This is a genomic window from Acinetobacter guillouiae CIP 63.46 (genome assembly GCF_000368145.1).
Classification (GTDB): domain Bacteria; phylum Pseudomonadota; class Gammaproteobacteria; order Pseudomonadales; family Moraxellaceae; genus Acinetobacter; species Acinetobacter guillouiae.
This window is the reverse complement of sequence record NZ_KB849281.1, coordinates 1-57,671: the sequence shown is the minus strand read 5'-3', so window position 1 is coordinate 57,671 and position 57,671 is coordinate 1. Positions and strand designations below refer to the sequence as shown.

Below are 57,671 nucleotides of genomic sequence, written 5' to 3'. Positions count from 1 at the left end.
CAATGATACGGTGTGCCGCAGCTTGATTTGTGATATCTGCTGAAATGGTATAAACACCTAGCCGTTCAGCGACTGCATCAAGATCTTTTACATTACGTGCAACCACAGTTACTTTTGCACCCTGATCAACCAGTGCTTCAACTAGACCTAAACCGAGACCACGACTACCACCAGTGACCACGACTTTTTTGTCTTTCAGATTCATGACGATTTCTCCAATGTCTAATAAAGTGATGTACTACTAAAACGATTGAAGCCTTGGAAAAGAGTCAAAAAGCCTCTAAATTATTTTAATTTGATCTAGCGACGTACTTTCGACTCGACTTTTTATATCAGTTGATGGGCCGCTGATCATTCTGATCATGTGGATGTGTATTGATAACTTGCGATGATGAGGCTGGTGTGGAATCGAAAGATAGTTGACGTGATTTTTTTGGTAGGACATGATTTTTATCATCTACGCTTAAATGTGTTGAATCACTTTAAATCATCATCTACAGCCGAAAAGGCAGGATAATGTATTGGCTACTTGGCCATACTAGGCAAAATTACAACATCGATTAGAATGGAATATGGGGTTAGTAAAAATAATTCGAGCAAGATGAAGAAATAAAATAAAGCTCTCAATGGAGAGCTTATCTGTAAAAATACACATGCAATTGAATAAGTAACATTACTCAATTTTGTGATGTGCTATTTTTAAACAACAAAAATGTATGATTTTAATTTCATACGCTCAGCGGCAGTGTTAAGTAAATATGGTGCAATGAAGCGATGCGGAACTGTCATCATTTTCAAGGTGGGTGTTGAGAACCATTTATGACCGCGGCTAAAGAAAGAAGAGAAGATCAGCTGAGATTCGATCAGGTTGATGACCATACATATTTGAATATCAACTGAATCAGAGTGAACAACCATCATGATTAAATCATCTTGCTTGATCATTGTTGCTGATTCTAGTGATTGCCAGTGTGATTCAGATTTAGATTTAAATCCCAAGGTATTCCATGATTGACTAACGATCTGATTGATTGCTGGAGGAGCATTGGCAAAAATCTCATATGCCCATTTTTCAGCGCTGTACTTTTTAGTCATCATGAGAGTCGGAATATCAATGCTAAAAGCATCTTCATAGCCAATATTTTCTAAAGGACATACTTCACGTGCTAAATCTGGAATACGGATTGCTTGTGCTTTCATGGCATTCTCCTTAAGGCATTTGGCTCATCAACAATAGCTATGCTCAATGGCGAGTGGGTTTGAGTATGATGACGAGCCTAATTGTTTATTTATTTGGGGTTAATATCAGCTCTGCATCAGCGGCAACATATCGCACATAGCGGTAATCTCGAATAAAGCTAATCTTGCCTTCTTGCCATTCCAGCCACATGATATAACTTGGTTTGAGGTCTATACGGTTTTCAAAGACAGCAATGACCTCACGATCTCCAAGCCAGGCGGGAACAAGCCAGATATGGTCAATTTTTGCGTAGGCACCAAAGAACATGGAGACATCGGCAGCGCCAACACGGATAGGATGAGTAGACTGACTGAGTTTGACATCATCAGAAAGTAATGCTTTTAACCCATCCCAGTCGCGTAGGTTAAACAGCTTTACATAGTTTGCTACTGCATCAGATGTTGGTCGGACAATTTGTGCTTCTTCAGTGGTTATGTTGAGTTCGCGCAGTCGAGCACGTCCACGGGAAAGATGGGCTTTTACTGAGTCTACTGAGAGATTCAGTAGGGTAGCAATGTCTACAAGAGGCTCATCAAGAACATCTTTAAGAATGATGACACTGCGCTGAAGTACTGGGAGTTGCATAAATCGTGAAACGGCCATTTTAATTGTTTCCTCGCGCATCAGCATCTCCATCGGATCAGAGGTATTTATATCTTCAATATCGTCAGTAGTAGTATCTACAGCTTCTGTTATTCGAATGGCTCGACTTCGGAGTAAGTCAAGTGCTCGGTTATGTGCTACACGGAATAACCAGGCACGTAACATCTGAAAATCTTGTATTTTGTCAATCACAAGCAATGCCCGTGCAAGCGTATCCTGAACAACATCTTCACCTTCAATGACAGAGCCCATTAGTCGCGAACAGTAGCGATGCAGTTCAGGGCGAAGCTGTTCTGCCAGAGTAATCAGTTGGGTCTGTTGCATGTTAGGCTTAGGATCATGGTCTTTATTCAAATTGTCTCACCATTCAATCATGGTCACAGCGGTATGGCCGTTGCAACCTAAAAGGATAATATTCATATCAATGACCTGACTGTTTTGTCATTTTGGGGTCACTGTAATCTGTTGTTGAACAAAGATTTCTATTGAGCTTGAATCAAGTGCTTTAGATTCGCCAATAAGGTTAATTTCTATCTGCACAGCACCACGTTAATGTTTTTGTTTAGATAAGCTATTACTAAAACGATTGAGGAATATAAAAAGAGTCAAAAAGTTGTAAATTATTTTAATTTTGTTTGAAGCTGCTGAAGTTATTTTATGTGTTTTATTGATATTTTGTTGAATCATTCTTTTTTATCATGATATTTAATCAGTTATTTTTTTATAGTCTGGCTCAAACTTTTTATGAGTCCGATCCTATTTTTATTAAAAAGACGATTACAGATTCTACGAACAGAAAGAACATCGCTCATTTCTGCATTTGCGAATGATTCATCTCCTATGATTAAGGTGACATCAATGAAAAATCATGAGGCTAATGATTGATGCAGCATTAAAGATAACTATCCATCTATGCATCAAGTATGCTGGAACACTATTTAGCTAAGAATAGAAGTGTCAGGATGCATAAGTATCAAGAAAAAGCGCTTGGTTCTGCTTGTTCTTGTGAGTCACCAGATTAAAAGCATGGATTGGCGCAGTTGATAAAACAATACACAGCAGGTCTTATTTTTATATGTAATTACTATATTTTTGACCCTGTTCTGCTTATACTGTGCAGCAATTAAGATATTTCATTTTTTGCACGTCATAAGTACTTTTGATATTGAGTACATGATTGTGTACATATTTTTAGAGTAGTGTATGGCAGTAGCTAAGAAATCCGTTAATATCAACAATATACGTAATTTTTCGATTATCGCTCATATCGACCATGGCAAGTCGACACTTGCAGACCGTTTCATTCAAATGTGTGGTGGATTGCAAGACCGTGAAATGCAGGCTCAAGTCCTAGACTCTATGGAGCTTGAGCGTGAACGTGGGATTACCATTAAAGCGGCTTCTGTAACCTTGTACTATACCCATCCAAATGGGCAAGAGTATCAATTAAACTTTATTGATACACCGGGGCACGTGGATTTCTCTTATGAAGTATCGCGTTCTCTTGCTGCCTGTGAAGGTGCATTGTTGGTTGTCGATGCTGCACAAGGGGTTGAAGCGCAATCTGTTGCAAACTGCTATACCGCAATTGAGCAGGGTCTAGAAGTACTACCCGTCCTGAATAAAATCGATTTGCCACAAGCAGAACCTGAACGTGTTATTCATGAAATCGAAGAAATTATCGGTATTGAAGCAACACATGCGCCAACATGTTCGGCAAAAACAGGTCTAGGTGTAGAGTCTGTTTTAGAGACATTGGTTGACATTATTCCAGCACCGCAAGGTGACCGTGACGCACCTTTACAAGCCTTAATTATTGACTCTTGGTTTGATAACTATTTAGGTGTGGTATCACTTGTTCGTATCAAACAAGGTCGTGTGCGTAAAGGCGATAAAATGTTGATGAAATCAACAGGTCAATCGCACATCATCACTTCTGTTGGTATTTTTAATCCAAAACATACCGATACAGGTATTTTAGAAGCGGGTGAAGTTGGCTTTATCATTGCAGGGATCAAAGACATTTTTGGTGCGCCAGTTGGTGATACGATCACCTTGGCAACCACACCTGATGTTGCAACTTTACCAGGTTTTAAAAAGGTAAAACCACAGGTTTATGCGGGTTTATTCCCAATTGATGCCAGTGATTTTGAACCATTCCGTGAAGCGCTACATAAGTTACAAATTAACGATTCTGCGTTGTTCTTTGAACCTGAAAGCTCAGATGCTTTAGGTTTTGGTTTCCGTTGTGGCTTCTTGGGAATGCTACACATGGAAATTGTACAAGAACGTCTAGAGCGTGAGTATGATTTAGACTTAATCAGTTCTGCGCCTACCGTAATCTATGAAGCATTGATGAAAAATGGTGAAACGATTTATATCGATAGCCCATCTAAAATGCCTGATGGTTCAACGGTTGAAGATTTACGTGAGCCGATTGCTGAATGTCATATTTTAGTGCCTCAAGAATACTTGGGTAATGTCATGACCCTATGTATCGAGCGCCGTGGTGTGCAAAAAGATATGAAATTCTTGGGTAACCAAGTATCGATTACCTTTGAAATTCCAATGGCAGAAGTGGTTATGGATTTCTTTGATAAATTGAAATCTTGCTCACGTGGCTTTGCTTCACTGGATTACAATTTCGTGCGTTTTGAGAGTTCATCTCTAGTTAAGGTTGATGTGTTAATTAATGGTGATAAGGTTGATGCTTTGGCAATGATTTGTCATCGTAATGATGCACGTCACCGTGGTATTGCTTTAGTTGAAAAGATGAAAGACTTGATTCCGCGTCAAATGTTTGATGTGGCGATTCAAGCTGCAATTGGTGCACAAATCATTGCACGTTCAACAGTCAAAGCGATGCGTAAAAACGTATTGGCTAAATGTTATGGTGGTGACGTTTCTCGTAAGAAGAAACTGTTATCGAAACAAAAAGAAGGTAAGAAACGCATGAAGCAAGTGGGTAGTGTTGAAATCCCACAAGAAGCGTTCCTTGCTGTGTTAAAAGTAGAAAGATAAAAACTAGAGGTCTTATTGCTCATGGATTTTGATTTTAATTTAATTCTCGTTCCTGCAACGCTTATATTTTTTGGGCTATGGTTACTGGATAAGTTTGTACTGAAACAACGTGCAACAAAAGGTAAGGGGAATGAAAATGTCATCATTTCATGGGCATATGATTTCTGGCCTGTTCTAGCAGTAGTTTTGGTATTGCGTTCATTCTTATTTGAACCGTTTAATATTCCTTCTGATTCTATGGTACCGACTTTAGAAACAGGTGATTATATTTTGGTGAATAAGTTCCAGTATGGTGTGCGTTTACCGATTACCAATACCAAGATAATTGATATTGGTGAGCCACAACGTGGTGATGTTGCTGTTTTCCGTTATCCAGAAAATCCCAAAATAAGTTATATCAAACGTATTATTGGTTTACCGGGTGACCATCTTGAATTCAATAATGGTCAACTTACAATCAATGATAAAAATGTTGAGCAAGTACCTGCTGAGTTTAGTCGTGAAAAAGATATTTTAGATACGCCTAAGTCAATCTACTATTATGAAACGATGGGTACGCATAAGCATTTAGTTCGTTTGTTGGAAGGTCAAAATACTTTGGTTTCAGCATTTAATTATGCACAGAAAAAACAAGACCTACCTTATGTAGCAACTGCAAATGACCGCTTTGTAAAATCAAATGGTCAAAGTTGGGAAGTGACTGTTCCAAAAGGCCAGTATTTTGCCATGGGTGATAACCGTGACCAAAGTGCAGACAGTCGTTTTTGGGGCTTTGTACCTGAAGAGAACTTAACTGGTCATGCAATATATGTGTGGATGCATAAGGAACCTGGTTTAAAAATGCCTTCATTTAGTCGCAATGGTGCAATTAACTAATCGGCTACAGTTTAGAAAATCAAATAAAGGTCAATTTTTATTGACCTTTATTTTTATCTGTTAAAGCTATAAAGTTGTCTTGATTTATAAGAAAAATGAAATAGAACAAATGATTTAAACTAGCAACTTGATGCAGTTTCAAGGATAATAGCGCGGTAAAGTTTTTTATCACACCAGGGTTTGCAGTGGATAAAAAATTTATAACAATTGAAAATGATCAGTGAGTCTGCAGCAGTGTATTTGACTCAATTATATGATTATTTTCAATTGCGATTAAAGATTATTCATTCTGAGCTGTTGGATAAAAAAAAATGCGTAAAAATCAACAAGGCGCTTCATATATTGGAATTTTACTGGGGATAATTGCTTTAGCTTTTATGTTGAAAATCATAGTTGCTGTATGGCCTTTATACTGGGATGATCGTGTGATTAATAACCAAATTGTAGAGCAGATAAAGAATAGCTCTGCTGAAATCACACCAATGAAATTTGCAACAGAAGTTGATAAACGGTTAGAAATGAACAATATCCGAGATACTAAACTTGAGGATATTGCGACTGTATCAACTAAAGATGGTTTACAAGTGACTAAAAAATATGAAGTACGAAAAAATTTCATGCTGAATATAGATTTAGTCCTCACTTTCGAGAAGAGTTTTGATCAAAGGTCAGTTGAAAGTAAGTGATCCTCGCTTACAGAGCAGAATCGGTTACCAGTTTAAACAATACGAGTTATTACAACTCGCGCTGACTCATCGCTCGGTGAGTCACAAATACAACTATGAGCGCCTAGAGTTTTTAGGTGATGCATTGTTGGGTATGATCATCGCAAACTACTTATATCATGCGTATCCTCATGAAAATGAAGGTCGTTTGACGCGTATGCGCGCAACTTTGGTACGCCAAGAAGCATTGGGTAAAATTGCCAATGATTTAAAGTTAAGTCAAAGTTTAATTTTAAGTACAGGTGAATTGAAATCAGGCGGTCATCATCGTGAGTCAATATTAGCAGATACAGTTGAAGCAATTATTGGCGCGATTTATACCGAAACACGAGATTTGCCTTTGTTGGAATCGATTGTTTTAAAATGGTATGAACCGTATTTAGATCATATCGAACCGACAGATCAACTCAAAGACCCAAAATCACGTTTGCAAGAATATCTACAAGCTCGTAAAAAGCATCTCCCAGTTTATGAGGTCGTAGATATTCAGGGTGATGCACCTAACCAGCATTTTAAAGTAGAATGTACAGTAGATGGCTTGCCTAAAATGATGGGTGAGGGATCAAGTCGCCGTTTTGCAGAACAAGCAGTCGCGGCGGATTTTTTAAAGATATTGGAGCAGTAAACTGCATGAGTACACATTCCGATCACAATGATGCTGATCACGAGCCGTCTGAAAGCGGTAATGAGTTAATTAATCAATTTTTTAGCTCACAAGGTACAGAAATCCCTTCGGATTATCGAAGTGGATTTGTTGCAATTGTAGGACGTCCAAACGTGGGTAAATCGACATTGATGAACCATTTATTGGGTCAAAAGTTGTCAATTACTTCACGTAAGCCACAAACGACACGCCATAAAATCATTGGTATTGATAGTCGTGAAAAGTCTCAGGCTGTATTTGTTGATACGCCGGGGATGCACAAGAAAGAAGTGCGTGCGATCAATAAAATGATGAACAAAGCTGCACACTCTGCATTGCGTGATGTCAATTTGGTACTATTTGTTTTAGATGCCCAGAAATGGACACCAAATGATGACTTGGTTTTAGAAAAACTGCAAAATGCAGAAATGCCAGTCGTTTTGATTATCAATAAAATCGATACCTTAGAAAATAAGCGTATGATTTTGCCGTTGATCCAAGAACGTGCGAAGTTGATGAATTTTGCTGAAATTGTTCCTGTTTCAGCATTACGTGGTGCAAACTTGGACCATTTGCGTGAAGCGATTGAAAAGTATCTACCATTCCAGCCACCATTATATTCTTTAGAACAGTTAACTGACCGTTCAGAACGTTTTCTTGCCAGTGAAATCATTCGTGAGAAAATTATGCGTCAGTTAGGCGAAGAGCTGCCTTATGATTTAACGGTTCAAATTGAATCATTTAAAACAGAAGAAGCGACAGTGAATGAAAAAACTGGTCGTCCTAAAGCTGCATGTACTTATATTGATGCCACAATTTTTGTTGATCGCCCTGGGCAAAAAGCCATCGTGATCGGTGAAAAAGGTGCTAAGCTGAAGAAAATTGGTATGGATGCTCGTGTCGACATGGAAAAAATGTTTGAGCAAAAAATCATGCTAACACTTTGGGTGAAAGTTAAAGGCGGTTGGTCTGATGACGAACGTGCTTTAAAAAGTTTAGGCTACAGCGATATTTAATTGACTTTTTGGGAACTGAAATGATTCGAGTTATAGCAATTCTTGCTTGCATAATCATGTTACAAGGCTGTATCACTAAAATTGTGACAGTTCCCGTCAAAGTTGCTTATAAAACCACCAAAGGCGTGGTTAAAGGCACTGCTGCGGTTGTAGGCGCTGTTATTCCTGATGGGGATGATGACGATGATAAGAAAAAACAAAAGGATGATTAAGTTCAAGCTAGATGCGTAATGAAATCTTGCATGGTTATTTAATCCATCATCGAAAATACAGAGAACGTAGTCATATTGTGCACTTATTTACACAAGAGCATGGTCGTGTCGACGGTATTCTTAGACAAACCCCACCACCACAATACCAACCGATTACTTTACAAGCGTCGGGAAAATCCGAACTTAAAAACTTTTCAAAACTCGAAATACTCAATCAACCGATTTTCTTTTATGGGGATGCTTTCTTTTCAGGCTTTTATTTAAATGAACTGCTGCTTCGTTTATGTCCGCTTGAAGAAATGATGTCTGAAACATTTCAGCAATACCATTTAACTTTACAACATTTACAAAAATTGGCTGAACATCCACAAGCTGATTTATTTCTTCGACAAATTTTACGCCAGTTTGAACACGCACTGTTAGAAGAGTTGGGCTATCCACTGGATTATGGGCATGATTCAAATCAACAAGAGATTATGCTGACCCAACGTTATCAATTTCAATTGGCCGAAGGCTTTACACCAGTGTCATATACCTCGTCTGGGACGTTGCTGGGCCAACAAATTCTAAGCATGGCAAATTATGAAAAGGGTAGGGATTTTAGCCCAGAGCAGTTACAATTATTGGCTAAACTCTATCGACAAATGATTACTTCACTTTTAGGTGATCGACCTTTAAAAAGTCGTCAGCTTTGGGTTCAAAATGCTCAATCTAAAACGTTGAGTCGTTAATTTTATTTTATTGGTTAATTAGGAGAATGTTATGGCTGCATTGCTAGGTGTAAACATTGACCATGTTGCAACACTCAGACAAGCACGTGGAACGACTTATCCTGATCCTGTGAAAGCTGCATTAATTTGCGAACAAGCAGGGGCGGAAGGCATCACTTTACACTTACGTGAAGATCGTCGTCATATTCAAGATGATGATGTGCGCCGTATGCGACCTGTATTGACGACAAGAATGAACTTGGAAATCGCTGTAACTGATGAAATGGTTGCATTTGCAAAAGAGATTCAACCACATCATGTGTGTTTTGTGCCAGAGAAACGTCAAGAAATCACCACAGAAGGTGGTTTAGACGTGCTTGGGCATTTTGAAGATGTTAAAGCTGCGACTCAGGCATTAACTGCAATTGGTTGTGATGTATCTTTGTTTATTGATGCTGATTTTGCACAAATCGATGCTGCAATTGCTTGTGGTGCACCCACTATTGAATTACATACGGGTGCTTATGCAGACGCTAAAACTGCTGAAGCTCAACAGATTGAACTCGAAAGAATTATTAAAGGTACTGAGTACGCCGCATCTAAAGGTTTGGTCGTTAATGCTGGTCATGGTTTGAATTTGGACAATGTGGCTGCAATTGCTGCAATTCCTCAGATTCATGAACTCAATATTGGACATTCGATTATTGCCGAAAGTGTATTTGTTGGATTGGAACAAGCTGTAAAGGACATGAAGGCCGCACTTCATGCAGCTGGTTAATTTAATTTTTGATTTACGTTGTTGAATATTGATCATGTCGAATATGAATTATGATGAGCTTATGCAACCTGTGATTGCTTTTTTAGGCTGTGAAACGCCAAAGGCATGGTTGGATGAGGCATTGAACAATCTCCCATTGCTCATGCAGGATCATGCGAATTGTGAAAAGAAAGCGGCTGGAACAGCAATGAACTTGATGTTTCGCTACAGTTTTTTTACCGATTTGCAGATCAAATTAGCACAACTTGTGCGTGAAGAAATGTTGCATTATGAACAAGTGTTAGAGTTTATGACCAAGCGTGGTCAAGAATGGAAAGGTCTGAGTGCAGGTCGTTACGCAGGTGGTTTGCGTAAAGAAATTCGTACTTATGAACCAGAAGCGTTGATTGATGTTTTGGTGATTGGTGCGTTTGTTGAAGCACGTTCTTGTGAGCGATTTTATGCTTTAGCACCTTTAGTAGATGATGAGCTGGGACGTTATTACCGTTACTTGTTGAAATCTGAATCTCGCCACTATGAGGACTATTTAACTTTGGCTTTAGATGTTGCTAAAACTGCTAAATTAAAAGATCCAGAAGAAGATATTCAGCAACGCATCGAATTGATTCGTGAAGTGGAGAAGGATTTGATTTTAACGCCTGATAAGACTTTTCGTTTCCATAGCGGTGTGCCAGTTTAACTGCTTGCCTGATTAAAAACTAAATTTAAAAAATAGACCAAAGCATTGCTTTGGTCTATTTCGTTGTGCTGTTTAATAAAAACCAGATGGAACTGTTGCTTTAAGCAGTTTCGATACCTGTCCAGCCTGCATCTGGATAACGCTCACCCTGTATCTGGTTAGGTGCAAAAAGCTGATCAAGTTGTAGAATTTGTTCATTCGTGAGGCTAACCTGATTGGCTTTAAGGTTATCCTGTAAATAATTTAAATGTCGTGTTCCAAAAATTGGGGTGACATGAGCATGTTTGCGCAGTAACCAAGCTAAGGCAATTTGTGCATTGCTGTGTCGCCATGACTGACATAAGTCGCTAAATTTTTTCAGTAATAGCTGGTTTGACTGAAAGGCTTCACCCTGTAATCTGGGTAAGTTTTTTCTGAAATCATTCTCAGCCATTGTTTCTGGATTTAAATCTGCTGTGAGAAATGCACGTCCTAAGGGACTATAAGCAACAAACTCAACATTCAGTTGCTGACAAGTATTTAATAAACTTTGTTCAGGTTCACGTGACCAGAGTGAATATTCACTTTGGACTGCAGTAACAGGCGCAATAGCACAGGCTTTTTCTAAGGATTGCGCTGAGATTTCAGAAAAGCCAAAACTTTTGATTTTGCCTTCTTGAACCAAATCTGCAAGCGTACCAGTAACATCTTCAATTGGGATTTCAGGTTGTCTCCGATGACAATAATATAAATCAATTTGTTCAATACCTAAGCGTTTTAATGAAGCCTCACAGGCACTACGGATATAATCTGGCGTATTATCAATACGGCGTTTATAGTGATTTTCAGCACGTACAATACCGAATTTGGTCGCAATCACCATTGCCTCTCGTTCAGTTCGATAGTGTGCAATAAATTGCCCCAATAACTGTTCATTGTGCCCATGACCATAAGTATCCGCAGTATCAAAAAAATTAATACCTGCATGAAATGCTTGTTCCAAAATTTGTAATGAGTTTTGATCATTAGTTTGACCATAAAACTCACTCATTCCCATACAACCTAAACCCATTGGTGAAATTTTAAGGTGTATTTGACTTAATTTTTTCATTTTGATTGACCGTTAATGATGAGGTGATCTTTAGCCCATGAATCATGTAACCATTTTTCAGTTTTGCGGTGGCCAGGAAAACTAACCCAGACAATATCCCTTTCAAAAATAATAGGTCGTTGGTTTTTACCAATAATGACCCAAAACCAGCGGCCATCGTTTAAGTTGCGCATTTTGACTTTTATGCCTGCAATCTTTTGTGTTTTTCCATTGATATGCACATTTTCATCATGCTGATCGATCCAATGAATCTCTCGATGTTGTAGTAAGTCTGGTGCATAGTGTTGTAGAAAATTATCACTGATTTTTTGCGCTTGGGCTTTTGTGGGTAAATGACCGTTGAGTAGGTTTCCATCTAAATATGAAAATCCTTTTAAAGCGCCTGTTTGATCCGATAAATAACTGAAATTTTCGCCATTCAGTTTGAGTAATGGTAATTTCTGATAGCGGACCAATTGCACATGCTGTTGGTCGCTCAGCACATCTTGTTGATACACTTTTTGATAATGAGAGGGTAAAAATTCAGACAAAAAGTGAGTCATATTATTCTCCTGCGTCGTTGTGATTATTGCTGCTGGATCATTTGCAGAACATGATGTGATCAGTAGTGTACTACTGAGAATGAATACATATTTCATATGATTGACGCCCTAAAAAGTTGAAGTTTTATTTGGGGGGATCACGGCAATAGCTTCGACTTCTACCAAAACATCTGGATGAAATAACTGTGCAACACCAATCAGGCTACTTGCTGGTGGCAATTCAGCATGAATAAATTGATCGCGAACTTTACGAATTGTTGCAAGCTGATCAGGTTGTAAATTACGGACATAAATGGTCAGTTTGACCAGTTGTTGAGTATCCACATTTGCGTGATGCAATGTTTTTTCAATATTTTGAAAAACCAAGAGCAGTTGTTGTTCAAGACCGGCTTGTAAGATGTCACCATTTTCTGTGATAGGGACATGCCCAGATAAGTACATCGGTTGCCCTTGTTCTACAATGATTGCCTGTGAAACATTGGGAATTGTGGCGTATGTTGGGTTGATAGGGCGTAATAAGGTATTTGGTGCTGATGCGTGATGCTGCTGCTGCATGGTGACCTCAGATGAATTTTTATTTTGTGCATGTGTAAGAGGACTGTTAAACAACAGACCCAATAAAATAGCGAATATGTAAAATTGAGATGACATATTTTGAGCCTATGAAAAAACAATAGAGAGATTGTGCTTAAATTTCATTTTTTATAGAATAGTCATTATTGATGGTTTTAAATTCCAAAAATGAAATGTTAGATGATCTGAGTTTATTTATCGCAATTGTTGGGGCGGGAAGTTTTAATAGGGCTGCACAACAACAGAATATACCCGCAGCTACACTGACGCGTCGCTTGCAAAAATTAGAAGAGAGCTTGGGGTGTAAGCTATTACACAGGAACAGCCGAGGTTTGAAATTGACTCAGGAAGGGCAACGTTACTACGATCGCTGTCAACCCTTAGTTAGAGCGTTACTGCAAAATACCCATGAAATAAAAGAGGAAACTACACAGGTTAAAGGTCAAATCAAAATTCTAGCACCGATGAATCTGGCAATATTTCCGTTAAAACAGTTTTGGAATACCTTTCTACAAAGATATCCAGAGATTGAACTTGAATTACAACTGGACAATGCTTTAGATGATTTAATGGCTCAGGGGGCAGATCTCGCCTTACGCGTAGGTAAAATGGCTAATAGTGCCTATATTCAAAAGCGGCTGGGAAGTGTTCAAACCTGTATTGTGGCATCACCAGATTATTTAGATCGGCATCTCATTCAGACACCACAAGATTTAGATCAACAAGACTGGTTATTGGCATATCCCTTAGAACAACTTGAACTTAGGCAACATCAACACAGTTATACATTTAAAATTCAGTCGTATCGATTGAAAGTGAATGAAATCAGTTTATGTGTAAATCTAGCAGAACAGGGACTAGGATTAAGTTATGTTCCACTGACTCAATGTGAAGATGCCTTGAATTCAGGCAGATTAAAACGGGTGCTTCCTGATTGGCAATTACCAATTCGAGATGTTTATGCTGTTTGGCAGGCGCAAAAGGTCATGCCTGCACGAGTAAGAGTTTTTATTGAAGAGTTAGCTGAATTTTTCCAGCTACAAACATGGAATGATACTGCCCCATAAAAGTGAATTAATATTCTTGTTTATTTGTCACAGCCTGTGTCTAGTCCTGAAATAAAAAAAGCCCACTTCAATGAGTGGGCTTTTATAATTTGGCTCTCCAACCTGGGCTCGAACCAGGGACCTGCGGATTAACAGTCCGTCGCTCTACCGACTGAGCTATGGAAGAATAGATGGCTCTCCAACCTGGGCTCGAACCAGGGACCTGCGGATTAACAGTCCGTCGCTCTACCGACTGAGCTATTGGAGAATCTGAATGCGATTATAAGGATATATCTTTATGGGTCAAGCCTTTCCTGTCATCTTTTCTTCATTTGTACACTGTATGGTTTTTATTTGAGCAATCTATAGATAAATTAAAAAAATTGATTCTGACAGTTGCAATAGTGAAACGGTCTTGTTAGATTAAAACCATAAAGAGTGTTTAAGTTTGACTTAAACAGTGTGGATTTAAAACCAACTTGCCAGCACTAAATGGCTAAATAGGAGACAGCGAATGAATACGCTTACTATTTCTCAAATTTTTGAAAACTTCTCAGTCTACCAAGAAAACTACCTTTCAATCCTGCAAGATTCTGAACAATATTTTATCCAAGTTGAACAAGCCTATTTAGATGTTTGGCCATTTACTGAAAAAAAACTGTATTTGGGTGATCTGCTACAGCTTTGGTTTAGTGAAAAATGGCTAATTAATACACCGTGTCGATTATTAAATTCATCCAGTCAGGTTTCATCAAGTTCAGACACGCAAGCTACTCAAAAATCAGTTCAACGGACACAAGATTTTTATCTGTTCCAATTGAGTGGAAGTACCTTATCAGGTTCTAACCATGCGCAAATCTGGTCAGTTTCAGAACAAAAAGTGCTTTATGTTTCTTTGGATCGCATCTTTAAATATTACTGCTATTTTGAATCGATTGAACGCCCAAAAAACCATCCTCAAAATCCGTTTAAATTGTTTCAACAAGCGATTTAATCAAACCATTGAAACGCTTTTAAGTGAGACTTTAAATCTGCTTAAAAGCTTCAATTGCTCTAATACGACTTTGTTTTAAATCCACAATTGGCTTTGGATAATTGAGCTCAATATTGGGATTTTTTGCATAAGGTTCATGAATGGTTTTTGCGTCTAAATGTGCAAGCTCTGGAACCCACTGTCGAATGTAGTCACCTTGTGCATCGAATTTCTGCGATTGGCTGATAGGGTTAAAAATACGGAAATAAGGTACGGAATCTGTTCCTGTGGATGCACACCATTGCCATCCTCCGTTATTGGCAGCCAAATCCCCATCAATAAGATGTTGCATAAACCATTGCTCACCTAAACGCCAATTAATCAATAGGTTCTTGGTGAGAAACATGGCGACAACCATACGGATCCGATTATGCATCCAGCCTGTGTGAAGTAACTGGCGCATACCTGCATCGACGATAGGAATCCCTGTCTGACCTGTTTGCCACGCGATTAAATCATTTGGAGCATCGCGCCATTGTAGCTGCTGTGTTGGCATTTTAAAGGGCAAGTGCTTTGACACACGCGGGAAATCAAACAGGATATGCTGATAGAACTCACGCCAAAGTAGCTCATCGAGCCATGTTTGTTGACCAACATGATCAATAGAAAAATGTCCAAATTGTGCTCGAAAGAGGGCATTGAAACATTGTCGAATTGAAAGGATGCCTATATTTAAATAGGCTGAAAGCTGGCTGGTGGCTTCAATTTGGGGGAAATCACGTTCGAGTTGATAATGATGGACTTTGTTTTCAATAAAATCATCCAAGACATTTAAAGCATATTGTTCGCCAATTTGCCACTGCTTGTCGATCCGATTCGGATCGAATATAAAACCAAGCTCGGCCAAAGTCGGCAGGCTATTGTTATTCAACTCGCCCACATCTACTGCATCATTTAAGGCTTGAGTCTCTGGGATAGGGAAGCATTGCGGGATCGAAATACTCAGTTGTTCATAGCAGTATTTTTTAAATGCACCGAAGACTTGATAGGGTTGATTGGATTTATTGCGAATTGAACCGACAGGGAACAGAGTGCGATCATGATATAAAACCAAATCACGGTTACTTTGATTCAATTGTGTTTGAACTTGGAAATCTCGATTTAATTCATTAACACCGCACTCAATATTGGCGTGTACATTTTCAATGTTCAGTTTGTGACAGAGTTGATTGATCTCTGCTGCAATATTTTCCCATAAGGGAACAGTGCGGATAATCAGCGGAATCTGAATGGAAGCAAGTTCTTGTTGAATGGCTTGAATTTGACGTAAATAAAAATCAAGCTTAATTGGTGCATCGTCATGCATCCGCCATTGTTCAGGCGAAAGAATCACCAGTGCAATCACAGGGCCGCTTTGCGCCGCATGCCAAAGTGCAGTATGGTCTTGAATACGTAAGTCTTGACGGAACCAAAGAAGTTGTTTTTGCATAGGATTGATTGGAATGGGCTCATTCACACTAGATTTTCATCAATTTAAACCAATACGCATAAAAAAGGCAAAGTAAAAACTTTGCCTTTTCGATAAGATCAAGCAGATCTTAGTGGTGATGACCACCTGCACCGTGTACATGACCGTGCTCTAATTCTTCTGGAGAAGCATCACGAACTTCTGCGATTTCAACTTCAAAAGTAAGATCTTGGCCAGCTAATGGGAAGTTAGCATCAACGATGATGTTGTCACCTTCGATTGCTTTAACAGTAACGATTTGAACACCATCATCAGTTTGAGCTTGGAACTGCATGCCAGCTTCAATGTTCTCAACACCTTGGAACATTTGAGCAGGAACTTCTTGAACGAGGTCAGGGTTGTATTCGCCATAACCTTCAGCAGCTGGGATAGTGACTGTAAATTTGTCACCTACAGTTTTACCTTCTAAAGCTTTTTCTAAACCAGGAATGATGTTACCTGCGCCATGTAAATATGCAAGTGGTTCACCTTGTGATTTATCGAGAGTTTCACCCTCAGCGTTAGTCAGCGTATAGTGGAAAGAAACCACGTTGTTATTTGCAATAGCAGTCATGTTATTGATCCATTCGGTAATCGATAATTTTAAGGCTACATCATAAAGTGAAAAGCAATTTTTGTAGACTAAAATTACTAAAAAATTGCATTTTCATCTGTATTTTGACCATTTTTTCATAAATATGGGCAAAAATTTAAATTTCAATGCAATTTTATTTTTGGCGCGATTTTTCGTGTAACAAAATCTTTAGCCGTTAACAAGCCTGCATGAGCATAGCCATATATCGTCGCTTGATGAATACGATATAAAGACACATACATCGATTTTGCTACAAAGCCCTGAACATTGACCTGACCAAGTAGCTCACCGACCGCTTTATTTTCACTGAGTGATACCAGTGAGCCTTTGTCTGCGAACTGGAACATTGGCTGTGGTCGTCCTTTGATACGTGCATTCATTGCATCTACAAGAAACGAAGCTTGTTGACTTGCGACTTGTGCACGTGGACCAAGTGGGGCTTCTCTTGCATCTAAGATACAGTGGGCGCAATCACCAAAGGCAAAAATGTTTGGATCAGCCTGAGTCTGTAAGGTTGCGTATACGTTTAAACGCCCCATACGATCTTTTTCAAAGCCTGCTAAGTTGGCAATTACTTTAGGGGTTTTTATCCCTGCTGCCCAAACTTTTAATTGTGCTTCTACGGATGTGCCATCACTAAAATAGACTTTTTCAGCATCTACTTTTTCAACACGTTTGCCCGTTAATACATCTATTTTCATTCGTTGTAATTGCTGTGTGGCATGCTCTGCCATTTTTTCAGAAAGTGCTGGTAAGATACGATCAGCGCCTTCAACTAAAGTAATTTTGACATTGTTTGGGTTAATTTTATTTAAACCATATTTATAAAAGTTCTGTTTGGCTTGAACCAACTCAGCTGAAAGTTCAACACCTGTTGCGCCTGCACCAATCACGGCAATGTGTAATTCACGATCAATATTTTTATTTTGTGCATCTAAATACAAGTGCAGTAAGTCCTGCTGGAAGACTTCTGCTTGTTGACGACTGTCGAGATAATGACAAAACTCTTTAACCCCAGGCGTATTAAAGTCATTGGAGACTGAGCCGACGGCCAGAATTAAAGTGTCATAATGCAGTGTGATTTGCTCTTGATTGGATTCATATTTACTGGTTTGGGTTTTGCTAAGCTCGATGGTTTTGTTATCACGATCTAAATGTTCAAAACGGCCCAAGACAAATTCATAGTGATGCTTGGCTGCATGCGCATAGTAATTGGTTTCTTCATCACTTGGGTTCATGGTGCCAGCTGCAATTTCATGCAGCAATGGTTTCCAGATATGGGTGAGTTTTTGGTCAACAAGGGTGATTTTGGCTTTTTTACTCTTTCCAAGCGTATCACCGAGTTGTGTCACCAGTTCTAAACCACCAGCGCCACCACCAACAATCACGATATGATGTAGATTTGACATAGAAAACCTAAATTGTTGTTATGAAAATAGAATGGCATAAATATGCCATTCTATTTAATTGTTTAGGTTTTTTTTGTATTACAGGTTACATAATTATAATAAATCTAAGTAAATTGGTTGGTTTTAATTAAATTCCAAAAATTGACTTGATCCATTCCATTAAACGTTCAAACCAAGAGGCTTGTTCGATATGCACTTCATCTTCAATATCAAAACTTTGAATCAGTTGATTGTTTTGGTAAACATTCACTTTTGCCAAATGCATGATCTTTTCTAAAGGCGCGGTAAGTGATGTCTCATTCAGTTCAACATTCAAATGGGTTTGAGTTGTTGTAAGCGGTTCAACTGTTGCCAATAAACCATTTGCTTCAGTTTTCATAATACGGCTATTTACAACATCAAAAGTCGCTAAATCAATTGGTGTCGCATCGTTATATAAAGATGTGGTTATGAGTTGAGGTTTTTTTGCTTCAACCTTAAACATTTTCAAGGTGGATTTAACTACAGGAAGCTCAGCAATCAGCTGTTTGTCTTTAATTGCGACTTCATCACGGGTGTAGGCATAGCCCAAGTTTAACAATTTATGTGCAATTTCCGCGCGTTTAACAGCACTTTTTGCACCCATTACCACCACAATTAAACGACGATCAGGAGACTCTGTAATAGCAGAAGGACGATGCGCTGTCAGTGCTAAGTTATAACCGGCTGCTTTGGTAAAACCTGTTTTTAAGCCATCTACACTTGGATCAGACTTTAAAACGAGATTGGTAGCATGATGAAAATGTTGGTTATAACTAAAACTTGGCATCACTGAATAATGCATATATTCAGGGGTTTGTGATGTCACTGCTTGACCTAAGATCGCCATATCATGAGCTGACGAAAAATGATCAGGCATGGTAATACCGGGAGGGTTGGCAAAATGAGTATCCTTCATTCCCAAGGCTTGTGCTTCTTGATTCATACGAGCAACAAATGCAGGTACGCTACCTGAGATACGTTCTGCCAGTGTTACTGCTGCATCATTGGCAGACATCACAATCAATCCAGCAAGAAGTTGGTCAATTGAGATTTGCTCACCTTGCTTTAGGTACATTTGAGATTCATCCCATTGCACCATCTGAACCACAGGGGTTGCAGTAATAATCTCTTCTTTTTTGATATGACCCGCTTTGAGTTCTTTCAACGCAATATAAGCGACCATCATTTTGGTCATGGATGCTGGTGCGCGCTGTACATGACTATTATATTCAGCAATGGTTTGACCCGATTGCGTATCTAATATTGTCCAAGCTTCAGCTTCAACAGATTGCGGATTAATATTAAGTAAAGCGGCGTTAACAAACGTGGAGCAAACCAAGCCAGTTATCGCGATAAAAGAAGCAAGAATTTTCAACAGATTTACCTTTAAGCCAATCCTATGGCAAGAGTGCATAAACTTTGCGAATGCTATGCCTTTTTTGCACTCTTCGCTAGTCAGAATCGTAGACAATTGCGACTAAAATCGCCTGACTTTGTAAAAAAATGCTAATCTAATTGGTAATTTCTCACTGTCTATTTTCGAATATATATTTATGTTGCATTATCAGATTGAATTTGACGATTACCGTCAGCACCTCATTCATGTCACATTGCGCTTTCTGGCGAACCCTACTCAAGTTTTGTCACTTCCTACATGGATTCCTGGTAGCTATTTGATCCGTGAATTTTCTAAACATATCGAATCTGTGAAAGCCTATGATGAAGCGGGTCGTCAGCTGCAAATTAATAAGTTTGAAAAAAATAAATGGCGTTTATATAACACCGACCATGAACTGATTACTGTTGAATATGATGTTTATGCCTATGACCTTTCGGTACGTGGCGCGTATGTCGATCAAACCCGTTTATATGTCAATCCTGCTTGTGTCTGCCTAGGGCTACAAGACCAAGAAGAATCAGCAATCGAAGTTGAAGTATTTTTACCGGAAGAATTAAAGCATTTTCAAATTGCCACAGGTTTAGAATCAAGAAGCTTGGTGAAAGGGCGCTATACCTTAAAAGCCAACAATTATGCACAATTGATTGATGCACCATTTGAATTGGCGGATCAAACCCGTTTTAGTTTTGAAGCGAACGGGATTCCACATGAATTTGTGGTTTCTGGTCAGCATACAATGAATGCAGCGCGTATGAAGCAAGACCTTGAAAAAATCTGTAGTACAGAAATTTCAATGTTTGGTTCAGCGCCTTTTGAAAACTATACTTTTATGACTATGGCAACTGGCAATAGTTATGGTGGTTTAGAGCATCCTAATAGTACTAGCCTGATTTCGCCACGTGATGATTTTCCTAAAGCAAATGAACCTGTAGAGCCTTCTGCGGATTATCAACGCTTCCTTGGGTTGTGTAGTCATGAATATTTTCATTCGTGGTTGGTTAAATTTATCCGCCCCGAAAATTTTGCAAATTATGATTTGGATCAGGAAGGCTATACCTCACTGTTATGGATTTTTGAAGGTTTCACCTCTTATTACGATGATTTGATTCTGTATCGCAGTGGCGTGATTTCTCAAGCATCTTATTTAAAGTTGTTAAAAGGGCAAATTGATCGTTATCTACAAAATCCAGGACGTTTTATTCAATCTGTTTCAGAGTCTAGTTTTGATGCTTGGATTAAATTTTACCGTCAGGATGAAAACTCAAATAATGCTGGAACCAGTTATTACAATAAAGGCTGTTTGGTTGCACTCAGTTTAGATTTAGGTCTACGTTTACGTGGTTCTAGTTTGGATGCCTTAATGCGCCGTTTGTATGAAAATACCCAAAAGGGCATACAAGTCAATGAGCGTACGATTGTCGAACTGTGTAATGAACTGACTGGCGATAATTGGATCGAACAGATTAATCATTTGATTAATACCACAGATGAATTACCACTGGATCAATTGTTCCCTGAATTTGGTTTGAGCTATAGCTTGCAAAATGAAAAAGCACTTCCATTTGGTTTGAAAGTTGCTGAAAAAGCTGAGGGTGTCGTCATTCAGCAAGCGCGTCGTGATGGTGTTGGTGCTAAAGCGGGGCTGTCTGCCAATGATGTGATCATTGCGATTGATGGTTTAAAAGCGTCTGAAAAACTTTTAATCCAATATGCAAAACAGCAAGGTCACTTTACGGTTTATGCATTCCGTCGTGATGAGTTTTTACAATTTGAGTTGCAAGGCGGCGAAGTAGCGTTGACTACGGTTGAGTTAACTGTATTAGATCAAGCCAAAGCTGAGAAATGGTTAAAGGCTTAATTAAGTTGTGTACCCAAAAAACCGATGTTAAAACACATCGGTTTTTTTACGCCTAAAATTTAACTTGGTATGATCAATCAATTACCACGATATGTTGAATATCCATAAGGGCTAATCAAGAGAGGAATATGGTAATGTTCAAGACTTCCATCAATCACAAAAACCACAGGAACTTCTGGGAAAAACGCACGTTGGTTATTTTGTTTAAACCATTCACCTGTTTGAAAAGTAACCTTATAGACACCTTTATCTAATACTTTGTTTTCAGGGTATAAGGATGAAATTCGCCCATTACTGTCTGTGCTTCCCTCATTAATTTTTACCCATTTATCTTTTTGTTGCGCTTCAAGAATGACTTTAACATTGCTTGAAGGTAAGCCATTTTCAAGATTTAATACATGTACACTTAATGGGTTTTGGGCAAAACAAAGCCCAGAAAATAGGGTTGCTGAAATAGCTAAAGTTAATTTTTTCATCATCAATTTTTACTAAGACTAAAATCACTATGTTAAGGTCAAGTTGAAGTATTGCCGTTAAAAAAATGTAAAATTATATTAATCGTTAAAATTTAACGATGTATTAAAAATAAAATAATATTGATTTAACAATAAGATAGATAATTAAAGTAATAGATAAGACATTATCGTTAAGAGATTTCTAAATGAAATGGTCTCAAAACGAGCCTGTCTAAAAAAATGATGCGTATTTTATTTAAACGATTATTTTATTTAGATGCTTGCATAAGTCAGAAACTGATTTGACTGGATAACTACCCTATAAAAATTTTGTCAGATTTAAACTTAGCTACTGTTCTTGGCGATTTATACAACTATTTATAATGTGATTTGAGGTAGTCAAAAAACTGAAGCAAACCTTAGCCTTGTGGTTTTTTAAATGGTATAGTCAAAGATTATTGTTAAGTTTTTATAAATAAAATATTAACCGATTATTTGTAGTGAATGCTTAAATCTAGTCTTGTATGTGCTTTGTCGTGGTCTAACGCGATGTGCGAATCATACCTTCGACAGTGAGAAGGAAAATATAATATGAAAAAATCTCTTTTCAATATGCCAAGTATATTTTTGTGTTGCATTCTACTCTTGGCGACATCTGTTGCACGTGCAGACGTTACAGGCAAACTACAGTTTCTATATACGGCTTATCTAGATGTACCAGCCTTGTTTCCAAAAACACTTGCTTCATGTAAGAAATTTGATCCATCGACAGAGCCAGAACTACAACACTTGTATGATCAGTGGTATCAACAGCACGGGCGTTACCAGAAGGAATTGCAACAGCTGATATTCAAATATCTTAGTAAACAAATGGGGACAGCAAAAACAAAGAAGGTTATTGCTGAGATCAAAAAAGAAGTTAAAGGTGAGCTAGTAAGCTTATATTTCCCACAAAATCATACTTGGACCGACAATTGGTTTTGTACTAAATTACTCCCTGAGGATCTAACTGGAAAGGGCTTAATGTTGAATTACGCAGACTACGTTGAGGAACTTAAGCAGAAAGTAAAATAAAGACATTTATTTTAATTTAAGCGACTTTCTGATTTTGAAATCAGTCAAAGTCGCTAAGTCGATAAATCAGCAATGATTTATTTCAACCGAAATCTGCAACAACAGTAAAACGAGGTAAATAAGCTAAAGCGTCATCCATTTTTATATTCATGATTCCCAGTTAAAAGAAATCAACATATTTGTCATTAAACTTTCTAACTGTATATTTTAAAATCATCCAACAATAAATTTATTCTAAATTCATAATACAAAAGGGTAATGTCAATGAAAAAGCGTTTCTTAAAGTTCTTCACAATTGCATGTGGTTTAGGCATAGCTCCACTTGGATTTGCTGCAAATTGTTCAAGTACAATCAGCAATAATGCTGTGGCAAACTTAACTGTACCAGCAGGTGCAACATGTACCTTAAATAGTACATCCGTTGAGGGAAATGTGAATGTACTCAATGGTGGGAGTTTGATTTTAAATAATTCTGCAGTGAGTGGAAATGTGCAAGCCAATACAGCCAAAGTATTGAAATTGGTCAATTCTTCTGTTGAGGGGGATGTGCTTGCAGGTCAGGTTTCGTCAACATTGAGGTTAAATAAATCAATGATTTCAGGAAATTTACAATGCTCTACACTGACGAAACTACAAAGCAGTATGAGTAGTGTTGAAGGTAAAACTATAGGGAAGTGTCGTTAAAGATCAAAAATATTTGTAAAAAAAGCACTCAATATTGAGTGCTTTTTTGACGCTTAAATTTTTTGAACAATGACTTAAGCTTCGATGGCTTGTACCGCAATTTTTTTCGCAGGATCAACTTTACGACGTACCACTGGAACAGGTTCACCATAATATTGACGATCTGCAAAATAGCTTGAACGAACCATTGGAGCAGCCCAGATATTTCTGAAACCAAGTTTGTGACCGTGTGCAGTATAACGCTCAAATTCTTCTGGTGTAACAAAACGGTCAATTGGTGCATGTTCTTTAGAAGGCTGTAAGTATTGACCAATTGTCACATAATCAACACCGTGTGCATGTAGATCATCTAACAGGGCAATCACTTCTTCTTCGGTTTCACCAATACCCACCATCAAACCACATTTTGTTGGCACATCCGGGCAGTATTCTTTAAACATTTTTAATAAGTTTAAAGAATGTTGATAGTCTGAACCCGGGCGCATCGCTTTATAGAGGCGAGGTACTGTTTCGATGTTATGGTTAAATACATCTGGTGGACATTCGGTCATGATCCGCAGTGCAATATCCATACGACCACGGAAATCTGGAACCAATATTTCTAATAGTGTTTTTGGACTGAGTTGACGTGCTTCTTGAATACAATCAACAAAATGTTGCGCACCACCATCTAAAAGATCATCACGGTCTACAGAGGTAATCACTGCATACTTTAAACCAAGATTGGCGATGGTTTCTGCCATATGACGAGGTTCATCAGGATCAAGTGCATTTGGACGACCATGTGCAACATCGCAGAACGGGCAGCGACGGGTACAAATATCACCCATGATCATAAAGGTTGCAGTACCACCACCGAAACATTCTGGAAGGTTAGGACAAGCTGCTTCTTCACACACAGTATGTAATTTTTGTGCACGTAAAGTGGTTTTGATTCGTTGAACTTCATCAGGCGCAGCCATTTTGACACGAATCCAGTCCGGCTTTCGTGGTGCTTCAACCGTGGGAATAACTTTTACAGGTATACGAGCAACTTTTTCCGCGCCACGTAATTTGACACCCTGTTCTGGTTTACGGTTCTCTGACATATTCAACTTTTCCACTGTTTTCTACGGGGGAGATTATGCTCATTATAGCGGAAATGCAAAAAGATAGGGCAAAAACACTATTCATATACTAAATGTCGTTATCACAGAATATATGCATGCGAAATACAGAAAATTGTTTTGGTTTAGGTCATAATATCGCATAAGACAAGAGATAGACTGAATTTACTATAAGGAGCTTTGAATGCCACGTAAGAAAGAAGTCGTTAGTGGGAAATTTGTGAAATACGATGCGGTCGTACTTGGCTCTGGTCCTGCTGGTGAAGGCGCGGCAATGAAGCTTGCTAAATCGGGTAAGCGTGTTGCAATTGTAGATATTCGTGAGCAACTTGGTGGTAACTGTACCCATGTCGGCACCATCCCAAGTAAGGCTTTACGTCAGACAGTTTCAAGTATTATCCGTTACCAACGTGATCCAATGTTTAAAAAAGTAGGGGATTGGAAACAATTCACTATGAAGCAAGTTTTACGTAATGCGCATAAAGTGATTCAACAGCAAGTTGATACACATTCACGTTTTTATGACCGTAACCATATCGATGTATTTCATGGTCGTGCATATATCCAAGATAAAAATACGGTGATTATTTTTAGCGAAGATGGTGTTAAAGAAACTTTAGTTTTCAAACAGCTTGTGGTTGCCACAGGTAGCCGTCCTTATCACCCGCAAGGTTTAGACTTTAACCATCCGCGTGTATTTGATTCAGATAAAATTTTAGATTTGGATTACCCAATTCATAAAATTATTATTTATGGCGCAGGTGTAATTGGTTGTGAATATGCATCTATCTTTATTGGTTTAGACCATAAAGTTGACTTGATCAATACACAGCATCAGCTGCTCAGTTATCTCGATGATGAAATTGCAGATGCGTTGTCTTATCACTTACGTGAACAAGGCGTGTTGATGCGTCACAATGAGCAAATTGATCATTTAGAAACGTTTGATGATCATGTGGTCTTGTATTTGCAAAGTGGTAAAAAAATTAAAGCTGATGCCATTCTTTGGTGTAATGGCCGTTCAGGAAATACCGATGGTTTAGGTCTTGAAAATGTAGGTATTACACCAAACAGCCGTGGGCAACTTGCGGTAAATGATCAATATCAAACCGAAGTTGAAAATATCTATGCAGCAGGTGATGTTGTGGGTTGGCCATCCCTTGCTTCTGCAGCATATGACCAAGGTCGTTGCGCTGGTTCAAATATGAGCGGCGAAGAAAATGTTAAACCAGTGAAAGATATTCCAACGGGGATTTATACCATCCCTGAAATTTCATTCTTTGGTAAAACTGAAAGTCAGTTAACTGCTGAAAAAATTCCATATGAAGTTGGACAAGCATCATTCCGTCATTTGGCACGTGCGCAAATTACAGGGGATACAGTTGGTGAACTTAAACTGTTATTCCATCGTGATACCTTAGAGTTATTAGGTGTGCATTGTTTCGGTAATAATGCGGCTGAAATTATCCATATTGGACAGGCTGTGATGCAAAGTGGAAACAATACCATTAAGTATTTTGTTGAAACGACATTTAACTATCCAACAATGGCAGAAGCCTATCGTGTGGCAACATTGAATGGTATGAATCGTTTGTTCTAAACAAATATTCAGAATTAAAAACCCGTAAGTCATCTTGCGGGTTTTTTTATGCCATATTTAAAAGATTTGATGTGTGAACTGCATAGTCTTAAGTGGTTCAAAGGTTTATCATAGCGGCAGTTAAACTTGTGGATGACGCTATGAAAATTGTTGCAGATGAAAATCTAGCATTTACTGAATATTTCTTTTCAGAATTCGGAACCATTCATCAAGCAGCAGGACGCAATTTGACTCATCATGATGTGAATGATGCAGATGCGTTATTGGTACGCTCTATAACAAAAGTCACTGAACAGTTGGTCCAAGATACAGCACTAAAATTTGTTGGTAGTGCAACCATAGGTACAGATCATCTAGATATTCCAGCATTAGAAAAGCATCAAATTGCATGGTCAAATGCAGCAGGTTGCAATGCACAAGCCGTTGCAGAATATGTGATTACGGCTTTACTGCATCTCAATCAAGATTTTCTAGATTTAGGGAAAAAGTTTACTTTAGGCATTATTGGTCTAGGCAATGTGGGAACACGATTAGCATATATGGCTCAGTTGTTGGGCTGGAATGTAATTGGCTATGATCCCTTGGTAAAACGAGAAAATGTTCAGCAAGTTGAATTTGACGCTTTATTAAAGAAAACCGATGCGATCAGCATACATGTGCCTTTAACCCAAACAGGGCCGTTTGCAACACATCATTTAATCAATGCTAATGCATTGGCGCTAATGCAGCCAGAGACCATTTTAATTAATTCAGCGCGTGGTGCTGTTGTTGAAGAAGCAGCATTAATGGCAGATATCTTAAAAACACGTCGTAAAGTGGTGTTGGATGTTTTTGAACATGAGCCTGAGATTTCACAACGTCTACTGGATTTAATTACAATCGTGACGCCACATATTGCGGGTTACAGTCTCGAAGGTAAAGCACGCGGTACTCAGATGATTTATGATGCATTTTGTAAAACATTTGCCTATACCGCACATAAGAAATTTGAATCACAATTACCGGCATGTGAACAATATTTTTATGGCAATAACATTAAACAAACGCTGAAAAAATACTTAGCTGAAATTTACAATATTCAGCGAGATGATGAAAATTTAAGAGATTGCTTAAAGGATGGCAAGGTGGATCAAAAAGCTTTTGATTACCTACGTAAAACTTATCCTTTGCGCCGTGAATGGGCTGCGCATGGAGGGCCAAAAGCATGAGCATAGATTTTAAACCGACTTGTGATATTCAGGCGCTTAAAGCACGAGCAAAACTCTATAGACAAATTCGCCAATTTTTTATTGAGCGTGATGTTTTAGAGGTTGAAACTCCGATCTTGTCTCAAGCAGGTGTAACCGATGTCCATCTGGCTTCTGTACAGGCTCAGCGTCATGTACATGGCAAAAAACAAACGCATTATTTACAAACTTCACCAGAGTTTGCCATGAAGCGTTTATTGGCGAGTGGTAGTGGTGCGATTTATCAAATTTGTAAAGTTTTTCGAGATGATGAACATGGGCGTAAGCACAATAGTGAATTTACCATGTTGGAATGGTATCGTCCGCAATTCAGCTTGAAAGATTTGATGCTAGAAGTCACTGATTTATTAAATGTGGTTTTGGCTGAACGTTTTGGTGAAGTTCGACCAACCGTACTCAGTTATAAACATGCATTTATCGATCGTTTGGACTTGAATCCACTGCAAGCAACATTGCAACAATTAAAAGATGCAGCACACCGTGTAGGACTCAATCTTGATTTGGGTGATGATCGTTTAGCCTATATTGATTTGTTATTTTCTCATATGGTTGAGCCAAGTTTAGGTTTTGATACGCCGGTATTTTTAACTGATTTCCCCCCAGAATTGGCCTCGTTGGCAAAGACCAAACTGGATGAGGACGGTGAGTTAGTTGCTGCACGTTTTGAGCTCTATATTGAAGGGTTAGAACTTGCCAATGCCTATGATGAGTTAATTGATGCTGAGGTTTTGCGTAGTCGTTTTCAAGCAGATAATACTGAGCGTGAAAAACTGGGTTTACATGTGATGCCAATCGATGAATATTTGCTCGCTGCTTTACCAAATATGTCAGATTGTGCGGGTATTGCTTTGGGAATTGATCGTTTGTTAATGGTGGTGATGAACCAAATGAAGTTGGAAAGGGTGATTACATTTCCTGCGGATGTGTCGTAGTTAATTTAGCATGCCTAGTTAGCTTTTAATTAGGTATGAAATAATGCGTTGATTAATATAGGATTATTTGAATAAAACAAATAATTAAAGAATGACCGAATGAAACCATATTTTATACAAGATGATGATGCAAATTACTTAAATCCAGATTATATTTTTGATATCTTTGTTGTGAAAATTTCTAATTTAGCCTCTTTTTTTGTATTATCAAGCATAAAAGAGGCTAAAAATAATGGAGGATTAGAGAGTAAAAAATCAATAGATACTCTTGATGTGCGTAGTTGGATGAATAACTTTATTTGTTTATATCCAAAATTTGATTTGATTTCTGATACATATAAATGCGAAAACAAAGAGCTATTTGCATTTGAAATGTCTGATCTAATCCATACAGAAATACATACAGCATTGGATAGGGATAAAATTTCACATATCAACTCTATTTATGAAAACAATACTTTTAAGTATTTTGAGATCATCTATATAGATTCTGATCAAGCTACTATCAGAGAATTTGAATCAGAAGAATTAGCACAAGCTTGGATAAATGAGAATTTTGCGATTATTTAAATATCAGTAAAATGATTAAAGGAGTCGATTATGAGTTTTTATACAGAATTACATATACACAATAATGACTTTGAAGAAATTGATATCTCTAAGCATAAGCAGAAAATTCTTGAAATTTTAAAAGAAGATGCTATTCATGAGGATGTGTATGTTGATTTACTGAATGCTTTTAGCAAGGGAAAAGCAGATTTTGCAGTTCATTCACTTTATCTATTTGAATTATTAGTGAAAATTGTACCGTTATTACCTCAAGCAAGTTTTGAAAGCCGAGGTTTAGGTGAAGAATTCTTTTTCACATGGATACTCTGTGTAGAAGACGGAAAAATTATTTATAGAAATGAGCCGTGGAATACCCCAAACCCTTTTAGCTAAGCATTTTGAATTTATAAAAAAACGCCTCTCATTACTGAGAGGCATTTTTTTAAACCGTATGATGATGATGACCTAACTCATGCTTTAAATCAGCAATCGCTTCAATACGTTTTTGAATCAACATTTCACCGATATCAGGACCTTGAATATCTGAGGGTAAATCCGATGCTTTAATCGTGCGTACAGTTTTCATTGCATCTAATAGGTAATGCGCTTGTGGGTATTCGCGATTTTCTAAGCCTAAACGGCCTTTAGCATCACATTCACAGGCTTGCGCAAAAGCTTCAACACGCTCAGGACGACGCAGCACATCTAAACGCTGTAACAAACGCCATAAGGTGCCTGGTTTTAAGGTAAAAGCCTGATGACATTTTAAATGTTCTTTACACACGGCTAGAGCAAGCTGTTTCGTTTGAGTGGGTACACGTAAACGATCACACACATCTGTGACAGGCTGAATCCCACGTTCTTCATGCATGATATGACGAGGTAATTCATCTTTCGGTGTTAAAGCTTTGCCCAAGTCATGTACCAATACTGCAAAACGAACATCTAAAGAATAATTGGCTTTGCATGCTTGCTGTAAAGACATCAGTGTATGAATACCGCAATCAATCTCAGGATGATATTCAGGTCGTTGTGGAACGCCAAACAGGGCATCTATTTCAGGAAAGAGTACTTTTAATGCACCACACTCACGTAACACTTCAAAGTAAACATCGGCATGACGTTCCATTAAAGCACGAGAGGTTTCTTTCCAAACACGTTCAGGTGTCAGTGCTTTTAACTCACCAGATTCAGCCAGTTGACGCATCAATGCAAGTGTTTCATCGGCAATACGAAAACCATATTGTGCATAACGAGCAGCAAAACGAGCCACACGCAGTACGCGTAAAGGATCTTCTGCAAAAGCGTCTGAAACGTGACGTAGGATTTTATGCGCTAAATCATCTTGTCCATGATAGGGATCATACACTTGACCTGCTTCATCCATCGCGATGGCATTGATGGTTAAGTCACGACGAATTAAATCCTCTTCTAAGGTGACATCTGGATCGGTAAAAAACTCAAATCCATGATAACCGTGTCCTGATTTACGCTCAGTACGGGCTAGGGCATATTCTTCTTTTGTTTTGGGATGTAAAAACACAGGGAAATCTTTCCCAACGGGTTGATAACCTTGGGCAAGAAGTTGCTCTGGCGTAGCGCCAACAACAACATAATCCTTTTCGTGATAGGGATGACCGAGTAAATGATCTCTAACGGCACCGCCTACTAAATAAACTTGCATGAAAAAACCTCTATTCTTACTGCCATCATGCAACAGAATAGAGGTTTTCTCAAGTACAGAACTTGAGTGATTGACTAAAGTTCTGCGGTATTGATGTTAAATTGACTTCAAGTTTAGCCTTCAGCTTGTTGAATCTCTGCAACGGTTAAAGCTGTCATATTAACTAAACGACGTGTTGTCGCTGTAGGTGTTAAAATATGCACAGGTTTAGCAGCACCAAGCAAGATAGGACCAATAGTCACATTATTGCCTGATGTTGATTTTAACAAGTTGAATGAAATATTTGCCGCATCAAGATTTGGCATAATCAACAAGTTCGCTGAACCTTTGAAGCGTGAATTTGGGAATGCAAAATGACGAATATTTTCATCAAGTGCAGCATCTGCATGCATTTCGCCATCTACTTCTAATTCAGGTGCGATTTCAGTCAAGATTTCAAATACTTTACGCATTTTTTGTGCACTTGGATCATTTTGATCTGAACCAAAGCTAGAATGCGAAAGTAATGCAACTTTTGGCGTCATACCGAAACGACGAACTTCTTCAGCAGCTAAAATAGTCATTTCAGCAAGCTGTTCAGCAGTCGGGTTGGTATTTACATATGTATCTGCCATAAAGATATTGCGATCTTCAAGCATCAATGCATTAAGCGTAAAGAAGTTATTACGACCTTCTTTTAAACCAATCACATTTCTCACAAAGTCTAAATGGATATCATAACTTGCATAAGTACCGCATAGCATACCATCTGCAAGACCATGACGAACCAACATTGCTGCAATTAAGGTAGAACGACGACGTGTTTCACGTTGTGCATACTCAGGCGTTACACCTTTACGTTGCATCAAGTTGTAATAGTCATCTGCAAACTTATCGTAATCAGGATTCTTTTCTTGATCTACGATGGTAATATTTACACCGTGTTCAAGACGCAAACCTAATTTTTTGATATTTGCTTCAATGACTGCAGTACGACCGACCAAAATAGGTTGTGCCAAACCTTCATCTACTGCGATTTGAATCGCACGCAATACACGTAGATCTTCACCTTCAGCATATGCAATACGTTTAGGCGCAGTTTTCGCTTGTGCAAAAATTGGTTTCATCATCAATGCTGAATTATAAACAAATTCAGATAGACGTTGACGATAAGCCGAGAAATCCGCAATTGGGCGACTTGCAACACCTGAATCCATTGCAGCTTGTGCAACAGCAGGAGCAATTTCAAGAATTAAGCGTTGATCAAGTGGACGTGGAATTAAGTAATCACGACCAAATGATGCAGATTTTTCACCATAAGATGCGGCATCCGCTTCAACATGTGCCATACGTGCAATTGCATGTACACAAGCAATTTTCATTTCTTCATTAATCGTCGTAGCGCCAACATCTAGCGCACCACGGAAGATATAAGGGAAGCAAAGCGCGTTGTTTACTTGGTTCGGATAATCTGAACGACCAGTAGCCATGATTACATCTGGACGTACTTCATGCGCATGTTCAGGTAAAATCTCTGGATCTGGGTTTGCCAATGCAAAGATGATTGGATCAGCCGCCATAACTTTAACCATTTCTTTGGTTAAAATGCCTGCCGCAGAAAGGCCAAGGAACATATCTGCATCTGCAATCACATCTGCAAGTTGAGTACCCTCAATATCTTGCACATAACGCTTTTTAGACTCATCCAAGCCTTCACGTTTAGTGGTCAATAAACCGCGTGAGTCAGCAACCACGATATTTTCTTTTTTAGCACCAATTGCACATAGCAAGTCTAAACAAGAAAGTGCCGCAGCACCTGCACCTGAAGCAACAATTTTGATTTCGTCAATTTTTTTGCCATTGAGTTGCAAAGCATTGAGAAGGGCTGAACCTACGATAATTGAAGTACCGTGTTGGTCATCATGAAACACAGGGATTTTCATGCGTTCACGAAGCTTTTGCTCAATATAAAAACACTCTGGTGCTTTAATATCTTCGAGGTTAATACCACCAAAAGTCGGTTCTAAAGCCGCAACGATATCCACAATTTTGTCAGGATCATTTTCAGCAATTTCAATATCAAAAACGTCTACACCAGCAAACTTTTTAAATAATACGCCTTTGCCTTCCATTACAGGCTTAGATGCTAATGGACCAATATTACCTAGACCTAAAACGGCTGTACCATTACTGACCACTGCAACCAAGTTGCCACGAGCAGTATAAAGCGCTGCTTTTGAAGGGTCTTTTTCAATTTCTAAACAAGGCGCTGCCACACCTGGTGAGTAAGCAAGCGCAAGGTCATGTTGATTGACAAGTTGCTTACTTGGCGTAACGCTAATTTTTCCTGGTGTTGGAAATTCGTGATAGTAAAGGGCTTGCTGTTTTAAAGATTGATCATCCATCTGAATCTCGATTATTACATGTTCCAGCGAGGCTGGTGGTTTGACTAAATTTCATCGAATATAACATTTGTTGAGCGATACCGACAGTCAAAAAATAGTTATTTCAAACAAAGTAATAGATATAAAGTCTAAAAAAATTAACAAATCTTTATAAGTTTATGCTGTTCCAAATATTTTGTGCTGTCGGCAGATGACAATGCTTTGGAAAAGTAAAAGCCTTGTAAAATATAACAACCGTGTTTTTGTAAAAATAACGCTTGTTCTTTAGTTTCAACGCCTTCAGCGACCAAGGTAATGCCGATTGCATTGCCCATAGCAATAATTGCATTGACGATCGCTTCGTCTTTTTCTTGTCCAATTTTTGAAATAAAAGCACGATCTATTTTTAAGATATCAAAAGGGTAACTGGTTAGATAAGCTAAAGATGAGTAGCCTGTTCCAAAATCATCCAAAGAAATAGAAATATGGCGATCTTTTAATTGTTGTAGGAGAAAATTAACTTCTTCTGACTTATCAAACAAAGAAGATTCAGTAAGTTCCAGTTCAAGCATATCACCTGAAATATTATATTTTTTAAGGGCATAATCGATATCTTTAACCAACTGTCCGCGGTAAATTTGTTGTGCCACAATATTGATCGAAACCCTAAAATGATCAAAACCAAGGGATTGCCACTGCTGTATTTGCTTACAGGTTTCATGCAATACAATTAAACCAATATCTGAAATGAGGCTGGTTTCTTCAGCAAGCGGGATAAAAATGTCTGGCAAGATATAACCCAAAGTTGGATGTTGCCAGCGGACTAATGCTTCAAAACCATAAATACGTTGAGTTTTAACACAGATTTTAGGTTGATAATGCACGGTCAGTTCTTTATGTTTTATGGCTTTTCTTAATTCGTTTTCTAAGTTGATCCCTTGATTGAGCAACGGAGTTTTTTTGTTTGAATAAAAATATACAGTGTTTCCGCCTAAACGTTTGGCTTCGTGTAATGCTGATTCTGCATGACCATTGAGACTGTCAAGCTGTAAGCCATGCTCTGGATATAGCGCAACGCCAATAGAAATGGTGATGGTTTGTTCTTGTTCTTTAACATCAAAAGGTTGTTTAAACGCATCTAAAATATGTTGTGTATGTTGATGAATATTGATGTTATTGCTGCTTAAATTATAGATCACTGCAAAATCATCATTATTTAAATAAGCTATCAAAGAGGCATTTGGACAACATAATCTTAATCTGTGAGCGACTTGTTTTAATAATTCATCACCTTCTTTATGGCTCATAAATTCATTGAATAATTTAAAACGGTCAATGTTGATACGTAAAACCGCAAAATTTTTAAATGAATCAGAATAGTGAATTAAATAATTATGCAGTTGTTGTTTGAAATAAAAGCGATTTGGCAAATCGGTCAGGATGTCATAATGTTCTAAATACGAGAGTCGTTGTTCTTGTTTTTTACGATCAGTTAAATCGGTAATAATGCCGACATAGTTGGAAAATTTATTTTTTTCATCATAAATTGCATTGATGTGTACCCAGAGTGCAAGTTTTTTCCCAGAGGTAAAATCAATCTGTAATTCAGACTCAAATTCTCCCTTTTGAATTAAACTTTGGGTAATCACGTTATACATTTGTTGGGTACGAGAATTATTATTGATCGTGATATCAAATAGATGATTTCCAACGATATTGTGTTGTTTATAATCTAAGAGCTTTTCAAATTAAGGGTTCACTTCTAAGTAGCATAAATTATTATCTAAAATGAAAACACCTTCAGCCACTTGTGCTAATACATTTGCTGCGAGTTTTAGCTTTTCTTGGTCAGTCTTTTCTTTTTGAATGTCGCGTTGGATTCCCACCATTCTGAGCGGTTTGTTATTGATGTTCTTAGAAACCACTTTGCCAATGTCTTGAATCCAGCACCATTGACCATCTCGCTTAACACGGTAGATTGCCTCAAAGCGCTCAGTTTTGCCTTTGAGATGTTGTTTCAGGATGGTTTTATAATTGACAATATCATCAGGATGAACATATTCATCTACGCTATTGTGTTTTAGATTAAGTTGTTTGAATTCTGCACCGCTTTTTGAGTCGGAAATTTCAAAAGTTCTTTTTTCAATATTCCAGACCCAAGAATGAATACCCGCGGTTTCATGGGCAAAAGCTAAGTTGGCCTGATGATTTTCTAAACGGTCATTCATCTGTTTAAAATCGAAAATTCGTTCTTTTACTTTTTGTTCTAATAAATGATTATGTAACTGCAATTCACTTTTCATGACCTGTGTTTTTGAGATTTCATTTTTGAGTTGTATTTCTAAGCCTTTATAATTTGCAAGTTGTTCTTGTGATTGCTTAAATAAAAACTTATTTTTCAGGTCTAATATTTCAGAATTAATATAAATTTTATGTGAAGCATAAGTGCTAAAGAATAATAAAGAGAACCAAACAATGAAAATAGTGCTATAGATTTCGTTGGTATTTTGAGGAAAAAGCAGGGGGAGCGTGAGCACCGGAATCGCAGAAGGCACAAATAAAGCAATAAAATAGCTAAATCTTTGATTGAGAAAATTCATTGCTAAAACATATGAAAAACTCAGTAAAAAGCTAGATAATAGAAATGAAAAAAATGGGTCAACCACATTTGGCATCATCATAAATTCTAAATTGATGATATAAACGCCAATCCCAAATAAGCTTCCTAAGATCAAACAAGAAAACTGAAAAAAAAGATCAAGATGTTTAAATTCTTGGACTTTATTTTGCTGTAAAAGATAGGTAGAAGAAAAAAATCCCGATAATATAAATAAAATAGTCAGAATAAACCAACCACTTAATAATTCAGAAGAAGTATTAAATAAGTAAATATAGATTAAAGCGTCACAGATACACGTAAAAAATACCCAGATAAAAAATATCCGGATATCTTTGGTTATCTTTCTGATGTTCGACGAATTCACATCATATGAAAGAAGCTCTTCCTGAACATCATTCATTAGCGCTTGCACCTCTGCTATTTTTAGAATGTGTAGGTTTAACGGAGCAACTATTTAAAATTTGCTAATTAATAGTTTCTTTGGAATTAAAATACTGTGAAATCATCCAATTTGCAATTATTTTACATGACATACATCACTTTTTAAAGCTTTGATAATTCAAAATTGATAAAGCAACTACAGGGGCTGTTTCAGTTCTTAAAATACGATCACCGATGCACCAATTTTTAAATCCATATTGGTTGGCCTGATCAATTTCAGCTTCATTTAAGCCACCTTCAGGGCCAATCAAAAGGGCAATATCAGGGCTTATATCTTTCAGTACATCTGTCTGCTCTTTTTCAGGCGCAAGGACAAATTTGCTCTGCGGTAATTCAGTTTTGATCCATTCGTTTAGGCTTAGAGGCGCTAAAATCTGCGGAACAAGATTCATACCACATTGTTCACAAGCTGCAATCGCTATAGCTTGCCAATGATCTAATTTCTTTTGATCTCGATCATATTTTAAACGCATTTCACAGCGTTCTGATGTGAGCAATTGAATTTGAGATACGCCCAATTCCACAGCTTTTTGAATCGCATAATCCATACGATCGCCCTTACTCATGACTTGTCCAAGTAGGGCTGTAAAAGCAGGGGTACGGTTATCTGGATTAAATGAATTGACTAAAACAGAAGCAGATTTTTTTGCGACTGCTGTTAAAGTCACTTCATATTCACCCCCTTGTCCATTGAACAAGGTGGCTTTTTCACCCACTTGTGCACGCAATACTTTGACCCAATGATGAAATACTGTTTCAGTGAGTTCAACCGTAGTTTCGGCAGCTAAATCAGTTTCAATATAAAAACGGGGCATGCAGTATTACTCACAAGTTGATGATGCAATTTTGATTTAAGCTAAACCGAGATCAAGTACCAATTGGCGGTTTGGCTCAGTATGATTCATGCTATAGAAATGCAAACTTGGTGCACCTCCTGCAATAAGGCGTTCACACAGTTTGATCACAACTTCATGTCCAAAGGCTTTGATACTTACAGTGTCATCTCCATAGGTCGCAAGTTGCTTACGAATCCAGCGCGGAATTTCTGCACCTGTCCCATCTGCAAAGCGGATTAAATTGCTTGCATTGGTAATTGGCATAATTCCTGGCGCAACAGGAATATCAATTCCTTGTTTTTGGATACGCTCTACAAAATAGAAATAGGCATCTGGATTAAAGAAAAATTGAGTGATGGCTGCATTTGCACCAGCTTTGACTTTTTCTGCAAAGTGCTGAATGTCTGCATCAAAGTTGTCAGCTTGTGGATGCATTTCAGGATATGCCGCAACTTCAATTTTAAAATGATCGCCTGAGTGTTCACGAATAAAACGGACCAAATCAGTTGCATAAGGCAGTTCACCTAGGCCGACTTGACCAGAAGGTAAATCACCTCTAAGCGCGACAATACGATCAATCCCTTGAGCTTTATAGATATCGAGTAATTCAGCAATACGTACTTTGTCATCACCAATACATGAAAGGTGAGGGGCAACAGGTGTGCCTTTACCATTAAAGTCAGCAATTGCGGCTAATGTACGTTCACGAGTAGAACCACCAGCCCCATAAGTAATCGAGAAAAACTCTGGATTTAAAAGCTGTAATTCTTGATGAACAAGCTTAAGTTTTTCCGCCCCTGCATCAGTTTTGGTCGGGAAAAACTCAAACGAAATTGGAACACGTTTGGTCATGGTTAAATCCTTTTTTATTCATACTTTTTTAATTTGTTTTAGCCTCTCCGAGGTCCTTTCCTAAAAGGAGAGGACCTTGCCTTTATATTCATTAATACGTTAATGAATATTGCTTTCTCCCTAAGAGAGAAAGCTAGGGAGAGAGGATTAAAACTTAGTACTTATAAGCCTCAGATTTAAATGGACCTTCAACTGCAACGCCCAAGTAATCTGCTTGAACTTGAGTCAATTGCGTCAATACACCACCAAAACCAGCAACCATTGCAGCAGCAACTTCTTCATCTAATTTCTTAGGAATCAGTTCAACACGGATCTGTGCTGCTTTTTGATCTTCTGGAAGATCAGCAAATTTCTCTGCGAATAAGTGCATTTGACCTAATACTTGGTTCGCAAAAGAACCATCCATCACGCGTGAAGGGTGACCTGTTGCATTACCAAGGTTAACCAAACGACCTTCTGAAAGAAGAATCAGGTAATCATTTTCATTTTCTGTACGATACACTTGGTGTACTTGAGGCTTAACTTCAACCCACTTGTAACCACGTAAATAGTTTGTATCGATTTCAGTATCAAAGTGTCCGATATTACACACCACTGAACCTGCTTTTAATGTATCTAACATTGCAGAATCACATACGTGGTAGTTACCAGTTGTTGTTACGATCAAATCAGTATTTTGAAGAAGGTCTAGGTTAATGTCTTCTTTTTTACCTGTTTGTACACCATTTTTATATGGAGAAACAACTTCATAACCGTCCATACATGCTTGCATTGCACAGATTGGGTCAATTTCAGTTACACGTACAATCATACCTTCTTGGCGAAGTGATTGAGCAGAACCTTTACCAACATCACCATAACCAATTACTAGCGCACGACGACCAGATAACAACATATCTGTACCGCGTTTGATTGCATCATTTAATGAATGACGGCAGCCATATTTATTGTCGTTTTTAGATTTTGTGATTGAATCATTCACGTTAATTGCAGGAACTTTTAAAGTACCATCACGGAACATTTCGTTTAGGCGTTGAACACCCGTTGTAGTTTCTTCTGTAATACCATGAATTTTAGCAATAAGTTCAGGATATTTTTCATGAACAACAGCAGTTAAATCACCACCATCATCAAGAATCATGTTGGCATCCCAAGGTGTGCCATTAACATTGATTTGTTGTTCAAGACACCACATGTATTCTTCTTCAGTTTCACCTTTCCAAGCGAATACTGGAACACCAGATGCTGCAATTGCTGCTGCTGCATGGTCTTGAGTTGAGAAGATGTTACATGAAGTCCAACGTACTTCTGCGCCTAATTCAACCAGTGTTTCAATTAAAACAGCAGTTTGAATGGTCATATGAATACAACCAAGAATTTTTGCGCCAGCAAGAGGTTTTGCTGCTGAATAACGTTTACGTAAGCCCATCAACGCTGGCATTTCTGCTTCAGCAAGTTTGATTTCTTTACGACCGTAGTCAGCGAGGGAAATATCTGCAACTTTATAATCTGTAAATGAAGCATTAACCGCGTTCATCACGATCTCCTTTATATTAAAAAAATATTGATCATTCAGTTCGCGGATGCCGTTGTTGATCAGCACGAAGGTCTGACCGAATCGTCGAGCCTAGCGATTTCACATTTATGTGCCTGTGAAAAAGTCGCAGCATCCCTCGACTGGCGACTATTGTACCTAGATTTTAATAGAGTTCAAATGTAGTTGGTTAATATTCAACTAAAAGATAGAATTGTTTTTGAATCGCTAAGCTATGCAAAAATATGATCAGTATTTATTGATATATAAACAGAAATAAAATCAAGATGATGCGTTTAAGCGTTTGCCAAGTGCTAGAGCTATGCAACGATGATTGCAGTATTTGTGATTATGATGCGTGCTTTGCTTTTTCTATATCTGGTTTTTTGGGTTTAAAAAGTGAATATCGGGAACATTAAATTTATGGATATTGTAAAAATAATAGATCAGCATAGCTTTGCATTGCGACAAGCCATTGAGCAGGCTTCTCTTGAACAGCGGAAAAGTTTGGTGAAAGCTGTTTTTGCTTTTTTTGAAAAATTACCAACGTTTCAATCTGCTATTGAACAAAATTATCAAATTAAAATTGATAAAAAACAATTGTTTCAGGATATTGATCAAGAAAATTTAATTGATTATCAAAAGCAAATTCGACAATCAAATGCTTTAGTAGATGAATATGCCGATGATTATGAGGAATTAGCGGCCATTGAAGTGATTTCTTTGGATGCCTTTTTCTTGATGGTATCAAATCAAAACAAAAGCCAGCATTTAGTGGCTTTGTTTAATGCGATGATTGAAGTATTGGATTATTATGAGAATTTTTCAGAAAACTCAATCTATTGGAATGAAGTTTTAGAAAAAGAAATTCTTTTACAAGAACAGATTATCAAACAGATTGCTAAACATATTATTTTTGATGAATCCATTTATTGTGTGCATTATCAAACAATAGAATTTCCTGATTTGGATTAAAGAGAATGAAAAAAATCGTATTGATCACTTCGATTCTAACAGCGACATCAGCTTTCGCCAATGATTCTACAGGTTATGTGGGAACAGGGGGAATTGAGTACCTTAAAAATAAAAATATTGCCATGCAACGTGAAGACTTATTTATTAGTAAAAAATTAATTAAGGTCGATTATCAATTTAAAAACCTCAGTAATCAGGATATTACTGAAACTGTTTTGTTCCCTTTACCACGAGTTGATAATACTTTTGAATCCGATTTTGCCCACACTGAGGATTTATTAAAAAGTTTTAAAATTCAGGTTAATGGAAAAGCGGTTCAACCGACAATGCATGTGCAGACATTTATACAAAGAGATGAAAAGTCTAAAGCGATTGATGTCACTGAGTTATTTAAACAGTGTGGCTTTTCACAAACTGAAATGTTAAATCCTTGGAATCGCAAAAGTGATGAATATGGGGTATTTGAAAAGAAACTGAAAGGCTGTTCAAACCCTAAAGTAAAAAGCATTTTGCCTAAAAATCCAGATGAAGTCATCAACTGGTCATCACAAGTGGTTTATAGCTGGAAGCAAACTTTTAAAGCCAATTCAATTACACAGGTAAAACATCAATATAAACCTTTAGTGGGTGGTTCGGTTGCACTATATCCAGATGAATATAATCAACAATTTTGTATGGACAGTAATTTTAAGAAAGGCTTGAAAAAAGCACAGTCGGAACATTCGCCTTTTAATGCACTGAGTTATATTTTGACTACTGGGGCAAATTGGGCAAAACCGATTGAAAACTTTAAATTGACCATTGAACGTGATCCGGGAGAGTTGGTATCGTTTTGTTGGAAAGGTAAAGTCAATAAAATTAGCCCGACACAATTCCAAATGGTTGAGAAAAACTTTGTACCTAAACAAGATTTAGATGTAATTTTTGTGCATTTACGTAATTAAATAAGTGAATCAAATTTAAGCCCATTTTATATGGGCTTAAATTTATAAATTATACTGAGGTGTCTTCAGCTGACTTGGCTTTTTCAGCCCAAAAATCAGCTTTTTCTTCATCAACATCAACGCCCATCCCGTGTTCATAAATACAAACAAGATCACGCATGGCTTGAACTTCACCCAGTTTTGCTGCTTGCTCAACCAGCTCTACTGATTTCACCAGATCTTTTTCAACAACATCGCCACGGCGATAGAAATTGGATAACTCTAAAATCGCAGCAGGATGCTGATGTTTGGCCGCTTGCTCTAACCAGCGGTGGGCATGTTCAAAATAAGCCTTGGCTTCTTTAGGATCTTCTTCAAGGATATCTTTTGCATAATAAGCATAGCCTTCACCTAACCAATACATGGCTTCAACATGGCCTAATTGTGCTGCTTTGAGTGCCCATTCTTCTGCAAGTTGATTGTTATCTTCATCTTCACTTTGCATATATATTTCAGCAAGTTCAAATTGTGCAGCGGGATTGCCCATTGCCGCACGATTGAGTAATTCTGAAGGGATTGAAAGTGGTTTAGACATAAAAATACCAATACAAGGCAATAAATTTGATAGAAAAAAAGCCAATCCGCAGATTGGCTTATGATTATAACTGATTTTTGTGAAACAGTTTAAATGAGTAGCATCACACTTGTGATTAAGCTGATACCCACACAAAAGCTGGCAGCCAATTTCATTTTTAAACTGTAATAGCTTAATAACACCCCAACAAATAATGCTGAAAAGGTCAGTACTCCAACCCAAATGCTGAGCATGCTACTAAGCTGCCCTGACATGACACAAATGATCAGTGAAATCAGTAGTAAAGCCCAACCAGAAATAGAAGCAAGTTGGGTTTGTTTGGGGCTTAGTTCATGTCCATAGAACTGTTTTTGATGTTTTGACATTGCGCTGGCAAGCGCGATAAAAGCCAAGCTAGACAAAGACCAAATTAATAAGAAGAAAATCACGCTGAAATCTCCTTATTTGAAAGTACATGTCTGGCTTTTTTGACAGGAAGCCCTTTATGTTTTTTAACTTTATAAAATGAGTAGAAAAACAAAATCGCAAGCGCCCATGTCATTAAATCAAAAGACGCAATCATCCATTGGCCATTGGCAATACTGTTCCAAAGTGCTTGACCACCCGTAATAAAATTGACAATAGGCAATAGGGCAAAAGCAACACCAGAGAACAATAGAAGTTCTAGCCAAGCTTGACGATGTGGGCGAAGCGCTGCATAAATTAACGTAGCTAACCATACAATAAAGAAGGCTCTAATTTCCCAATTTAAACGTGTTTCTATTTCAAATGGAATGAAACGATTGGCGTAGAAGTAGGCTGCACATGCAATAGGTAATCCAATCACAGCGGCAATATTCATCACTTCAACAAAACGATAACCAAATGATTTATAGCCTTGTTTTTGTTGTTGCGGTGCACGTTTGACGCACCATAAGATCAGCCCCGTTGCAACCATTAATGTGCCCATTACACCAGAGAAGAACAATAACCAGCGGAAGGTTAAATCAAGACCACGTGCTTCATGCAATACAGTCACCACATTGTAAATCCCCATTGGGATAGAGGCATTGTTTGCTTGAGCCGCTTCGCTGATGTCTTTGCCAGTCACGCCATCGAATTTTAAAATGGGGTAAACACCACGCTGAACTACACTCTTCGCATATAAAGCGCGAAGTTCAATGGTGGCATTGGATGTATTTGGCGCAATGATTTGAATAGAAGCAATCGGATTTTCTTTCCACTGCGCTTGTGCGGTTGTAATAAGCGGGGTTAAGTCGGTGAGTGGCGCAGGATGACCAACATCTTGTTGATGTTTTTTGCCTCTTTCACCTCGTGAGCGTTGTTCATTTTGACCTTGAGTTTGACTTGTATTTGCAGAACCAGTACGGTTTTCAGCATTTCTATTGCGAGCATTATTTTGCTGAACTGCACCTCCGCGCATCTCTTGAAAAAACTCTTGTCGATCTTTATAGACTTGGTTGATTCCCCAAGGCATAAACATAAACATTAGTAATAACAAACCACTGAAGGTGATCATGATATGAAAGGGAAGGGCAAAAACAGCTGTGGCATTATGTGCATCTAACCAAGAGCGTTGTCCTTTACCTGAACGGAACGTAAAGAAATCTTTAAAAATTTTTTTATGGGTAATAATGCCACTGATAATTGCCACAAACATCAGCATGGTAGCTAAACCGACGATCCAACGTGCCCAAATACGATCAAATCCATACAGTTCAAAGTGAAAGCGATATAGAAAACCACCACCACGGGTGTCTCGTGCTTCAATAACTTGTCCAGTTGCACTGTCAATGGTGATCCTTTCCCCACCACGACGTGCTTGTAGATCTTCCCCTTGTTTACGGATATTTAATTCAGTTGTGGTCTGTCTAGAATTAGGTAATTGAATCGTCCAACTGCCTGCATCAGGATAATGCTTTTGTAGATAATCTAAGGCAACTTGGGTTTGCTGTACCTGAGAATCACTTGGAACGGATTGATGTATTTCTGGTTTCATCCAAGCCGTTATTTCCGACTGAAAGAAACTCAATGTTCCCGTCAAAAAAATTGCATAGAGTAACCAACCAAGAATTAAGCTTGCCCATGTATGTAACCATGACATGGATTGGCGTGGACCTTCAACTTTTGCATCTACGCGCATCTTAATTCCCCATCATTTTATAAATGACAAATAAAATGATACTTGGAATCAGTATGCCTAAGCTGGCTTTTGATGTCTTATTGACCATAAAAACCCAAATGAATGCAGCACAGTGAATACAGAAAGCAAGTAGCGTTGCACTCATCGCAGCCGTGGCACGATAATCAGCAAATGTTTTTGCAATCACTATAGCGGACAAAGACGCAAGCAGATAACCACCAAGAATTGCCAGAGCAAAACGATAGAAAATCATGACACGATATTGTATGAGGGACGGTGCGGATTTAGCTCGTGTAGATACAGTCGGAGTTGAAACTGACGCGCTAAGTGCATCGAGTTCAGTCTGGCTATTCATAGGCAATCAAATAATGAAAGGTTAAAAATTAAGTAAATAATAACAATTATCATTTACTTTTTAAATACAAAAGTTAAATTTCATTGAAATAAAGCACTGGATTTATTTTGATTTTTGTGAGTAGGTTTTTTGCTAGAAGTGAACCCAGAAAGCGTGTAAAAAAATTCTTATGATTTTTTATAGTTACAACGATTTTTATCGTGACTATATTTTTGAGTATATGCCTTCGAACATAAAGCATACAGCGTATTCCGATATTTATTTATATCTTGTAGTGACATCTTGGAAAACAATAATATGGAAATTAAATAATGTTTATTCATGCTGAAGATGCGAAACGATTGGCAGCCAATTCAAACTTAAATATAGAGTTGTATAAAGTTCGTTTAGCCCAAATGATTGAAGAGAATGCCAAGCAGGGCAATACTGCTGTTTTTACAGTTTTACCTAAACATCTAGCTTTAGAGGATATTCGTGGGCTTTCTTCTGAGTTAACTCAATTGGGATATCACATACGTTTTGAAGTGGATGAGTTTTTCTATAGCTTTAATGTGTTTTGGAATTAACTCGGCAATATAGGCCATAGTTTTGAGCATGGCCTATATTGAAAAATAGAACGTATTGCTTGTCTATGATTCTTTTTGGTATTCATTGATGACTTCAAGCGCTGCACGAAATGCATCTTGGGTTGTGGGTGCGCCACAGTAAGGTAAACTGTGTAATAACACTTCCTGAATTTCTTCAACTGTTGCGCCATTATTCAATGCACCACGAATATGACCTTTTAGTTCGGTTGGACTTTTTTGTGCAACTAAAAATGCAATGGTAATCAAAGAGCGGTATTTACGTGGTAAAACACCCTCACGTTGCCAAGTTGAACCCCATGCATGCTCATTGATCCAGTCTTGCAAAGGTCTTGTAAAAGCAACAGTATTGTCTTGAGCGCGTTTTACAAAGCTTTCTCCCATCACTTCTGTACGGACTTTTAAGCCATTTTCATAATCTTGTTGAGACATCGTCTTTTTTCCTCAGCTATTATATTTTTAACACTATACCGTAATAGTCAAATAACCCATTGGCAATATGTCTATGTTAAAAAACAGCGATGGTGAATCGCTGTTTATGGTCAACGTTTTATATTGCCTTATCTCTTAAATGGCATTTGCCAAATAGATTTAAGTTGAGTGAAGATGAGGATTTTCTAATACCAACACCTGCTCTAATTTTTCATCAAAAATATCTGTGAGCATACTGTCATAACGAAGTGCATTATATTGGGTTAATTTTGTGGCTAAATCATCGCTGATTAAGCCACGAGTGACTGCATCCTGTATGCGCTCTTCAAATGTTAGCCCTTGATATTCACCTTTAGATTCCGCTTTTTTAAAGCTGTTCCAATCGTCTTCAACAGCTGTGAGTAGATTGAAGGTGGCTTCCATTCGTCCAAAAGCATCATTCGGATCAACAGTATAATAAACCTGCGTTTTTAAATAATCTCGGAACGGGTTATCTTGCATGAGCAGTTCCGCTGCTTCACTCTTTTGACGATCGCTTGGTTTCTTGATTGGTCGACCAAATGGGAAACAAACAAATTTAACCAGACTTGATGCAATTTGAATCGGAAAATTATCAAATAAGCCATAAAATGCTTCTTGGGCATCATAAAGCGTTTCGTCTAATGCAAGTTTGGCATGTACCTGTTCTTGCGAGGATCTTTGACCATTTTCATAAAATTTGAGAATGGCTGTTGCAATAAACATTTTGGAGTGAATATCAGCTAATCGCCCTGAGAGCATTTCTTTACGTTTAATATCACCAGCTAACAGTCCAAGACACATATCTGCGGTTAGGGCGAAGTCAGTACTGAATCGATTGATGATTTTATAATAAGGTTGAGTAAAAGCATCTGATGAGTCGGGTCGTTGACTACTTGCCCCAAACCATCCATAAGTGAACGCACGCGCGCCACGGTTTAAGGTGTAGCCTAAATGTTGATATAACATGGTGTTAAATGTATTTAAGGCAGAGGCTTTATCTTCGGCCTGTAACAGTTGTAATTCCTCAAATAAATAAGGATGGCAACGCATCGAACCTTGACCAAAGATCATCAACGAACGGCTTAAGATATTTGCCCCTTCAACCGTTATCGAGATCGGAATGGCTTGATACATATTGGCAAGAAAGTTACGCGGACCTTGTTGAATACCACGACCACCAGTGATGTCCATACCATGATTGACGATTTTTCGCATCGTTTCAGTGGCATAGTATTTTGCCATCGCGGTCATAACAGCGGGTTTGCCACCTTGATTTAAACCGCAAGTGACTAAATAGCGAAAAGCTTCCAACATATAGGTATGGCTGACGATGTCACTACTAACTTCTTGCACCCCTTCAAATTTACCTACTGATAATTTAAATTGTTGACGAATTTTAGCGAATGCACCTACAGATAAATACGTCATTTCACCTGCGGCTGTAGAAAGTGCAGGAAGTGAAATACCACGTCCAACAGCCAGACATTCCATCAGCATACGCCAGCCATTCCCCGCATTTTTTGCGCCACCAATAATCCAGTCAAGCGGAATAAAGACATCTTTACCTTCGACTGTACCATTCATAAATGGGGAACCACCCGGATGGTGCCTTGGTCCAACCTCTACGCCTGCATGAGAGGCGGGTATAAGAGCACAGGTAATACCATACTCAGTTTTAGTTTTATCTCCCAATAAGCCATCTGGGTCATACAGTTTGAAGGCGAGACCGACTACTGTTGCAACGGGTGCTAGGGTAATCCAGCGTTTTGAGAAATTCATTGTTAAGCCAAGCACTTGTTGACCTTCGAATTCCCCATAACAAACCACGCCAGTATCTGGAATCGCCCCAGCATCAGAACCCGCTTCAGGACTGGTGAGTCCAAAACAAGGAATTTCCTCACCCTTGGCTAAGCCGGGCAAATAACGATTTTTTTGTTCGTCTGTACCATAATTCAGTAAGAGCTCACCTGGTCCTAATGAGTTAGGCACCATACAGGTTACAGCGGTGGTTAAAGAACGTGAAGCAATTTTGCTCATAATACGACTTTGTGCAAAAGAGCTAAATTCACGACCACCATAAGTTTTAGGGATGATGAGTCCAAAAAAGCCATTGTCTTTAATAAATTGCCATGTCTCTGCATTCAGGTCTTTATTTTGATGAATTTCCCATTCATCTAGCAACTGACAGAGTTGTTCAACCTCATGATCTAAAAAAGATTGCTCTTCATTACTAAGCGTCGGGTAGGGATAATTGTTAAATTTTTCCCAATCTGGCGCCCCCATAAATAATTCTTTTTCCCACCAACTGGTACCCGCATCCAATGCTTCACGTTCAGTGGTACTCATGCTTGGCATTGCATTGGCTAATGTTTTATAGGCCGGTTTAGTCAAAACTTGCATTCGCAGTGGTTCAAACAGTAACACTAAACTGATGAGAATAAGCGGAAGACCAAGGATGAGAGACCACGGGCTGATCACAGCGCTCAGAATTGCAATGACAATCGTAGTGATACTTCCGACTGTTCGATGAAGTGCAAAAAAGAAAACAGCCCAGAGTGAGATGATTTGAATAAGTATTGCGATGAGTAATAGCATTAACATATTACCTCTACAGTTTTAATATTAATTTTGGGATCGGAAATACATCATTGAAGGTTATTCTTTCATCAATGATGTGATGAAAATTTAAACATGTAACTTATTAATAACGATTTTTTGACTTACTATTTAAGGTAAAAGTATTGTTGTTTTGTGAGTATAAGTTAACCAAATAATATTTATTGTCATATCGTGACCAGCGCATTAGGGGAATAAATAATTTTCCATTCATTTGCTCATTCACCTTAAGGCAGACTTGAATGATTTAAAATTTAAATAGTATTTAGCTAATTTTTGTTTGTGCTGTTTGGCTTGTTTTATGTCGCTGAAGCGCGTCGATCTGTTTTCAATGGCTTTCAATTTGCTGCTCAGTCTGTAAGAATCAGCAAGATAAAATTTTTAATGTTTAAAACAATAAAGCAGAAGACGGCATGGATTGTTGTTGCTCTTGGTCGGAATGGCTATTTTTACAAGAAAATGCTTAATTTTTGTGCAAATATTGATATTAATGCAATATTTGTGATGTACCATTTTTTTACGAAATGTCGTTATCACAGATCTTACGTTGACTGTAATACCAGGAAGGCTGATACTCTTGGGGTTAAATTTAAGCAAGTCGGTTCGTAAGGGCTGGGTCACAAGCTCGGTTCTCAAAACACAATTTAAAGCAAGGGGCTATATATGGCTGGTGGAAAGTCAACAATCATTTACACACTGACTGACGAGGCGCCATTGTTGGCGACTTATTCGCTACTGCCGATCATTGAGACCTTTACTAAGCCAGCTGGCGTAGAGATTGTCAAAACTGATATTTCTGTAGCTGCTCGTGTTCTTGCAGAATTCGCGGAATACTTAAGCGATGAACAGAAAGTATCTGACAACCTTGCGCATTTAGGGCGTCTTACTCAAGATCCAGACACTAACATTATCAAACTCCCAAATATCAGTGCATCTGTTGCTCAGTTGAGCGCATGTATTAAGGAACTTCAGTCAAAGGGTTATGCAATCCCAGACTATCCTGAAAATCCAACAACTGAAGAAGAAAAAGCAATTAAGGTACGTTATAGTAAGTGCCTTGGTTCAGCGGTGAATCCAGTGTTACGTGAAGGTAACTCTGACCGTCGTGCACCTGCAGCAGTGAAAAACTATGCGAAGAAACATCCACATTCAATGAGCGAATGGAAACAGTGGTCACAAACACATGTTTCGCATATGGATGAGGGCGATTTCTACCACGGTGAAAAGTCAATGACACTTGACCGTGCGCGTAACGTAAAAATGGAACTTATCACCAAAAATGGTGAGAGCATTGTGCTTAAGCCAAAAGTTGCATTACTTGATGGCGAAATCATCGATTCAATGTTTATGAGCAAGAAAGCGCTTTGCGATTTCTATGAGAAAGAACTTGATGATTGCCGTGAAGCAGGCATTTTATTTTCGTTGCATGTAAAAGCAACCATGATGAAAGTTTCACACCCGATTGTATTCGGTCACTGTGTAAAAATTTACTATAAAGAAGCATTTGAAAAGCACGCTAAGTTATTTGATGAGTTAGGTATTAACGTCAATAACGGTATGGCTGGTCTTTACGAGAAGATTGCAACTTTACCAACATCATTACGCGAAGAGATCATTGAAGATCTTCACGCTTGCCAAGAACACCGTCCTGCACTTGCAATGGTGGATTCAGCGAAAGGTATTACTAACTTCCATTCACCAAATGATGTGATTGTAGATGCATCTATGCCTGCGATGATTCGTGGTGGCGGTAAAATGTGGGGTGCTGATGGTAAGCAGTATGATTGTAAAGCTGTTATGCCAGAGTCAACATTCGCACGTATCTACCAAGAAATGATTAATTTCTGTAAGTGGAATGGTAACTTTGACCCACGTACTATGGGTACTGTGCCAAACGTTGGTTTGATGGCGCAAAAAGCTGAAGAATACGGTTCACATGACAAAACTTTTGAGATCACTGAAGCGGGTGTTGCAAACATCACAGATCTTGAAACTGGTGAAGTGTTGATGTCACAAACCGTTGAGGAAGGCGATATCTGGCGTATGTGTCAGGTGAAAGACGCACCGATTCGTGACTGGGTAAAACTTGCGGTAACGCGTGCGCGTAACTCAGGTATGCCAGCAATCTTCTGGCTTGACCCATACCGTCCACATGAAAATGAATTGATCAAGAAAGTACAAAAATACTTGAAAGATCATGATACAGCAGGTCTTGATATCCAAATCATGTCACAAGTACGTGCAATGCGTTATACGCTTGAACGTGTTGCTCGTGGTTTAGATACAATTTCAGTGACTGGTAACATTTTACGTGATTACTTAACTGACTTGTTCCCAATCATGGAATTGGGTACTTCTGCGAAAATGTTGTCTATCGTTCCGTTAATGGCGGGTGGCGGTATGTACGAAACAGGTGCGGGTGGTTCAGCACCTAAACACGTACAACAGCTTGTAGAAGAAAACCACTTGCGTTGGGACTCTCTTGGTGAATTCTTGGCCTTGGCTGTTTCTTTAGAAGAGCTAGGTATTAAAGAAGACAATGCGCGTGCTAAGTTATTGGCGAAAACATTGGATCAAGCAACTGGTCAATTGTTGGATAACGACAAGTCTCCATCACGCCGTACAGGTGAGCTTGACAACCGTGGTAGCCATTTCTACCTTGCGAAGTTCTGGGCTGAAGCACTTGCTGCACAAAATGACGATGCTGAATTAAAAGCCAAGTTTGCACCACTTGCAAAAGCATTGGATGAGAACGAAGACAAAATCCTTGCTGAGCTTGCAGCTGTTCAAGGTAAGCCAGCGGATATTGGTGGTTATTATGCAGTTGATACCGCTAAGGTTGAAGCTGTAATGCGTCCAAGTGCGACGCTTAACGCTACACTTGCAACTGTTTAAGTTTTAAATGCTATAAACCGACGATCTTGTTGGTGAGAAAAGCCGATGCATACGCATCGGCTTTTTTATTGAGGGAGTAAATCTTTGTTTAAGTTATTTATTTGCAAGTTTACGCATGAATCAATTTAAATGATGAGGGGGCGATTGGTTTTAATTGGTCTTGAGTTTTTTAGTTATAAAATAAAAACGCCCAATGAAATTCATTGGGCATTTTTACAATAAGCGGCAATTGCTTTATAGCTTAGAAGGACTAAATCCTAGCGACCATTACGTCCACGACCACGTGGTGCTTTGGTATTTGGGCGGGTGGTACCATTGGTCTTACGACGCGGTTTTTCACCATCTTCCATTTGCCAGATACGTTTAGTTCCAGATTTCTTTGTTGAACCATCTTTATTCTTACGAACGATGGGTTTTCCGCCTGTACCGCCAGGTTTCTTCACATAAGAGCGTGAGCGATAAGGTTCGTCTGCTGGAATATTTTGGAAGTCTGGATAAAGTAATGGTTCAATTTCTTTGGTTTCACCAGGTTGTAAACCCATTTGAACCAAATCAATTGCACCAATCTTGGTGCGGATCAAACGTAAAGTTGGAAAACCAACAGCCGAAGTCATACGACGGACTTGACGGTTACGGCCTTCACAAATAGAAATTTCAATCCAAGATGTTGGAATATTGGCACGGAAACGTACTGGTGGATCACGATCCCATAACCATTCAGGTTGTTCAACTTTATTCGCTTGAGCAGGTAAAGTCATACCATCTTTTAGCTCAACACCTTTACGCAACTGTTCTAGGGCTTCTTCAGTTACATTACCATCAACTTGCACCAAATAAGTTTTAAATTTCTTATTGGCAGGATTGGTAATGTATTGATTTAAACCACCATGATCAGTTAAAAAAACTAAACCTTCAGAGTCCATATCGAGACGACCCGCCAAACGCAAAGTCGAGTCATCTACGAAGTCGGACATCGTCATATGTGCTTCGTCTTTACGAAACTGGGAGAGGACGTCATAAGGTTTATTAAGAATGACAATTTTCACTTTAGACCACTAATAAATATCAATAAAATTTTTGAGTTTGATAAAGTTACCCGTTTGAAGAGAGTTGGGTAAAGATAAAGACTACGATATGTGCGCTACTATATCAGATTACGCTTTGTATTCTTCAACTTTATTTATTTACCTAGGCTGAGTTGTAAATACATTTTTCTTAGGCGGGGGATTGGTGGTTTTAACTTGCTAGAATTTACTATTACGTGAAATTGAGCTAGGCAACTTTAAAACAGCATCCGTTGAACCTAAGCCTTATAATAGAAAAAAAGCTGTACCACCTTTGGGTAGTACAGCTTTTTTGAATAGCGTAGATCTCAAATTTTAATCAGTGATCACAAGCTATTAGTTGGTTAATAATGTTATTTAGTGGTCATGTTTTAGATATTCAGGTTCTTTCGGTAATTTAAAACTACATAAGAAACAGATCACTAACATGATAATCACATAAAGGAAGAAGGTGCTTTCAATACCCGCTGCTTTGAACTGTAGTGCAACAGATGGCGCAGAACCACCAAAGATTGCATTACCCACAGCGTAAGAGAAACCAACACCCAATGCACGAACATGTGGTGGGAACATTTCTGCCTTAACCAATCCGCTGATAGAGGTATAGAAGCTGAGCAACATCATGAGGAAAATAAGTAACAGAGCAACCATTAATGGCGAATAACTGAAATGTGGCATCCAGATCACCATGACTGGATAGATGAAAATCGCCATAGTACCACTGAAGGCAAGCATTGCAGCACGACGGCCAATGCGGTCAGAAATAGCACCAAACACAGGTTGTGCAAGCATAAAGATAAAGAGTGAAGCTGTCATAATGAATCCGACAGTTTTACTATCTACACCCATATTGGTGAGGTAGGTCTTTGAATATACTGTAATCACATAGAAGGTGAGAGAACCCGCAGAGGTATAACCTACAACCAATAAGAAGGTTTTCCAGTGATTTTTAAACAGTTCACTTAAGCTTCCAGATTCTTCTTTATCACTGTCTTCGCTAGATAATGTTTCTTCCAAACGACTACGTGCAAGTAGGGAGATAATTGCAGCAATACCACCAATGACAAAAGGAATACGCCAGCCACCATCAAGCAATTGCTGCTCTGATAGGAATGCCAGCATAATAACACCGAGCAAGCTTGCTAATAATTGACCGCCCGACAAGGTGACATATTGGAAAGAAGCAAAAAAGCCTCGTTGACCCTTTAAGCCAAGCTCACTCATATAGGTTGCTACAGCACCATATTCACCACCTACAGATAAACCCTGTAGCAGGCGAACAAGTAAAAGTAGGAAAGGTGCTGCCATTCCAACTTGTTCATAGGTTGGGAGTGCGGCAAATAAGAAAGAGCTTACTGCCATAAGACAGATGGAAATGACCATTGATTTTTTACGGCCATGTTTATCGGCAATTCGTCCGAAAACCCAGCTACCAATTGGTCGCATAAAGAAGCTGGCTGCAAAGACACCCCATACATAAATTGCTTGAGTACCGGAGTCCATATCAGGTGCAGTTAATGCTTTAGTGAAATATGCCGCAAACACAGCATAAATATAAAAATCAAACCATTCTACTAAGTTTCCTGAAGCTGCGCCGACGATACCGCGTATACGACCTCGCTTCTCTTCTTTAGTGTAAGTTTTATCCATTATTTACATCCATGAGATAGGTTGAATCGCAATAAATTCAAAATTCATTACGATTTAAAAAACAGGAATAATGTTAAAGATTTTAAGACTAAATAATAATTGCAAAGATGGTTAATTTGATTAGAGGTCATGGGATAGGCAGAAGGAATTAAAAAATGAATTTTGATTTATTTTTTCATTAAAATTCATGTGAAAACATATAGTAAAAGTGAATTACTTTTGTAATTAATCTTAACTTGATTGTGGTTTTGTGAAAATTATTTTTTTAAAATATAAAGCAATGGCAAAAAACACCAATAATAAAAATAAAATTACGTTTTTTTGTTTGTGATCTATTGTGGTGCATAATTTAATGCAATGAAATATATGAATATATTGTGGTTTTAAGGTGGCTGGTTTGGTCATCAATCTATTGTCAAAATGTTATAGATTTTTAAATTAAATGGCGAATATAAAATCAAAAAATTAGAAATAATGTTTATAGTGAAAATGTAAAGTAAGTCTCACTTTTAAAGATCTGACTCTTGGAAAATTTATGTGTATGGAAAAGCAAAGCTAATATTTTTATTTTAAGCATTAGGAATGATTGAGCTTGTCGATTTATATAAAAAATGATGGGTTAAATGACATTAAATAATGGAACATTATGCTTTATTCAGTAGAGAAATGTTGTTATTCCTCGTATAAATCTCAAAAAATGTACGAATTAGACTAGACTGATATGCGTTAAGAATGGTTAGAAGTATTGTCTATTTGGCAATTATTTTGGATTTGCCAACTATAATAAAAGGGAGAACCTCAACAATGGGTTATCAGAAGATCGTAGTGCCTGCTGATGGTAGCAAAATTACTGTAAATGCAGACTTGTCACTGAATGTTCCAAATCATCCAATCATTCCTTTTATTGAAGGGGATGGTATTGGTGTTGATATTACACCTGCCATGAAAGCTGTTGTAGATGCCGCAATTCAAAAAGCTTATGGTGGTAAACGTTCGATCGAATGGATGGAAGTTTACTGTGGTGAAAAGGCAGATAAAATCTACGGGACATATATGCCTGAAGAAACTTTTGAGGCACTGCGGGAATTTGTGGTTTCGATTAAGGGTCCATTAACTACGCCTGTGGGCGGTGGTATTCGTTCATTAAATGTCGCTTTACGCCAAGAACTCGACCTTTACGTTTGTGTGCGCCCTGTACGCTGGTTTGAAGGTGTGCCGTCACCTGTTCAACATCCTGAATTGACTGACATGGTGATTTTCCGTGAAAATTCCGAAGATATCTATGCAGGTATCGAATGGAAAGCGGATTCTCCTGAAGCGAAAAAAGTCATTAAATTCTTAAAAGAAGAAATGGGTGTAACCAAGATTCGTTTTGAAGATAATTGTGGGATTGGTATTAAACCTGTATCGAAAGAAGGTACTCAGCGTTTAGTGCGTAAAGCGATTCAGTTTGCGATTGATAATGATAAGCCGAGTGTAACTTTAGTGCATAAAGGCAATATCATGAAATATACCGAAGGTGCATTCAAAGAATGGGGTTATGAACTGGCAATTGATCGTTTTGGTGGCGAGCTGATTGATGGCGGCCCTTGGGTAAAAATTAAAAATCCAAGAACGGGTAAAGAGATCATTATTAAAGATGTGATTGCAGATGCCTTTCTACAGCAAATCTTAATGCGTCCTTCTGAATACTCTGTGATTGCGACACTTAACTTAAATGGTGACTATATTTCTGATGCGTTGGCAGCTGAAGTCGGTGGTATTGGTATTGCGCCGGGTGCAAATATTGGTGGTGCAATTTCTGTATATGAAGCGACTCACGGTACAGCACCAAAATATGCGGGCCAAGATAAAGTCAATCCAGGCTCTATCATTCTTTCTGCGGAAATGATGCTTCGTGATATGGGGTGGATTGAAGCTGCTGATTTGATTATTCAGGGCGTATCGGGAGCGATTGCTGCGAAAACTGTCACCTATGACTTTGAGCGATTGATGCCAGGTGCAACTTTGCTCCGCTGTTCTGAATTCGGTCAAGCAATCATTGATAACATGGATAATTAATCTAAAGACAACTTAATCAAAGGTCTGCCAAGTGCAGGCCTTTTTATTTATAAGCCTCTTAATTTAATAATAAAACATGCGACAAGCTAAGACACCTATCTACTAAAAATAGCCACCCTTATTATGTACAAATTTGTGTACATAAATCACAATGTACACAGGAAATTAGGATTATGTACACATGGCTATTACCGAAACATGGCTCAAAGCTAATTACAATAAGGTACGAGATAAAGTAGAAGAGTTTGCTGATAGGGATGCTATGAGTGTAAGAGTGTCTGCTAAAGGTAAAATCACATTCCAGTTAAGATTTAGAATGGAAGGCAAAGCAGCACGAATTGATATTGGTACTTATCCAAATGTCTCGCTTAAAGATGCTCGGGATAAATCACAAGAACTTCGTGCACAAATAGAAAAAGGTTTAGATCCAAGACTTGAGAGAAAAATTCAAAAACATAAGAGTACTGCGCAGAATATAACCCTTAAAGAACTGTATGAGTCTTGGGCTGAAAAATACTTATTTAAAAACAAAAAAAGTGCTCAAGAAATTAGTAGAAGTTTTGAATTGCATGTTTTCCCTAAAATTGGCGATTTACCTGCAGATAGAATAAGCATGCAACATTGGCTTGATTTGCTTGAACCATTAGCTGAACAAGTTCCTTTTATTGCTGAGAGAATAGTTTCGAATGGAAAGCAAATGATGAGTTGGGCGGTAAGGCGTCAAGTTTGCATAAACAATCCTCTCGCAGATATTAATCCCAAAGTTGATTTGCATATTGAATATGTGCCCAATGATAGAACTTTATCTGATCCTGAGCTTGCTAGCATTTGGCGATCTTTGATGAGAAGTAGGATGTTCATTCGCAACAGAATTTTTGTTCAATTATGTTTTGTGTATGGTTGTAGATCTGGTGAGCTTCGAGTAGCTGAAAAATCTCATATTGATAAAGATAAAATGATTTGGACCATTCCAGCTGAAAATCATAAAACAGGTTTAAAAAGTGGTAAGCCTTTACTTAGGCCTTTAACTAAAGAGACTTTACAACTATTTGAATTGGCTGCCACATTAAATGATTCTAATTATTTATTTGTCAGCGGTAAAAACAAAAATCAGCCTTTAAGTCGTGGTGCGCTAATTAGCCTACCTTACGATCTAACAGAATACTTAGCAAGAGAAGAAGATATAAAGATCGATCACTGGTCACTACATGATATCCGGCGAACAATGCGAACAAACATGTCAAAACTGACTGAACCACATATAGCAGAAATTATGATTGGTCATGCACTGCCTATAATGTTTAGAGTGTATGACCATCATGATTATATTGAAGAACAAAGGGAAGCATTGCAAAAATGGATAGCTAGGCTTCAAGAGATTGTTGCGCCTTATCCTGTTTTTTAAGAGAAATCTCCCATTCTAAAACATCGGATACTGTCCATAAATTTGCACCACCCCGATAGCTGATTGTTGGGGCAGGGAAGTTTCTCTTCTCCTGCCATCTTAATAAAGTGCGCTTAGAAATATTTCCAAACTTTTCGCAAAGTTGAGCTGCACTTAAATATTGCTCGCCTGTCATTCAACCTTCCTCCTTTTCTTCTTTCACATGAACCCAATAATCAATACTTGCTTCAGCTTGTAACTCAAAAACTTTTTTTGCAGTTAGGGCATTCAATTTCCCATACCCCAACATGATTATCTTCATGTACTTGATTATTGATATCTTCTCGATTCATTCCCCATGAGCAGTAGGGGCAATTAAAATCCATCACGCCACTTCTCCCAAACTCTTGACCACTTCACTTGGCAACCCAAACACATCACGAAAAGCCTTATCAAATTCACCGCTTGCAATGAATGTAT

Annotated in this window: 51 protein-coding genes, 2 tRNA genes and 1 pseudogene (1 of these 54 running past the window's edge); 25 read left to right on the top strand and 29 right to left on the bottom strand. The window is 38.2% G+C overall.

The window, feature by feature from the left end; all coding sequences use genetic code 11:
* The 3 genes from F981_RS00285 to F981_RS00275 form a co-directional block, all read right to left on the bottom strand.
* On the bottom strand, positions 1 to 205 hold the 5' end (the start) of the coding sequence (locus tag F981_RS00285; protein WP_004717099.1) for an SDR family NAD(P)-dependent oxidoreductase. It extends 545 nt beyond the left edge of the window; only the first 205 of its 750 coding nucleotides appear in the window; it begins with the start codon at positions 203 to 205; the stop codon falls past the left edge of the window.
* 494 nt (positions 206 to 699) lie between these two features.
* Positions 700 to 1,200 carry a hypothetical protein gene (locus tag F981_RS00280; protein WP_004717097.1) on the bottom strand — a complete coding sequence of 167 codons (501 nt, stop codon included), beginning with the start codon at positions 1,198 to 1,200 and terminating at the stop codon, positions 700 to 702.
* A gap of 85 nt (positions 1,201 to 1,285) precedes the next feature.
* Entirely contained in the window at positions 1,286 to 2,197 is a 912-nt protein-coding gene (locus F981_RS00275) for a sigma-70 family RNA polymerase sigma factor (protein ID WP_016539615.1), read from the bottom strand.
* 849 nt (positions 2,198 to 3,046) lie between these two features.
* Here F981_RS00275 and lepA point away from each other — a divergent pair.
* The 9 genes from lepA (at position 3,047) to miaE (ending at position 10,503) form a co-directional block, all read left to right on the top strand.
* A complete protein-coding gene (lepA, locus tag F981_RS00270; protein WP_004717093.1) occupies positions 3,047 to 4,864 on the top strand; it encodes a translation elongation factor 4 in 1,818 nt (605 codons plus the stop codon).
* 21 nt (positions 4,865 to 4,885) lie between these two features.
* Complete coding sequence (gene lepB, locus F981_RS00265) at positions 4,886 to 5,740, top strand: signal peptidase I (protein WP_004717092.1); 855 nt, start codon at positions 4,886 to 4,888, stop codon at positions 5,738 to 5,740.
* 311 nt (positions 5,741 to 6,051) lie between these two features.
* Entirely contained in the window at positions 6,052 to 6,426 is a 375-nt protein-coding gene (locus tag F981_RS00260; protein WP_004717090.1) for a DUF4845 domain-containing protein, read from the top strand.
* Positions 6,398 to 7,090 carry a ribonuclease III gene (gene rnc / locus F981_RS00255; RefSeq protein WP_004717088.1) on the top strand — a complete coding sequence of 231 codons (693 nt, stop codon included), beginning with the start codon at positions 6,398 to 6,400 and terminating at the stop codon, positions 7,088 to 7,090. The genes F981_RS00260 and rnc overlap by 29 nt, the downstream gene beginning before the upstream one ends.
* Positions 7,091 to 7,095: 5 nt before the next feature.
* A complete protein-coding gene (gene era / locus F981_RS00250) occupies positions 7,096 to 8,124 on the top strand; it encodes a GTPase Era (protein WP_004717086.1) in 1,029 nt (342 codons plus the stop codon).
* Positions 8,125 to 8,144: 20 nt separating this feature from the next.
* A complete protein-coding gene (locus tag F981_RS00245) occupies positions 8,145 to 8,336 on the top strand; it encodes an NF038104 family lipoprotein (RefSeq protein WP_004717085.1) in 192 nt (63 codons plus the stop codon).
* An 11-nt stretch (positions 8,337 to 8,347) separates the two neighbouring features.
* A complete protein-coding gene (gene recO / locus F981_RS00240) occupies positions 8,348 to 9,067 on the top strand; it encodes a DNA repair protein RecO (RefSeq protein ID WP_004717082.1) in 720 nt (239 codons plus the stop codon).
* Positions 9,068 to 9,098: 31 nt separating this feature from the next.
* Positions 9,099 to 9,824, top strand: a complete 726-nt coding sequence (gene pdxJ / locus F981_RS00235; protein WP_004717080.1) for a pyridoxine 5'-phosphate synthase — start codon at positions 9,099 to 9,101, stop codon at positions 9,822 to 9,824.
* Positions 9,825 to 9,858: 34 nt separating this feature from the next.
* Entirely contained in the window at positions 9,859 to 10,503 is a 645-nt protein-coding gene (gene miaE / locus F981_RS00230; protein ID WP_035372316.1) for a MiaE family protein, read from the top strand.
* Positions 10,504 to 10,603: 100 nt separating this feature from the next.
* On the opposite strand, the gene F981_RS00225 is transcribed toward miaE, so the two are convergent.
* From F981_RS00225 to F981_RS00215, 3 genes are all read right to left on the bottom strand, one after another.
* Positions 10,604 to 11,593: an aldo/keto reductase gene (locus F981_RS00225; protein ID WP_004717077.1), complete on the bottom strand. Its 990-nt coding sequence runs from the start codon at positions 11,591 to 11,593 to the stop codon at positions 10,604 to 10,606.
* The gene (locus F981_RS00220; RefSeq protein WP_004717075.1) at positions 11,590 to 12,135 is read right to left on the bottom strand and encodes a hypothetical protein; all 546 of its coding nucleotides are present in this window, start codon (positions 12,133 to 12,135) and stop codon (positions 11,590 to 11,592) included. Before F981_RS00220 ends, F981_RS00225 begins: the two co-directional genes overlap by 4 nt.
* 108 nt (positions 12,136 to 12,243) lie before the next feature.
* Positions 12,244 to 12,786 carry a RidA family protein gene (locus F981_RS00215; RefSeq protein ID WP_004717074.1) on the bottom strand — a complete coding sequence of 181 codons (543 nt, stop codon included), beginning with the start codon at positions 12,784 to 12,786 and terminating at the stop codon, positions 12,244 to 12,246.
* Between the two features lie 95 nt (positions 12,787 to 12,881).
* Here F981_RS00215 and F981_RS00210 point away from each other — a divergent pair, with 95 nt between their 5' ends.
* Positions 12,882 to 13,775 (top strand): LysR family transcriptional regulator, encoded by an 894-nt coding sequence (locus F981_RS00210; RefSeq protein WP_042141432.1) that lies wholly within the window; start codon positions 12,882 to 12,884, stop codon positions 13,773 to 13,775.
* A 90-nt stretch (positions 13,776 to 13,865) separates the two neighbouring features.
* On the opposite strand, the gene F981_RS00205 is transcribed toward F981_RS00210, so the two are convergent.
* Together F981_RS00205 and F981_RS00200 are read right to left on the bottom strand one after the other, a co-directional pair.
* Positions 13,866 to 13,941 (bottom strand) — tRNA-Asn (locus tag F981_RS00205).
* Between the two features lie 5 nt (positions 13,942 to 13,946).
* A tRNA-Asn gene (locus F981_RS00200) sits at positions 13,947 to 14,022 on the bottom strand.
* A 246-nt stretch (positions 14,023 to 14,268) separates the two neighbouring features.
* Here F981_RS00200 and F981_RS00195 point away from each other — a divergent pair.
* Positions 14,269 to 14,748, top strand: coding sequence for a hypothetical protein (locus F981_RS00195; protein ID WP_004717071.1), 480 nt, complete (start codon positions 14,269 to 14,271; stop codon positions 14,746 to 14,748).
* Between the two features lie 31 nt (positions 14,749 to 14,779).
* On the opposite strand, the gene F981_RS00190 is transcribed toward F981_RS00195, so the two are convergent.
* From F981_RS00190 to F981_RS00175, 4 genes are all read right to left on the bottom strand, one after another.
* Positions 14,780 to 16,216 carry a cryptochrome/photolyase family protein gene (locus F981_RS00190; protein ID WP_004717068.1) on the bottom strand — a complete coding sequence of 479 codons (1,437 nt, stop codon included), beginning with the start codon at positions 16,214 to 16,216 and terminating at the stop codon, positions 14,780 to 14,782.
* 109 nt (positions 16,217 to 16,325) lie between these two features.
* On the bottom strand, positions 16,326 to 16,808 hold the full coding sequence (locus F981_RS00185) for an FKBP-type peptidyl-prolyl cis-trans isomerase (protein WP_004717066.1): 483 nt from the start codon (positions 16,806 to 16,808) through the stop codon (positions 16,326 to 16,328).
* Between the two features lie 143 nt (positions 16,809 to 16,951).
* Entirely contained in the window at positions 16,952 to 18,238 is a 1,287-nt protein-coding gene (locus F981_RS00180; RefSeq protein WP_004717064.1) for an NAD(P)/FAD-dependent oxidoreductase, read from the bottom strand.
* Positions 18,239 to 18,365: 127 nt separating this feature from the next.
* On the bottom strand, positions 18,366 to 19,634 hold the full coding sequence (locus F981_RS00175) for a D-alanyl-D-alanine carboxypeptidase PBP6B (protein ID WP_016539611.1): 1,269 nt from the start codon (positions 19,632 to 19,634) through the stop codon (positions 18,366 to 18,368).
* 178 nt (positions 19,635 to 19,812) lie between these two features.
* Here F981_RS00175 and F981_RS00170 point away from each other — a divergent pair, with 178 nt between their 5' ends.
* Positions 19,813 to 21,516, top strand: coding sequence for a M61 family metallopeptidase (locus F981_RS00170; protein ID WP_004717059.1), 1,704 nt, complete (start codon positions 19,813 to 19,815; stop codon positions 21,514 to 21,516).
* Positions 21,517 to 21,593: 77 nt separating this feature from the next.
* Here the strand turns inward: F981_RS00170 and uraH are convergent, their stop codons facing one another.
* A complete protein-coding gene (gene uraH, locus F981_RS00165) occupies positions 21,594 to 21,995 on the bottom strand; it encodes a hydroxyisourate hydrolase (protein ID WP_004717057.1) in 402 nt (133 codons plus the stop codon).
* 621 nt (positions 21,996 to 22,616) lie between these two features.
* On the opposite strand from uraH, the gene F981_RS00160 reads away from it, so the two are divergent.
* Positions 22,617 to 23,045 carry a hypothetical protein gene (locus tag F981_RS00160; protein ID WP_228129003.1) on the top strand — a complete coding sequence of 143 codons (429 nt, stop codon included), beginning with the start codon at positions 22,617 to 22,619 and terminating at the stop codon, positions 23,043 to 23,045.
* A gap of 264 nt (positions 23,046 to 23,309) precedes the next feature.
* Positions 23,310 to 23,729: a hypothetical protein gene (locus tag F981_RS00155; protein WP_004717054.1), complete on the top strand. Its 420-nt coding sequence runs from the start codon at positions 23,310 to 23,312 to the stop codon at positions 23,727 to 23,729.
* A 74-nt stretch (positions 23,730 to 23,803) separates the two neighbouring features.
* Here the strand turns inward: F981_RS00155 and lipA are convergent, their stop codons facing one another.
* Positions 23,804 to 24,817: a lipoyl synthase gene (gene lipA, locus F981_RS00150; RefSeq protein WP_004717052.1), complete on the bottom strand. Its 1,014-nt coding sequence runs from the start codon at positions 24,815 to 24,817 to the stop codon at positions 23,804 to 23,806.
* A gap of 202 nt (positions 24,818 to 25,019) precedes the next feature.
* Between lipA and sthA the strand changes: the two genes are divergently transcribed.
* The 5 genes from sthA (at position 25,020) to F981_RS00125 (ending at position 29,556) form a co-directional block, all read left to right on the top strand.
* Positions 25,020 to 26,435 (top strand): Si-specific NAD(P)(+) transhydrogenase, encoded by a 1,416-nt coding sequence (gene sthA / locus F981_RS00145; protein WP_004717049.1) that lies wholly within the window; start codon positions 25,020 to 25,022, stop codon positions 26,433 to 26,435.
* A gap of 140 nt (positions 26,436 to 26,575) precedes the next feature.
* Positions 26,576 to 27,643 (top strand): 4-phosphoerythronate dehydrogenase, encoded by a 1,068-nt coding sequence (locus F981_RS00140; protein WP_004717045.1) that lies wholly within the window; start codon positions 26,576 to 26,578, stop codon positions 27,641 to 27,643.
* On the top strand, positions 27,640 to 28,614 hold the full coding sequence (epmA, locus tag F981_RS00135) for an EF-P lysine aminoacylase EpmA (protein ID WP_004717044.1): 975 nt from the start codon (positions 27,640 to 27,642) through the stop codon (positions 28,612 to 28,614). The genes F981_RS00140 and epmA overlap by 4 nt, the downstream gene beginning before the upstream one ends.
* A 99-nt stretch (positions 28,615 to 28,713) precedes the next feature.
* Positions 28,714 to 29,184 carry a hypothetical protein gene (locus F981_RS00130; RefSeq protein ID WP_004717043.1) on the top strand — a complete coding sequence of 157 codons (471 nt, stop codon included), beginning with the start codon at positions 28,714 to 28,716 and terminating at the stop codon, positions 29,182 to 29,184.
* Positions 29,185 to 29,214: 30 nt separating this feature from the next.
* Positions 29,215 to 29,556 carry a hypothetical protein gene (locus F981_RS00125; RefSeq protein WP_004717040.1) on the top strand — a complete coding sequence of 114 codons (342 nt, stop codon included), beginning with the start codon at positions 29,215 to 29,217 and terminating at the stop codon, positions 29,554 to 29,556.
* Positions 29,557 to 29,605: 49 nt separating this feature from the next.
* On the opposite strand, the gene F981_RS00120 is transcribed toward F981_RS00125, so the two are convergent.
* The 6 genes and pseudogenes from F981_RS00120 to ahcY all read right to left on the bottom strand — a co-directional run bounded on the left by F981_RS00120 (position 29,606) and on the right by ahcY (position 39,496).
* Positions 29,606 to 30,847, bottom strand: coding sequence for a multifunctional CCA addition/repair protein (locus tag F981_RS00120; protein ID WP_004717038.1), 1,242 nt, complete (start codon positions 30,845 to 30,847; stop codon positions 29,606 to 29,608).
* Positions 30,848 to 30,960: 113 nt separating this feature from the next.
* A complete protein-coding gene (locus F981_RS00115) occupies positions 30,961 to 33,231 on the bottom strand; it encodes an NADP-dependent malic enzyme (protein ID WP_004717035.1) in 2,271 nt (756 codons plus the stop codon).
* Positions 33,232 to 33,368: 137 nt separating this feature from the next.
* Positions 33,369 to 36,230: pseudogene (locus F981_RS24400) on the bottom strand (sensor domain-containing protein).
* 136 nt (positions 36,231 to 36,366) lie between these two features.
* The gene (locus tag F981_RS00105; RefSeq protein ID WP_004717029.1) at positions 36,367 to 37,086 is read right to left on the bottom strand and encodes a 16S rRNA (uracil(1498)-N(3))-methyltransferase; all 720 of its coding nucleotides are present in this window, start codon (positions 37,084 to 37,086) and stop codon (positions 36,367 to 36,369) included.
* 36 nt (positions 37,087 to 37,122) lie between these two features.
* Positions 37,123 to 37,959, bottom strand: coding sequence for a methylenetetrahydrofolate reductase [NAD(P)H] (metF, locus tag F981_RS00100; protein ID WP_004717028.1), 837 nt, complete (start codon positions 37,957 to 37,959; stop codon positions 37,123 to 37,125).
* Positions 37,960 to 38,113: 154 nt separating this feature from the next.
* Positions 38,114 to 39,496: an adenosylhomocysteinase gene (ahcY, locus tag F981_RS00095; RefSeq protein WP_004717024.1), complete on the bottom strand. Its 1,383-nt coding sequence runs from the start codon at positions 39,494 to 39,496 to the stop codon at positions 38,114 to 38,116.
* Between the two features lie 420 nt (positions 39,497 to 39,916).
* Between ahcY and F981_RS00090 the strand changes: the two genes are divergently transcribed.
* Both F981_RS00090 and F981_RS00085 read left to right on the top strand, forming a co-directional pair.
* On the top strand, positions 39,917 to 40,468 hold the full coding sequence (locus tag F981_RS00090) for a hypothetical protein (protein ID WP_004717021.1): 552 nt from the start codon (positions 39,917 to 39,919) through the stop codon (positions 40,466 to 40,468).
* A 5-nt stretch (positions 40,469 to 40,473) separates the two neighbouring features.
* Positions 40,474 to 41,412, top strand: a complete 939-nt coding sequence (locus tag F981_RS00085) for a DUF4424 family protein (RefSeq protein ID WP_004717018.1) — start codon at positions 40,474 to 40,476, stop codon at positions 41,410 to 41,412.
* A gap of 49 nt (positions 41,413 to 41,461) precedes the next feature.
* Here F981_RS00085 and F981_RS00080 read toward each other — a convergent pair whose 3' ends face one another.
* From F981_RS00080 to F981_RS00065, 4 genes are all read right to left on the bottom strand, one after another.
* On the bottom strand, positions 41,462 to 41,986 hold the full coding sequence (locus F981_RS00080; protein ID WP_004717016.1) for a tetratricopeptide repeat protein: 525 nt from the start codon (positions 41,984 to 41,986) through the stop codon (positions 41,462 to 41,464).
* Between the two features lie 89 nt (positions 41,987 to 42,075).
* Positions 42,076 to 42,414, bottom strand: coding sequence for a DUF3325 domain-containing protein (locus F981_RS00075; protein ID WP_004717014.1), 339 nt, complete (start codon positions 42,412 to 42,414; stop codon positions 42,076 to 42,078).
* Entirely contained in the window at positions 42,411 to 44,129 is a 1,719-nt protein-coding gene (locus tag F981_RS00070; RefSeq protein WP_004717012.1) for a PepSY-associated TM helix domain-containing protein, read from the bottom strand. Before F981_RS00070 ends, F981_RS00075 begins: the two co-directional genes overlap by 4 nt.
* 1 nt (position 44,130) lies before the next feature.
* The gene (locus F981_RS00065; RefSeq protein ID WP_004717011.1) at positions 44,131 to 44,484 is read right to left on the bottom strand and encodes a hypothetical protein; all 354 of its coding nucleotides are present in this window, start codon (positions 44,482 to 44,484) and stop codon (positions 44,131 to 44,133) included.
* A gap of 311 nt (positions 44,485 to 44,795) precedes the next feature.
* Here F981_RS00065 and F981_RS00060 point away from each other — a divergent pair, with 311 nt between their 5' ends.
* A complete protein-coding gene (locus F981_RS00060) occupies positions 44,796 to 45,050 on the top strand; it encodes a hypothetical protein (protein ID WP_004717008.1) in 255 nt (84 codons plus the stop codon).
* A 63-nt stretch (positions 45,051 to 45,113) separates the two neighbouring features.
* Here F981_RS00060 and F981_RS00055 read toward each other — a convergent pair whose 3' ends face one another.
* Together F981_RS00055 and F981_RS00050 are read right to left on the bottom strand one after the other, a co-directional pair.
* A complete protein-coding gene (locus tag F981_RS00055) occupies positions 45,114 to 45,500 on the bottom strand; it encodes a carboxymuconolactone decarboxylase family protein (RefSeq protein WP_004717007.1) in 387 nt (128 codons plus the stop codon).
* Between the two features lie 159 nt (positions 45,501 to 45,659).
* Positions 45,660 to 48,116 (bottom strand): acyl-CoA dehydrogenase, encoded by a 2,457-nt coding sequence (locus tag F981_RS00050; protein WP_004717004.1) that lies wholly within the window; start codon positions 48,114 to 48,116, stop codon positions 45,660 to 45,662.
* 684 nt (positions 48,117 to 48,800) lie between these two features.
* Between F981_RS00050 and F981_RS00040 the strand changes: the two genes are divergently transcribed.
* A complete protein-coding gene (locus F981_RS00040; RefSeq protein WP_004717003.1) occupies positions 48,801 to 51,032 on the top strand; it encodes an NADP-dependent isocitrate dehydrogenase in 2,232 nt (743 codons plus the stop codon).
* A gap of 257 nt (positions 51,033 to 51,289) precedes the next feature.
* On the opposite strand, the gene F981_RS00035 is transcribed toward F981_RS00040, so the two are convergent.
* Together F981_RS00035 and F981_RS00030 are read right to left on the bottom strand one after the other, a co-directional pair.
* Positions 51,290 to 52,078: a pseudouridine synthase gene (locus tag F981_RS00035; RefSeq protein ID WP_004717001.1), complete on the bottom strand. Its 789-nt coding sequence runs from the start codon at positions 52,076 to 52,078 to the stop codon at positions 51,290 to 51,292.
* Positions 52,079 to 52,453: 375 nt separating this feature from the next.
* Complete coding sequence (locus F981_RS00030) at positions 52,454 to 53,746, bottom strand: MFS transporter (RefSeq protein WP_004716999.1); 1,293 nt, start codon at positions 53,744 to 53,746, stop codon at positions 52,454 to 52,456.
* 804 nt (positions 53,747 to 54,550) lie between these two features.
* Between F981_RS00030 and icd the strand changes: the two genes are divergently transcribed.
* Positions 54,551 to 55,807 carry an NADP-dependent isocitrate dehydrogenase gene (gene icd, locus F981_RS00025; RefSeq protein ID WP_004716997.1) on the top strand — a complete coding sequence of 419 codons (1,257 nt, stop codon included), beginning with the start codon at positions 54,551 to 54,553 and terminating at the stop codon, positions 55,805 to 55,807.
* A gap of 181 nt (positions 55,808 to 55,988) precedes the next feature.
* Positions 55,989 to 57,212, top strand: coding sequence for a tyrosine-type recombinase/integrase (locus F981_RS00020; protein ID WP_004716995.1), 1,224 nt, complete (start codon positions 55,989 to 55,991; stop codon positions 57,210 to 57,212).
* Here F981_RS00020 and F981_RS00015 read toward each other — a convergent pair.
* Complete coding sequence (locus F981_RS00015; protein WP_004716994.1) at positions 57,172 to 57,387, bottom strand: helix-turn-helix transcriptional regulator; 216 nt, start codon at positions 57,385 to 57,387, stop codon at positions 57,172 to 57,174. The genes F981_RS00020 and F981_RS00015 overlap by 41 nt on opposite strands.
* Positions 57,388 to 57,671: the final 284 nt, after the last annotated feature.

Coding starts and splice junctions, on each gene's coding strand:
- F981_RS00280 (WP_004717097.1), bottom strand. CDS start 1,200: ATGAAAGCACAAGCAATCCGTATTCCAGATTTAGCACGTGAAGTATGT.
- lepA (WP_004717093.1), top strand. CDS start 3,047: ATGGCAGTAGCTAAGAAATCCGTTAATATCAACAATATACGTAATTTT.
- lepB (WP_004717092.1), top strand. CDS start 4,886: ATGGATTTTGATTTTAATTTAATTCTCGTTCCTGCAACGCTTATATTT.
- F981_RS00260 (WP_004717090.1), top strand. CDS start 6,052: ATGCGTAAAAATCAACAAGGCGCTTCATATATTGGAATTTTACTGGGG.
- era (WP_004717086.1), top strand. CDS start 7,096: ATGAGTACACATTCCGATCACAATGATGCTGATCACGAGCCGTCTGAA.
- F981_RS00245 (WP_004717085.1), top strand. CDS start 8,145: ATGATTCGAGTTATAGCAATTCTTGCTTGCATAATCATGTTACAAGGC.
- recO (WP_004717082.1), top strand. CDS start 8,348: ATGCGTAATGAAATCTTGCATGGTTATTTAATCCATCATCGAAAATAC.
- pdxJ (WP_004717080.1), top strand. CDS start 9,099: ATGGCTGCATTGCTAGGTGTAAACATTGACCATGTTGCAACACTCAGA.
- miaE (WP_035372316.1), top strand. CDS start 9,859: ATGTCGAATATGAATTATGATGAGCTTATGCAACCTGTGATTGCTTTT.
- F981_RS00225 (WP_004717077.1), bottom strand. CDS start 11,593: ATGAAAAAATTAAGTCAAATACACCTTAAAATTTCACCAATGGGTTTA.
- F981_RS00220 (WP_004717075.1), bottom strand. CDS start 12,135: ATGACTCACTTTTTGTCTGAATTTTTACCCTCTCATTATCAAAAAGTG.
- F981_RS00215 (WP_004717074.1), bottom strand. CDS start 12,786: ATGTCATCTCAATTTTACATATTCGCTATTTTATTGGGTCTGTTGTTT.
- F981_RS00210 (WP_042141432.1), top strand. CDS start 12,882: ATGTTAGATGATCTGAGTTTATTTATCGCAATTGTTGGGGCGGGAAGT.
- F981_RS00195 (WP_004717071.1), top strand. CDS start 14,269: ATGAATACGCTTACTATTTCTCAAATTTTTGAAAACTTCTCAGTCTAC.
- F981_RS00190 (WP_004717068.1), bottom strand. CDS start 16,216: ATGCAAAAACAACTTCTTTGGTTCCGTCAAGACTTACGTATTCAAGAC.
- F981_RS00185 (WP_004717066.1), bottom strand. CDS start 16,808: ATGACTGCTATTGCAAATAACAACGTGGTTTCTTTCCACTATACGCTG.
- F981_RS00180 (WP_004717064.1), bottom strand. CDS start 18,238: ATGTCAAATCTACATCATATCGTGATTGTTGGTGGTGGCGCTGGTGGT.
- F981_RS00170 (WP_004717059.1), top strand. CDS start 19,813: ATGTTGCATTATCAGATTGAATTTGACGATTACCGTCAGCACCTCATT.
- uraH (WP_004717057.1), bottom strand. CDS start 21,995: ATGATGAAAAAATTAACTTTAGCTATTTCAGCAACCCTATTTTCTGGG.
- F981_RS00155 (WP_004717054.1), top strand. CDS start 23,310: ATGAAAAAGCGTTTCTTAAAGTTCTTCACAATTGCATGTGGTTTAGGC.
- lipA (WP_004717052.1), bottom strand. CDS start 24,817: ATGTCAGAGAACCGTAAACCAGAACAGGGTGTCAAATTACGTGGCGCG.
- sthA (WP_004717049.1), top strand. CDS start 25,020: ATGCCACGTAAGAAAGAAGTCGTTAGTGGGAAATTTGTGAAATACGAT.
- F981_RS00140 (WP_004717045.1), top strand. CDS start 26,576: ATGAAAATTGTTGCAGATGAAAATCTAGCATTTACTGAATATTTCTTT.
- epmA (WP_004717044.1), top strand. CDS start 27,640: ATGAGCATAGATTTTAAACCGACTTGTGATATTCAGGCGCTTAAAGCA.
- F981_RS00130 (WP_004717043.1), top strand. CDS start 28,714: ATGAAACCATATTTTATACAAGATGATGATGCAAATTACTTAAATCCA.
- F981_RS00125 (WP_004717040.1), top strand. CDS start 29,215: ATGAGTTTTTATACAGAATTACATATACACAATAATGACTTTGAAGAA.
- F981_RS00120 (WP_004717038.1), bottom strand. CDS start 30,847: ATGCAAGTTTATTTAGTAGGCGGTGCCGTTAGAGATCATTTACTCGGT.
- F981_RS00115 (WP_004717035.1), bottom strand. CDS start 33,231: ATGGATGATCAATCTTTAAAACAGCAAGCCCTTTACTATCACGAATTT.
- F981_RS00105 (WP_004717029.1), bottom strand. CDS start 37,086: ATGCCCCGTTTTTATATTGAAACTGATTTAGCTGCCGAAACTACGGTT.
- metF (WP_004717028.1), bottom strand. CDS start 37,959: ATGACCAAACGTGTTCCAATTTCGTTTGAGTTTTTCCCGACCAAAACT.
- ahcY (WP_004717024.1), bottom strand. CDS start 39,496: ATGAACGCGGTTAATGCTTCATTTACAGATTATAAAGTTGCAGATATT.
- F981_RS00090 (WP_004717021.1), top strand. CDS start 39,917: ATGGATATTGTAAAAATAATAGATCAGCATAGCTTTGCATTGCGACAA.
- F981_RS00085 (WP_004717018.1), top strand. CDS start 40,474: ATGAAAAAAATCGTATTGATCACTTCGATTCTAACAGCGACATCAGCT.
- F981_RS00080 (WP_004717016.1), bottom strand. CDS start 41,986: ATGTCTAAACCACTTTCAATCCCTTCAGAATTACTCAATCGTGCGGCA.
- F981_RS00070 (WP_004717012.1), bottom strand. CDS start 44,129: ATGCGCGTAGATGCAAAAGTTGAAGGTCCACGCCAATCCATGTCATGG.
- F981_RS00065 (WP_004717011.1), bottom strand. CDS start 44,484: ATGAATAGCCAGACTGAACTCGATGCACTTAGCGCGTCAGTTTCAACT.
- F981_RS00060 (WP_004717008.1), top strand. CDS start 44,796: ATGTTTATTCATGCTGAAGATGCGAAACGATTGGCAGCCAATTCAAAC.
- F981_RS00055 (WP_004717007.1), bottom strand. CDS start 45,500: ATGTCTCAACAAGATTATGAAAATGGCTTAAAAGTCCGTACAGAAGTG.
- F981_RS00050 (WP_004717004.1), bottom strand. CDS start 48,116: ATGCTATTACTCATCGCAATACTTATTCAAATCATCTCACTCTGGGCT.
- F981_RS00040 (WP_004717003.1), top strand. CDS start 48,801: ATGGCTGGTGGAAAGTCAACAATCATTTACACACTGACTGACGAGGCG.
- F981_RS00030 (WP_004716999.1), bottom strand. CDS start 53,746: ATGGATAAAACTTACACTAAAGAAGAGAAGCGAGGTCGTATACGCGGT.
- icd (WP_004716997.1), top strand. CDS start 54,551: ATGGGTTATCAGAAGATCGTAGTGCCTGCTGATGGTAGCAAAATTACT.
- F981_RS00020 (WP_004716995.1), top strand. CDS start 55,989: ATGGCTATTACCGAAACATGGCTCAAAGCTAATTACAATAAGGTACGA.
- F981_RS00015 (WP_004716994.1), bottom strand. CDS start 57,387: ATGACAGGCGAGCAATATTTAAGTGCAGCTCAACTTTGCGAAAAGTTT.